This is a genomic window from Marinobacter sp. MBR-99 (assembly GCF_040547575.1).
GTDB lineage: Bacteria > Pseudomonadota > Gammaproteobacteria > Pseudomonadales > Oleiphilaceae > Marinobacter.
In genome coordinates, this window is record NZ_JBEPPY010000024.1 from 1 (window position 1) to 57497 (window position 57497).

Below are 57497 nucleotides of genomic sequence, written 5' to 3' on the forward strand. Positions count from 1 at the left end.
AGCCGGCATTGAATCGCTTTATTATCGAATTCGGTGACCGTCTGGACGGCCACCTGTAATGGGGTGGGCAGTTACACAGATTTATTTACAGGCTCTAGCCTTGGAATTCGTCCACTTGTCAGAACTGACATTCCTATTTGGATGATGAGGATCTTACGGAGCGCTATCCCGGCTGCTTGTTTTTGAATTTACGTCTGGTCCAAACCTCCAGCTCGTCAGCCTTCCAATAACCAGCGGCGCCAATAGCCAACATTGACAATACAAAGCCTCCGTAACCGAAGAGGGCGGCGGTCATGTTCATAGTGACTCCGAATCTGTTCATGTTTCTGAATAATCATACCTTGCCCTAGAGGTCCGAGGCGAGCATCAAGACCTCCTCAGGATCTCGCCCTGAGGCAAGCCAATCTCTTGGGGAGAGGCAGGCTTTGCCAAGCGGCAGGTCGGTGTTTTTGCTGATCATAAATCGATTAATTGTAAACGGTGCTACCTCTTTCCCTATCTGTTTCAGAAGTTCGGTCAAGTGAGGTAGGGTACCTTGATCTGTGAATTGCCATCTTGGAAACAAAAGGATCTGATGGGGGGCTTCAAATGCAAAGAGCTCTGGGGCCTCTTTAGCTATTAGCGCTTGAACCGTCTCTATCGAAACTGATAGCCGTTTTGAAACTTCCTCAAGAATCAAAGATTCTTGAATCATGTCGCTAATTTCCCTCATGAGGCGTTGGCGTTGGTTACTGGCGATAGCGACCGCATGACCGCTATGAATATCTCCGAACCGGGCGCCTCCTGCGGCGAGGATATCTTTTTCTTTGGATTTTAACGGCTCACTGCCATGCTGCGGAGCACGCTCGGAACCTGGCTTTTGGTTGATGTCGTGAGCTGACGGCATAGACCTCAGGTATGCCAAATAATCCCGATTCAAATCAGCCGTGAGCTGTTTGCGAATTTCAGAGCCGTTCATCAACTCGGATCCTCCTTGGTGTGATCCAGATGCTATTCTCGACACCGGTAACCAAAATATCATAACTCGAGATTAAGAGTCGTCTGGGCTAACCGCTGGATGTTGCCCTATATAGAAAGGGGCGACATCGCCAGCTCATTGCGGATAGATGGAACATCATGAAATTGGTCTGCATTTCCGATACCCACAGCCTTCACCGACGTCTGCCAAGTATTCCGGACGGTGATGTGCTGATCCATGCAGGAGACTGCTTGGGGCAGGGGACGTTAGAGAACATCGAAGACTTTAACGATTGGCTTGGGAGTTTGCCCCACAGACACAAGATAGTTATTGCCGGAAACCACGATTGGGCTTTCCAGGAAACGCCAGAACTGGCCCGGCAGGCATTAACTTCCGCCATCTATTTGGAAGACAGTGGTGTAGAGATCGAGGGAGTACGATTCTGGGGGTCCCCCTGGACGCCTATCTTTATGAATTGGGCGTTTATGTTAGGCAGAGGGGAGCCTTTGTACAACAAGTGGCAGCTCATCCCCGAAAATACCGATGTGCTGATCACTCATGGGCCGCCTCAAGGGATTGGCGATGAGGTGATGCTTGGATTGCAGAGTCAGAATGTTGGCTGTGAGCATTTGCTTGAACGTCTTCACCGGCTTTCCGTCAAGGCCCACGTGTTTGGTCATATACATGAGGGCTATGGTGAATACCGCCGGGGACAAACCCAGCTGTTCAACGCCAGCACCTGTAATGAACTCTATGCGCCTGCCAATGCTCCGGTAGTGCTGGAGGTGTTTCCTTGCGAAGCTTAAGACGATGGCGAATGAAAAATTTGGTCAACATTCGAGCATTGGTTTCTGCATGAGCCGGCACCTTCTCACCTTGTGTAGATACACAATGCGATACCTCAGGCCTATCGGGTTTCTGGTTCTCGGTACCAACGCGGTGTCCTGGGATAGATTGATTCGTTTATTGACACCGGTTTTGTTGTGCTGGTTGGCTCTGCAGATTATTCATTTTATTTCATATTCGACAAACATTCAGAACGAAATATTGTTCGCGGTTAAGGTCTATGCTTTGTTTGTTGTGTTTCGAGTGGTTTTTAAATTGGTAAAGTTCGGCAAGTCCGTATCCTGAACTTAATCTTAAATCCTTATCAAGATAAAATCTTTTATTTTTAATTATTTAAACTGTCCCGGCGATACATTTGTCAGTGTTTTTGCTAATTTACTATTATAGTTTTTAATATGTCTGAATTTACGGTTTAACTTTAGATTTCACTGATTTCTTCAGCGCTTGGGTGTTTTTCAGATTATGCGATGATATCTGGAATATCACCGAGGAGACTGAAGCAATGTTTAACAACGTCCTTTTAAAAATAAAGAAAAAGTACAAAACCCCGGTCTTATTTAGGGCAGCATTATGGGGAACCATCATCGCCATTCTTTTTACATTTATACCTGGGTCGCAGAATATTGAGGCCGGCGCATGGACTTCTTTTGAACCTGTATTTGCCATTGTGGCAACGATAATGAGAGGGAAACTTGGAGTCGCTCTGGTTGTATCAGCGTCAGGTTGCTGGATTGCTGATCATATCAAAACCTTCCTTTCGGTCCTCTGACCGGAGGGCCTCGAAATCCTGCAGGGCTTGCTAAAAATTTTGTCAGGAAAGTGTCCAAAAAGTGCTTTTTTCGCCGCGACAATGCATTGCTAAGTAATTGATTCTATTAGCTGCTTAAGGCCGACATTAAGCTAATATACAGCATTAATTAAAGCGCATAACATGTTGTTTACTATGTCTTTATGGCTCTTAAAAAAATAGAACTGCAACTCCGTGTACGCCGGTTCGATTCCGACCCGCGCCTCCATTTTTATTCTTTTTATCAGTTCATTACGATTACGGAAAATCACTGGCGTCGTTGCTGCGAAGGTTCAGCGAACATGCTTTGAGTGTTTGTTCGTGTCTGTCAGCGAATTTAGCGTCGAGTTGAGCTCGCCCTTAATGGTTTCTCCTCAGCAACGGATGAAATGCCGCCATCGAATGCGTGAGGCCTCTACCAAAGCTTCCGCTCCCACCAACAATCCTCAGCTTTAAGTGCCCCTTTAACCACCGCTATGCCTAGGCGTCTGAATGGCTCTACTGGCCAGCGCACCGGTTTTCGATTAACAAACCACGCCTGGGTGCGTTTGCTCTCCCGGCCCAGGGCCAGTTCGGCCAGGGTCTTCCCGCTGTATTGTGTCAGGGAGACACCATGGCCAGTGCATCCGCACAGGTACAGGGTGCGATCGTCTTTGTAGAAGCCAAGATTGGGGGCCATGTCCAAGGTGACCGACACCGGGCCGCCCCACTGGTAATCAATGCCAATCCCTGCCAGTGGCGGGAACAGGGTTTTCAAGTGCTTTTCCAGTATCCGCCACGTCGGTTTATGGTGGTCGAGGCTCATGTTTTGGCCCGTTGTGGTTACAACGTTGGCGCCGCCAAAGGTAATGCGCCCGTCTGCCGTTGGTCTGAGGTAGTGCACCAGGTGCCGGTTGGTTTCTATTCCGTAGCGCCCGGCCCAGCCGACCGCCCGCGACTGTTCCGCCGTGAGCGGCTGGGTGACGATCTGGTGAGTCCAGATTGGGGTCTGGTTGCGGCGAAATGCCCCCATTTCCGGCAACAGGTGGCTATATGCGTTGGTTGCCAGTATAACTTTGCCGGCGGTCACGGTGCCATTTGAGGTCTCGACGGAAACCTTACCTGGCGGGTAGTTGATAGACTGGCATACGGTGTTCTCATAGATATGAACGCCGAGTTGCTCACAGATGGTTTTCCAGTGCCGGACGTGTTTCGCGGGATTCAATATGCCGCACCGCTGCTCAAACAGGCCGGCTTTAGCCAGCGGGGTCTGAAGCTGGTGCAACAGTTGTTCCTCTCCCCACCATTCAAAGGAGTTTGAGAACCCGAGCTCATGATAGAGAGCCTGCTGTTTTTGCAGGCGCTCACGATGTTTGTTGGTCAGCGCAATGCGCAGAAAGCCATTGTGTTCGTAATCGCTGTCGAAGTCGTACCGGCTCACACAGTCGCGCACATAGTCGACGGCATCTTCCATATACTGCTGTGCGACGCGGGCTTTTTCCTTGCCATGAAGCAGGCAGGTTATTTCGGGCTCAAAGCCGAACAGGGTCATGGAAAACCCGCCATTGCGCCCCGAGGCTCCAAAGCCCACAGCGCTGCCCTCCAATACGGTGACGTCCACCGATGGGTCCAGTTCTTTCAAATGAGCCGCGCAGGACAATCCGGTGAACCCGCCACCAATGATCACAATATCGGTCTGATGGTTTTCGTGCAGCGGCGGGTTAGGGGAGTACGGGCCAAAACGATTGAGCCAGAACGACCGGGTCTCCGGTGAGCCGAGTTTACTGTAGTCTATGCTCATGGCGTTTATCACGTTGTTATACTTGAGGCCTTTCGGCGTCGGATTGTCGCCAAGGTGTATCAAGGTGGCGTTATAAAAACAAGATAAGAAAACGAGGTGTATTCATGAGTGTCAGTGGCAAGACCATTGTTCTGACTGGCTCGTCCAGTGGTATCGGGGAACAGGCAGCCTATCAATTGGCCCGTAAAGGGGCCCGTCTTTGCCTCGTCGCCCGTCGAGAAGACGAGTTGAAGAGGGTGCAGCAGGCTATTACCGCCGAGGGCGGCAAAGCCTGGGTATACCCGGCAGACCTGACCGATGAGGCCGGCTTGCAGTCGGTTGCTGACCGGATATTGGCAGAACACGAACGGGTAGATGTGCTGGTCAATAATGCTGCCCGCTCCATCCGGCGCCCCATCACCGACGCTCTGGACCGGTTGCACGACTATCAGCGAACCATGAATATCAACTACATCGCTGCAGTGGGGTTAACGCTGAAGTTGCTTCCAAGGATGTTGGCGCAGGGCCAGGGGCAGGTGGTGAATATTTCCACTTTGTCTTCCCAGGTGCCGATACCCCTGTTTTCCGCTTACCTGGCCAGCAAGACGGCCCTGGAGTCTTTTTCGCGTTCGCTGTTGGCGGAAATGGGTGATCAGGGGATAGACGTTACCGTGGTTTACTACCCGATGGTGCGTACGCCCATGTCTTCGCAAACCAGTATTTACAAGCACATGCCGATGATGACCCCGGATAAGGCCGCAGGCTGGATTGTCAAAGCCGTGGATGAGGGGCCGGCAAGGGTTGGTAGCCTGATGGGAACTGCGGGCAGCATTGCTCTTGCGGCGTTACCAGGGCCGGTTACTCGTTACACTCAACCATTGTTCAAGCTGATGGATAAAAAACTTGGGCAAAAGGCTCGCCAATAACCAGAAACGAAAAAAGGCAGCCGAAGCTGCCTTTTTCTATCGTATCAGGGCTGTATGAATTACAGACCTACTACGTTATCCGCCTGAGGACCTTTCTGGCCCTGAGAAACGGTAAATTCAACCTGCTGGCCTTCTGCCAGAGTCTTGAAGCCGCCGCCCTGAATGGAGCTGTAGTGAACGAATACGTCCGGGCCGCCTTCACGAGTGATAAAGCCAAAACCTTTTGATTCGTTGAAAAACTTAACAGTACCGGTAACAGTAGACATATTTTTAAATCCTGAATTCAATCATTTTATGTGCCGCCAAACTTCATCGTGAGGCTTGGTCAGCGGTGTGCGGAAACAAAAAACTGGCGTGATCAAAAACAGGACGAAAGCTACTTGTTACAACTTACAACAGAGATGCGTCTTATTGATGAATGCTTTGCTAAATCTTTCCAACGACGGTCACTGTACTCCTGCCCGGCCAGAATAGAAAGCTATTTTTTATAGGCATTAACCCACAGGGGGCATTTATTCTGGTGAAACACAGCGAACTTATGCTTCACACCCTGGTGTCTGATTACTAAAATCCGGTAACTCTAGTCATCCTCTTGATCTACACTGATGTCATAGAGAAAGAAGGGTTGGTTGATATACCTTCTCAGAAAGCTGATTAGCCCAAAAGGCCTGGTTGGTGTTTCCTGACGCGGAGCAAAACCTGTATGTCCCTGGACCCTATGGAGAAAAGGCGCCTCGTTGCGCTTGAGAAGTTGGGGATTCTGGATACGCCACCAGAAGAGCGGTTTGACAGGCTGGTTCGAATCGCTCGCCAGTTTTATCATGTTAAAACGGCCTTGTTCACGGTTCTGGACGATAAGCGCCAGTGGTTTAAATCCAAAGACGGCATAGATGCTAGTGAAACGCCACGTTCGGTAGCATTCTGCGATCATGCTATCCGCCAGGACCGGGCGTTTATTGTTGAAGATGCCGCCCAGGACCCACGCTTTAAATCCAACCCTCTGGTCACCGGTGACCCCCACATCCGTTTTTATGCCGGCATACCGGTCCGTGAACCCAGTGGTTTCAAACTCGGTTCGCTGTGCATTATTGACGACAAGCCACGTCAGATTCAGGAAGTGGATCTGGATGTGCTTCGTACATTGGCGAGTCTCATTGAGGACGAATTGGAATGTGCTTATCTCACCGGAGGAGACGAGGGTGACGTCGCGGTGTCGCATCTCAGCCGGGCCATCCAGAGGGCCCAGAATGTCTTTCTAACCAATGACAACGAGCGGGCGGCATTTGAGTTGATGCTGGCGGACTTGCTATCTCTTACCGGCAGCCAGTTCGGATTTATTGGCGAGGTGTTGTATCACCACGACGGTAAGCCATACCTCAAGGTAGGCGCCATCACCAATATCGCCTGGAGTCCGGAAACCCAGGCCCTGTTCCAGCAGGTCGAGCGCAGGGGAATGCTGTTTGAGAGACTGGATAACCTATTGGGAGCAGGGTTGTTATCAGGCGGAGTGGTGCTTACCAACAACTATGCAAGTGACGCCCGCCGAGGGGGGCTGCCACCTGGCCACCCCCCAATCGCCAGCTACATAGGGTTGCCGGTATACAGTGGCGGGGATCTGATCGGGTTGGTGGGCCTGGCTAATCGGGTGGGAGGTTATAAAGAAAGCATTGCCGATGACCTTGCCCCGCTGCTGCAGACCGTTGGCACCCTGATTGAACGGAAACGTCTTTATCAGGAAAAACGAGAGCACCAACTGAGCCTGGAACAGGCCGCTAATTTTGATGCCCTGACCGGGCTGCCCAACCGCAGACGGTTAACGGAACTGTTTGAACAGGAGCTGTTTGAAGCCAAGCAGCGCAAAGGCACCGTGGCGGTTTGTTTTATTGACCTCGATGGTTTCAAGGAGATCAATGATGAGCATGGTCACTCCGTTGGCGACGCAGTTCTCAAGTCGATTGCAGAGCGGCTGAAGAATACCGTGCGGGGCCACGATTTGATTGCCCGTCTTGGCGGTGATGAATTTGTGGCGATACTGAGGGATGTAGACGATGAGCGAGTGTATTCTCGCATTCTGGAAGCCATCCGCCAGCCCATAAGTTACCGGCACTTTGTTTTACACCTGTCTGGCAGCATGGGCGTGACAGTGTATCCGGATGACGACGCAGATACCGATTTACTGCTTCGCCACGCAGACCAGGCGATGTATGCAGCCAAAGAATCCGGCAAGAACGCCTACAAAATCTTTGATTTGCAGTCCCATTTTACCCGGAAAGAGCGAGTAAGGGTTCTGGAGCAGATCGGCCAGGCTATCAGCCGTGCGGAATTGAAGCTGTATTACCAGCCCAAGATTGATTATAAGCGCCAGACCATCGAAGGCTTTGAGGCCCTTATTCGCTGGAATCATCCCGATGATGGCTTGCTGGCCCCGGGGCACTTTCTGGAACATATTGAATACACCGAATACGCTCGCACCGTTGGCAACCTGGTGATCAATGAAGCCATCGACAAACTGTTGCTGTTCAATAGTCAGGGTTTGGCCTATTCCCTGAGCGTGAACCTCAGCCCGTCGCACTTTCTGGGCAAAACCTTCCCGGAAGACCTGGCCCAGGCAGTCGAGCGTTTGCCCCGCGGGCTCCGCCACCGTCTGATTCTGGAGCTACTTGAAACCACCGTCATGGATGATGCCAGCCTGGTAATTGACACGCTTCGGCAGTGTCGGGACTTGGGGGTGGAGTTGTCGCTGGACGATTTTGGTACCGGCTATTCCTCTCTCGACTACTTCCGTAAGCTTCCTGCCCACGAGATCAAGATTGATCGTTCGTTTGTTAATGACATGCTGGACGATCCGGAGAGCGATATGGTGGTCACCGCGATACTGGGCCTGGCCCGCAGCTTCGGCCGACGGGTGGTGGCTGAGGGCATTGAAAACGCTGAGCATCACGCTCGTCTGATCGAACTCGGGTGCGATCTAGGGCAGGGGTTCTACTATGCGAGGCCGATGCCTTACCAGCAGGCTTATGACTGGGCCGCGAATTTCCGCTGGCAAACGGTTGCGGTTACCGCAGTTGGTAGCTGAACCGGGGCTATGTAAAGGTTTGGCAAAACCCTGAGCATACTCTTTTTTTTCTCCCCGACGTTCTCTATGGTTGCCGCTGATCAGAGCGTATGGAGAACTTCTGAATGGCACTTGCTCCCCGCAACCGCCGGCGTTGGCCAACCTGGGTTGGTGTTTTCACAGGTATGGTGATTCTTGCCGCCGGAGGCTGGTGGTATTTCCAGAACGGCGGGAACAAACAGCCGCCACTGAATACCATCGAAGTCACCCGCGGCGATATCCAGCAACTGGTCAGCGCTACCGGCGTGTTGGAGCCCAGTAATTATGTGGATGTAGGTGCTCAGGTGTCTGGCCAGCTCGAAACCATCCATGTGCGAGTGGGACAAAAGGTGTCTCAGGGGCAATTGCTGGCGGAGATTGATCCGACCGTTTATGTCGCCAAGGTCGACGCTACCCGGGCCCAACTCAAGAATCAGCGAGCACAACTGGATGATCGAAGAGCGCAGTTGCGGCTGGCAGAAATCCAGTTCCAACGCCAGACTAACCTCTATAAAGAAGAAGCCACGACAAGGGAATCGATGCAAACCGCTGAGGCTTCTCTAGCATCCGCGAAAGCTCAGTTGGCCATGCTGGAAGCTCAGATTGAACAAACCTCATCCAGCTTGCGAGCAGAAGAAGCCAACCTCGGATTTGCGCGAATATACGCTCCCATGGACGGCACCGTTGTGTCGATTGAAGCTCGCCAGGGCCAGACGTTGAATGCCACTCAGCAAGCACCAGTTCTAATGCGTATTGCCGACCTGGCTACCATGCGAGTGCGGGCCCAGGTATCAGAAGCCGATGTGGGCAAACTCGAGCCTGGGATGCGTGTCTATTTCACCACGCTGGGCGACGCGGATAGGAAGCTTTACGGCGAGTTGCTCTACATAGAGCCAACTCCGGAAGTGACCAACAACGTTGTATTGTACAACGCCCTGTTCGATGCCAATAACGACGATGGCAAACTGCTACCGAACATGACAGCCCAGGTGTTCTTTATTCAGAGCGAAGCCCTGGATGTTCTGCGTGTGCCGGTGTCCTCGGTTCAACGGGGCCGCGTGCAGGTCCTGACCCAGGCGGGCCAGGTTGAATGGCGGGACATCGTGTCCGGCGTCAGTAACCGGGTGCATACGGAAGTGGTTTCCGGCGTAAGGGAAGGCGAAAAGGTCGTGCTGGTTTCCCGGGATCCGCGTTCTGGTTCCAATAACACCAGCAATTTCCGGGGTACGCTGCGATGACCGCAAGCCGGCCTCTGATCGAGTTGCGCGGCATTACCCGTTCTTTCGGGGAGGGGGAGTTGGCGGTACCGGTACTCAAAGGCATTGACCTTAAAATTTATCCGGGGGAGTTCGTTGCCATTATGGGCCCCTCCGGGTCCGGAAAATCCACCTTGATGAATATCCTCGGTTGCCTTGACCAGCCAAGCTCCGGGGAATACTGGTATGACAGCTGTGACGTTTCCGCGCTCAGTCGGGATGACCTGGCGTTATTGCGCCGGGAGGCTTTCGGCTTTGTTTTCCAGAGCTACAATCTATTGCCGGGCATGACTGCCAGGGAAAACGTGGAAATACCGGCTATCTACGCCGGAATGGCACCCGCCCAGCGCCGGGAGCGGGCGGAGAAGCTGTTAACCGAACTGGGGCTGGGAGAGCGGCTTACCCATCGCCCGGGCCAGCTGTCTGGTGGGCAGCAGCAGCGCGTCTCAATTGCCCGGGCATTAATGAATGGCGGCCAGGTGATCTTCGCCGATGAGCCGACCGGCGCCCTTGACAGCAAAAGCAGTAAAGAGGTTATCCGGCTACTGACGGAGCTGTCTGGTAAGGGGCATACCGTTATTCTGATCACCCACGACCAGGATGTGGCGGATGTTGCCCGCCGTCAGATTCACATTGCCGATGGCGAAGTGGTTCGAGATACCGGTCAGGATGACAGCGCTGCAGCCTCTTCACCGGCCATCGAAGCCGGTCACCATGGCGTGGTGCTGAGTGACTGGCAGGAGGCCCTGAAAAGTGCCGTGCGCTCCTTGCATAGCAATCTGTTCAGAACCGTACTGACGTTGCTCGGCATCGTGATTGGTGTGGCGTCTGTGATCACCATGCTGGCCATCGGGGAAGGGGCCAGGAAAGACGTGGTTGATCGTATCAGTACCATGGGCAGTGACTTGTTGCTGATCCGCCCGGGTGGCCCGGACCAGCGGGGAGGCCGCTGGTCAGTGACCACGTTAACTCCTGAAGACTATCGTGCAATCAATGAAGTAGATGGGGTTCTTGCAGCAATACCTGAACTTACCGGCTCGCAAACATTGCGGTACTTCAACCTGGATCACCGGGCGGAGATTAACGCTACCTCGTACCAGTTTCCGGTGGCCAGACAGTGGCCGGTGATTGAAGGCACCTTCTTTTCTGAACAGGATGAGCTCAACTATGCGGCGGTAGCCGTGTTGGGCAAAACGACTGCCGACACACTGTTCCCCGGGGAAAGCCCGCTCGGCAAACACCTGATGGTGAACAATGTGCTGTTCCAGGTGATTGGCGTGATGGGGGAGAAAGGCGCATTGCCCATGGGTCAGGACCAGGACGATGTGGTCCTTGTGCCCTACACAACGGGCAGCTTGCGTATTTTTGGCCAGACTCATCTGCGCAACATCACGGTGGCCGTCGCTGACCTTGGCAGAATGAGTGACATCGAAGCGATCATCCATGAAACCCTGTTGGCACGGCACGGCGGGGTTGAGGATTTCACCATCCGTAACATGGCTTCGCTGATTGAGACCATTTCTGAAACCCAAAATACCCTGACCTGGCTGCTTGGCTCCATTGCCGCCATTTCACTGCTGGTTGGTGGAATCGGTGTGATGAACATCATGTTGGTCAGCGTGACTGAACGTACGCGCGAAATCGGTATCCGCATGGCCACCGGGGCACGAGCCTGGAATATTCTGCAACAGTTTCTGACCGAGGCCTGGCTGGTCTCTGCCATTGGCGGGCTGATTGGCGTTGCCCTGGGCATCACCGCCACACAATTGATCGGCTCTTTTGGCACGCCGGTTCATATGACGGTTTTGCCGATGGTGCTGGCGTTTTCCTGTGCCTTTGCTACCGGGCTTATCTTCGGTTTTCTCCCGGCTCGCAAAGCCGCTCACCTGGACCCGGTCCACGCCCTGGCTTCGGAATAAGGCTATGACTATAACCACTCGATTACTGGTTCTCTTGCCGGCGTTCCTGGTTGCCGGGTGCGCCACGTTCACGCCGGAGCCGGTGCCTTTGCCGGTCACCCCTCCAGAGCAATGGTCCGTCCAATCCAATGAGGGGCAGGGCATCGATGCCAGTTGGTGGCAGGCTTTCAATGATGACCACTTGAATCGGCTGATTGACAAGGCCCTGGCGGCAAACCCAGACTTGGCGGCCACTGCCCAGTCCGTCATTCAGGCCGATTTGCAGCTGCAGTCCGCCGGTGCTGGCCTGCTGCCATCGTTGGGGGCGTCGGCCAATACCGGGCGGCAGGCTTCCCGAGTCTCCGGTGGTGATACCAACACCGGTGGTTCAACCAGTGCCGGATTATCCGTGGACTATGAACTGGATCTTTGGGGTCGATTGTCTGCCGTTGAAGGCGGCGCCCTGGCGACCTTCCAGGCCACCCGATTCGATTACGACACGGCCAGAATCACTCTGGTTGCTTCGGTCGCCAGTACCTGGTTTGAATGGCTGGAGTTGCAGCAGAGGGCAGAGGTTGCCCGTAACAACCTGGCGATTGGTGAGCGCACTCTGGCCTTGGTGGAGGCCCGCTTCCGCAATGGGGCTGCCAGTCGGGCTGAACTGGCACGCCAACAAACCTCGGTTTTGAGTTTGCGCAACGCGGTGCCACCACTGGAATATCAGGCCCGGCAACGGCTGGCAGCACTACGGGTGCTGACCGGAGAATTACCATTTGAGGGCGACACGCCAGAGGCAGATATCGCGGCCGTCAGCATACCGGTGATCAGCCCCCTGGCGCCGGCCAGCCTGGTCACCCGTCGGCCTGATCTGGCAGCCCAGGAGGCTCGGCTGGTGGCTGCCAGTGCCGATATCGAACAGGCCAGGGCGGCGCTGTTGCCGTCGGTTTCCCTGAATGCAGCGGTGCGGTTATCCACTGACAGTTTTCTCAGCCTGGCTGATCCGACTCGAAGCGTGAATGGTCTGTTGGGTTTGAGTCAGTCGTTGTTTGACGGCGGCCAGCGGCGAAACGCCCTGGCGATTTCAGAATCCCGGCGGATGGCCCTGCTGGAAAGCTATCGCGGTAGCCTGTTGACGGCGTTCCTTGAAGTGGGTGATGCGCTGGACCGGGATTCGCTGTTTGAGCTTCAGGAGCAGCGCCTGCAAGAGATCCTGATGCGGGCGGAAGAAACCCTCAGGCTGACCGAAGTTCGTTATCGGGAGGGCGCGGATGATCTGCTGACCTTGCTGGAGAGCCAGCGCAGTGTGTTCGACGCCCGCCAGCAGCTGAGCCAGATGCGTCTGAACCGTCTGACTACCGCCGTTGACCTCTACAAAGCTCTTGGCGGAGGTTGGCAGCGGGATGACGAGGTGGTGGCTACAGGGCCGGTTGAGGAATAACGCCCTCTACCAGAAAGGCTTCCCGGCTGAAGTTGTGAACCTGCTTGCTGCCATCCGCCAGCGTCAGGCTCATGGATACTTGCTGTTCTGAGGTGGCAACAATGAGCTTTTGGTACGACCTTGGCGCCGTGTCCCGGAGTGCCCGGGGGCTGAACAGCGCCACGTTGAGCCCGTCCATTCCGCTCCCGGTTTGCCAGGGTAGCTGGTACAAGCCGGCCTGAAGAGCCCGGGCCGAGAGAAACTGAAACGCTTCCGTGCCGCATTGGCGCAGGTCGCTGCCCAGCGCCTGGGACTCCCGGTAGCTGACCGGGTCGGTGAGGATTTCCTGAAGGTCCTGCCACTCTGTGGCCTGAAGCCGAACACCCCGACTTGAACGGAAGCGGGCGGTAAAGACCGTGTGCAGCGTGGTCAAAGGGCGCTTGAACGGTTCTGCCACGTGGCTGGTGAACACAAAGCGATAGAAAGCGGTCTCTGCCAACGCTGTCGGAATGCTCATGGCGCCATAGAACAGGCTGGGTTCGAAGCTGCGGCCAAAACGGGAGCCGTATTTGAGTGGTGGATATCGAAATGGCGTCGCCAGCAGGTAATGCAGGTTTTTGGCCTGATTGGGGATGGTTGGTTTGCTGGCATCCAGCAGTTGCTCCAGGCGAGCCTGTTCCTGCATGTTATCAACGATTCGGGTGGTGGCGATGTCTTCCTGACTCTCTACTACCCGGAAGAGCTGCCCCTGCAGGCTGCCGAGGGTGCTTTTGATACGTTCCTTGTAGTTCAAATCCGTCCCCGCATGGCATCCAGATAGTGAATCACCCGAACCAGCCCCTCCGTTGACTGAATCATGTCTCTGGGGGTGCCTTCAAAGTAGTGGTTCGGCGTGTTGAGCCAATGGGCCATGGCCTGGTTGTCGCCACCGGTCAGGGCATAAACGCTTCGATACAGGCGCACGAACAGCAGCGCCAGTTCTCCGGACTTGCTGTCTGGATCAATGCCGTCTCTGGTCAACCCGCTGCGATTTCGGCCAACAATGGCGGCGGCTTCGGCCTGGGAAAGGCCAAAAGCCTTGGCGGAATTCAGCAAGGCCTTGGCCAGCAGGGCTTTATCGCTAATTTGGGGGGCCAGGGTAGCCGGCTCGTTCATGGCTAGGGCTCCTTTGTGCATTTTTCATCATTATATACCTGTATGGCGAAAATGCATCATTCGGTGCTCGTCAATCATTACTTGGGGTAGCCGGTGATACTCCTTATTTTCCGATACAGCGGTTGTAACCTTGGGTACATGTCCAGATACACCTCGGAATACAGGCGCTGGTAAAGCTCAGTTGCTTGCGCGGATGGTGTGAACACGTGGCCGACACGGGTCATTTCCCGCACTGCGGTGTCAAAATCCGGGTGCAGGCCCAGGCCCACGGCGGCGTCTATTGCCGCGCCCAGGCCGGAGGTTTCATAGGTGTGCGGTCGCTCGGCAGGCAGTCCAAAAATATCGGCGGTCAACTGCATGGCGGCATCGCTCTGGGAGCCGCCCCCTGCCACCCTGAGCCGGCGGATTTTCTGACCGCTGCGTTTCTCGATCCGCTCCTTGCCTTCCCGGAGTGCGTAGGCAAGGCCTTCCAGAATGGCACGATACAGGTGGGCGCGGGTATGTACATCGCCGAAGCCAATGATCGAGCCCTTGGCTTCGGGGCCCGGCTGGCGCACGCCCGGGCTCCAGTAGGGTTGCAGCATCAGGCCCATGGAACCAGGCGGTACCGAATTGACCAGTTCATCGAACAGGGCTTCTGGTTCTATACCCCTTTGCTCGGCCAGCTTCTGTTCCCGCAGACCAAATTCTTTCTTGAACCAACTGACCATCCAGAAGCCCCGGTAAATCATTACTTCCGTTGAGTAATGACCGGGCAGGGCGGACGGATAAGGCGGCATAAACCGTGTTGGCTCAACGTAACGATGATTGGTGGTATTGATCGTCGCGGTGGTGCCATAGCTCATGCAGCCGATGTCCGGGCTGAGCCCACCGGAGCCAAGTATCTCGCAGGCCTTGTCGGATGCCGCCGCAATAACCGGCAGGCCCGCGGGCAGGCCCAGGTGGTGGGCCGCTTCGGGAATCAGTTGGCCGATGGTTTCACCCGGTCGTACCAGGTTTGGCAGCATGTCACGGGTGATGGGCATGGCCTGCCATTTGAAATCCCGGTTACCGGCCCACTGCTGTTTTTTGTAGTCAAAAGGCAGGTAGCCCACCTGGCTGCCGGTGGAGTCTTTGTACTGGCCAGTCAGCCGGTAATTGAGGTAACCGGAGAGCAGCAAAAATTTGTGGGTTTGTGCCCAAAGATCCGGTTGGTTCTGGGCAATCCAGTTGGCCTGGGTTTTCTCCCGGAATCGCTCAATGGTGTCTTCAAGCCGGGCCAGCTTGAACAGAAGTCCCCATGGGCCCTTTACCGGGCCATCCACCCGGGCATGGCGTTGATCCAGCCAGATAATGGCCGGGCGCAACGGTTGCCCGTGTTTGTCCAGGTTGATCACCGTGCCCCGTTGGGTCGTGACGGTGACGCCGGCGACCTGGTCCGGTGTCGCATCGGTACTCTGCCAGAGCGCCTGGCAGGCCAGCCCGAGATTGGCCCAGAAGTAGTCCGGATGTTGCTCGGCCCAGCCCGGGTGTTCTGAGAAGTAGGGTTCGATTTCCTGCTTGCCCTTGCCGTGCAGATTGCCCTGTTGGTCAAACAGCAGCGCCCGGACGCTCTGGGTGCCATTGTCGATCGCCAGAATAAGCGGTGTGTTGGCCATACTGTTTACCTGCCCCCGGATGGCAGGGCATAAGCCTGCTGATACAGCGACAGATAACGGTCCACTTCCCGCTGCCAACGATCGTCAGTCCAGTCCAGCAGGCGTTGGCATCGCTTCTGGATGTCTGGCAGCAGGGCTCTGGCGCCGGCGGGGCAGATAAGCCCCAGGCGGGTTCTGCGCAGTAACAGGTCATCCAGGTGCTGTACCTGCTCATGCTGGCAGGCCCATTCCAGTTCAGCCCAGAGCACGCCGGAATCGGCGATTTCAGTGAAATCCGCATCGCGGCACAGTTCGCCCAGGGCCGGTCCGTAGTAGCCCTTGAGACGGTGCCAGCTCAGGTGGCGAACCTGAGTGGGCCGCGGAAGGTCGTCCGGTGGAGTGAACACTGGCTGGTCATCGGCCCGGAGCCTGTGGCTGCCATCTGGCCCGAGTGCGGCTTCCAGAGCCTCCCGGGCAATCTGGCGAAAGGTCGTGAGTTTGCCGCCGGCGACACTGATCAGGCCTTTATCCCGGCGCAGGGCGTGTTCACGGTTCTCACGGGAGGGGGCTTTGCCCTGACCATCCGTGACCACCGGCCTGACACCAGCCCAGGTGGAGATCACATCCTGGGCGGTCAGGCTGGCGCTGGGGAACAGGTGTTCAGCCACCTGCAACAGGTAGCGAACCTCCTGGTCGTTAATAACCGGTTCCTGGTCCAGGCTACCCGGATGGTCCAGGTCGGTGGTGCCGAGTACCGTTGTGCCGGCCCACGGAAAGGCAAACACCGGGCGTTTGTCCTCGGGATGGAACAAAGACACAGCACAGGTTACCGGTAGCCGTTGCCAGGGCACGACAAGGTGGCTGCCTCTGAGCGGGCGAATGCTCAGTGGTTGTTCTGACGGGCCCTGCTGTTGCAGTTTGTCTGCCCAGGCACCGGTGGCATTGATAACCATGTTGGATGATACGGAAACGCCAGCTTCCAGTGGTTCCCCCTCCGGAACCAGAACAACACCATTAACCCTGCCAGCCTCATCCCGGGTGATCCGGTTGGCGGATACATAGTTGAGGCAGAGGGCGCCGTCCCGGCTCGCCTCTGCGATCAGCCTTTGCACAAGCCGGGCGTCGTCGGTGATGGCGTCGGTAAACAGGCTGGCACCCAGAAGGCCGGCCTGGCTCAGACCGGGCGCCCACTGCCGGCTTTGTGAGGGGGTCAGGCGTTGCCGGCTGCTCACACCGGCAAGCCGATCGTATACCGATAAAAAAGCCTGGAACAGTCGGGGGCCGGGGAACTGGCCCCGGAAATGGGGCATGACAAACCGGAGTGGGTCAACCAGCCCCGGGGCCTCCTCCATCATGCGCTGGCGCTCCCTGACGGCATCCCGGGCCAGGCCAATATGGCCACTGCCCAGGTAGCGTAATCCGCCATGAACCATCTTTGACGATCGGCTGGATGTGCCCCAGGAAAAGTCTTTCTGTTCCACCAGAAGGGTTCTCAGGCCGCTCCCGGCTGCTTCTCTGGCAGCACCTGCGCCGGTGATGCCGCCACCGACAATCACCACATCAAATCGGGCATCACCGCTTTTCAGTTCTGCGAGAATCTGCTGTCGTGTCATACCGACCTCAGTCCAGAAGGGTTTTGGGATTGAGGCGGGCGTCTGGGTCAAAGCTATCGGTCAGCGCACGGATGGCGCGCATGCCCAGTTCACCTTTTTCCACCGGCAGGAAGGGGGCATGGTCCTTGCCAACCCCGTGCTGGTGGCTGATGGTTCCCCGGTTGCGGACGATCAGTTCCGAGGTGGTGTTTTTCAGGTGCTGCCATCGGGCAACGGTTTCCGGATAGGTATCGGCAACGCGGAACACATAGGTTGTGTAGATGGAACAACCCTGTCCGTAAAAATGGGACAGGTGGGTGAACACGTGGGTTCTTTCTCCGTCCTTACTGAGACCTTCCCGCAGGTTGCTCTCAATGCGATTGAGCAGGTTATCGACGTTATCCCAGTCTGTCGCCGTTTCCAGGGTGTCTACCGCATAGCCCATTTGCCAGAGTGCCTCCCGGAAGTAGGGCATGGTGAAGCGCTTTTCAGCCCACTTGGCGCCAAGTTTGGTGCCTGTATAAACGCCACCATGGGCACTGCACACTTTCCTGGCTTGAGCCAGGGTAGAACGACATTGGGCTTTGCTGCCTGTAATGCCGAAGGTCATCATGCACATACCTTCGCGTACCCCTCGGAACGACAGGAATTTCTCAAGCACGCCGATGAGTTGCGGGTGGCCGGCCAAGGCGAGTTGGGTTTCGGTTTCTATGGCGTTGCTTAACCGCAACATGGACAGGGGAATCCGGTTCTGAACCAGTTTTCGGCAAGCCGTTTTTGCCTGTTCCCAGCCTGGGAAGAACACGACATAGAAGGCTTCCTGGTCCGCCAGGTGGCTGACACGGGCTTTAACTTCAGTGATCAGCCCCAGCCGACCTTCGGAGCCCAGAATCATCTCCCGGATATCCGGCCCCGCGCTGGAAGCGGGCAGGGTGGGCAGGTCCAGCGTGCCCTGCAGGGTTTCGATTCGGCCTCCGGCAAACAACTGCTCAATTCGGCCGTAGCGAAGGGACTGTTGTCCACTGGAGCGGGAGGCCACCCAGCCGCCAATGGTGGAGAGTTCAAAGGACTGGGGAAAGTGACCCAGGGTATAGCCGTGGGCACGTAACTGCGCCTCAACCAGGGGGCCTGGAGTGCCTGCGCCAAACGTGGCCAGCTGACTTTCCCGGTCCAGGTCCAGAAGGCGGTTCATTTTGGCAAGGCTGATGGTCAGCACTGGTTTGCCCTGGTCGACGGGGTTGATATGGCCAGCCACGCTGGTACCGCCACCGTAAGGAATCAGGTGCAAGTCGTGGTCTTCGGCATAGCGCAGCAAGGCTCGAACATCCGAATTGGAGTTCGGAAATGCAACCCCGTCGGGAAACGTGCCGATCTCGCCGCTGCGAAGGGCCAGCCAGTCCACCAGGCTTTGGCCTCGGGCGTGGCGTACGCGCACTTCCGCGCTGGTATCGATCAGGTCATCAACCTTGGGGTCAGCCGGCAGGCGTGTGGCGGGTACCTTCTGGCACACCTGTTCCAGAGTGGCGTCCTGCAACGGATTGGCCGAGCCAATTCGTTGCTCAAGAAACGCTTGCCCTTGCGCAGGCAGCTCCAGGTTAAACTGATCATCACCCCATCCGTTCCAGCGTCGCATCGACCACAACTCCCGATTTCATGAAAAGTGTCGGCATTCTATAGCGTTGGCGCCAAAACCCAGTGGCAGAGTGCGACACCGGCTTTGTCATTTAACGCCAGACAGAGCATCAGCGCCGCAAAGACTCGGTTAACCGACGATTCAGATCCTGCCAGTGCTCAAGCCTTTGGGCATCGCCAATTCTTGACCGTTCCCCGGAGGAACGGTTGAGCCATAGACCCTCACCATTAAAGCTGTAAACAGGTTCCAGATCAGTGCGTTGAGAGGCAGGTTTAATGTCATTTGTCAGGTTATCGAGGATCAGTGGATCGGCATCGGGCGTCTTGTACCAGGCCAGGACCATATGGGCCTGGTTCAGCTCCAATGCTTTGACGTAGACAATCCGCAGTTCTTCATCGGGCACGCCCATGGCCCGAAGGGTCAGGTATTTGGCAATGGAGAAGTCTTCGCAATCTCCGCCATGGGTGGTAAGTAATTCGACGGGCGTGGCCCAGTAATCTTCCTCACCCCAGTGCTGGATGTCGCTGACAAACGGGACCCGGTTAAAAAACGAATTGACCAGGCGAAGCTGACGGTCGATAGGCGCATTGCGGGCCAATCGGTGCAGGCGCTGCCAGTCTTGAAGTCTTTGATGGGCTTCCTGGCCGAATTCGTCGAGCACGTAGGTCATCAGCCGGTCGCTGAGCTCTATAGCGCCAGCCAGGGAAATGGCGAATACGAGTGGCAGTAGGATCGAATGGCGACGAGCAGACCAGGTTGCCGTTGCCATAACAGGCCTCAGTTACTGTTCTGTAGCCGTTGGCGTAACTGCTCCAGTCGCTGTCTGATCTCCTCTCGCCGTTGTTGTTCGCCCGCTGGCGTGGCCGTGCCAGTGGATGATGCACGCTGTGCAGGTTGTGGTGTTCGCCTTTGCTCAATTTGCTGGTCGACCGATTCTGCATTGCTGCTTGCCAGAGAAACGCCTGAGCGGTCATCAAGCTCAGGGAAATAGAGGTTTTCCAGCTTTCCTGCGCGCTCGATAATAACCCGATTGGGAAAAACGGTACGCAGTTTGGCGTTGCCCGGGAGCTCGCTGCCCACAAGGTAGGCTTCGGTCTTGCCCTTGTCGTCTTCAATCAGCGCGCTGCCGGGAAACTCGCCGTCGGCTGCCAGCACGCCTCGAAGTGAGAGCCTGAGGTTGGTTTCCGGCAGATTTTCGGTATCCAGCTCAACCGCGCCACCGGTATCCGAGGCTGTGCCGAACAGGGTCAGGTTGGCCAACCGCACCTCAGGAACATTCTGCCTTTGTGTGTCGGCACCGTTACCCGCAGCCTGCACCAGGGGCAGGCTGCGCTGCGACTCGGTTTGCCAGAACTGGTAGGCCTGCCAGCCGGTCAGCCCCAACATGGCAACAACCGCCGTCAGGGCAAGCAGCGACGGTATCCTTTGATCAAGAGCAAGCATCGGGTTTCCTGAGTGAATGATCGTAGGCATAAAAAGCCCACAGGTTATCAGACTGCAATGAATTAGTGGCAGTATAGTGTATAGAGTTGTTCAGTGGTTCCCATTCCTGTGGTAGCCTTTTTTCAGTGCTCGTGTATGGCTAAAGAATTAAAGGATTTTTCGGGCGCCGGAAAGTCCAAGAAGAATAATGAACGATCTGACGGAAACAACGAGGAAGACCTTGACCACCGAAACTGAAATGCAGCCGCAGGATGCGCCGCTGGGCCGTCTCCCGTTCACCTTTGCCAAACGCAATGGTGTCATCCTTACCCGCAATGAAGACGGTGAAGCGGTTATCCTGGTGCGGCCGGGGGCTTCCCACTCGGCGCTTGCGGAGGCAAACCGGATCAGTGGTGGTCGTGCCCGGTTCACGACGATTGAAACCAATCGTTTCGACCAGGCCCTGAATGCGGCCTATCAGAATGACTCTGCTGAAGCCATGCAGATGGTAGAGGGTATTGGCGATGACATGGACCTGGCATCGCTGGCGGATTCCGTGCCGGAGACCGAAGATCTTCTGGAACAGGAAGACGACGCCCCTATCATTCGCCTGATCAACGCCATTCTCACTGAGGCGGTGAAGACCAACGCTTCGGACGTGCATATCGAAACCTATGAAAAGCAACTGGTGGTGCGCTTCCGCGTTGATGGTGTGCTGCGCGAGGTGGTTCAACCCAAAAGGGCGCTGGCACCGCTGCTGGTTTCCCGTATCAAGGTTATGGCAAAACTGGATATCGCTGAAAAGCGGGTACCCCAGGATGGCCGTATTGCGCTCCGGGTTGCTGGCCGGGAAGTGGATATCCGGGTGTCCACCATGCCGTCGTCCAGTGGCGAGCGGGTGGTGCTGCGTTTGCTGGATAAACAGGCGGGTACCATTCGGCTGGAATCCCTGGGCATGGCGGGAAATGACCTCAAGATCCTGCGCAAACTCATCTACCGCCCTTACGGGATTCTTCTGGTTACTGGCCCGACTGGTTCCGGTAAGTCGACAACCCTGTACGCGTCATTGCAGGAGATCAACGACCGAAGCCGCAATATTCTGACCGTCGAAGACCCCATCGAATACAACCTGCCTGGTATCGGCCAGACCCAGGTCAACACCAAGGTGGATATGACCTTCGCCCGGGGGCTTCGGGCTATCCTGCGCCAGGACCCGGATGTGGTCATGATTGGTGAAATCCGGGATCTGGAAACGGCGGAGATTGCCGTTCAGGCCAGTTTGACCGGTCACCTTGTGCTCTCAACCCTGCATACCAATACTGCAGTGGGTGCCATTACCCGCTTGATGGATATGGGCATTGAACCCTTCCTGATTTCCTCAAGCCTGGTGGGTATTGTTGCCCAGCGTCTGGTGCGGGTGCTGTGTACCCATTGTCGCGAACCCTATACGCCGACCGAAGAACACTGTGAGTTCCTGCAGCAGGACCCGGCCAATCCGCCCACCATCTATCGGGCCAAGGGCTGTGAACACTGTAACCAGCTGGGATACCGTGGGCGTATTGGTATCTATGAGGTGGTGGAAATTACCGAAGAAATCAGCACGCTGATTCACAAACGGGCAGGGGAGATGGACCTGGAGAAAGCCGCTCGCCTTCGTAGCCCGAGCATTCATGCGGACGGGGTCAAAAAAATCCTGGAAGGCACGACCACCGTGGAAGAAGTTCTGCGCGTTACCCACCGGAGCCAGTAATTCATGCCAGCCTACGTTTACAAAGCGCTGGACCAACGGGGAAAGCAAAAGCAGGGTGTTCTGGAGGCAGACGCTGCTCGTGCCGTGCGCCAGCAATTGCGGGAGAGAGGGTTAACCCCGCTGACCGTTGAACCGGCCGTTGACAAACAACAGGCTCGTTCCAACCCGTTCAGTAATCGAGGCTCCCTGAGTGCTGCGGACCTTGCCCTGGTAACCCGCCAACTGGCCACCCTGATTCAGTCAGGCATTCCCATCGAACAGGCACTCAGTGCAGCCGCGCAGCAGTCCACCAAGCCCCGCATCCGTAGCATGTTGATTGCCATTCGGGCCAAAGTGATGGAAGGCTACACGCTGGCGGACAGTTTTGGTGAGTTTCCAAGGGCGTTTCCCCGGCTTTATCGCTCCACCGTTGCTGCCGGTGAACACGCCGGGCACCTGGACCTGGTACTGAACCGGCTGGCGGACTACACCGAAAACCGCCAGGAAGCCCGGCAAAAAATCCAGTTGGCCGCGATCTACCCGATCATTCTCAGTGTGGTTGCAATCGCCATTGTCGTTTTCCTGCTGACCTACGTGGTGCCGGATATCATCGAGGTGTTTGTCCGGCAAGGGCAGGACTTGCCCGGGCTGACCATGGCCATGTTATCGGTGTCGGAATTTCTCGGCACTTATGGTGTCTATCTCTTTATCCTGTTGATGTTGGCGCTGGTTGGTTTCCGCGTTGCCCTGAACAAACCCGGGTTCCGGATGAAATTCCACAAGCAGTTGTTACATCTTCCGTTGTTCTCGGGCATGGTTCGGGGTGTGAACACCGCGCGCTATGCAAGCACCCTGAGCATCCTGACCACCAGTGGTGTGCCACTGGTGGAGGCCATGAAAATCGCCGGTGAGGTACTGTCTAACGACTACCTTCGAAAAGAACTGAAAGATGCAGCACGTAAAGTCAGCGAGGGCGGCTCGTTGCATCGGTCGCTGGATCAGACTGGCTACTTTCCGCCAATGATGTTGCACATGATTGCCAGTGGCGAGGCCAGTGGTGAGCTGGACGGCATGTTGGAGCGCACTGCCCGGATGCAGGAAAACACCCTGCAGTCGAAGATTGCAGCCATTGTCGGCCTGTTTGAGCCGTTGATGCTGCTGGTGATGGGCGTCGTGGTGCTGATCATCGTACTGGCGATCATGCTGCCCATTTTGAACATGAGCAATCTCGTGGGCTAACGCCTGCCATGAAAACGGATTAACCCAAGACACAGGTCAATGATGAGTAGAACAATGAGTATGAAACAGAACCCGAACCCGAACCCGGCCCGTAACAAAGGCTTCACGCTGATTGAAATCATGGTGGTGATGGTCATTCTTGGCTTGTTGGTAGCGATTGTGGCGCCCAACATTATGGGCCGTAGCGACCAGGCGAAGGTGACGGTAGCCGAAACCCAGCTCAGCAATATCGCTAACGCCCTGGATCTCTACCGCCTGGATAACAGTCATTACCCGTCTACACAGCAAGGTCTGGAAGCGTTGGTGCGCCGGCCCAGCGGATCGCCGGAACCCCGTAACTGGAACGCAGACGGCTACCTGAAAAGCGTCCCGGAAGACCCCTGGGGTAACGATTACCAGTACGTGAGCCCCGGAACGGAGGGTCCCTACGATCTGTACTCCTTCGGCTCTGACGGCCAGGAGGGTGGCGAGGGTGATGCTGCCGATATCAGTGTCTGGAATACCGGGAACTGATCGATTGTGAAACGCAGGGCGAACCAAATCGGTTTTACGCTGATTGAAATTCTGGTTGTCCTGATTATTGTCGGGCTTCTGGCCGCGTTGGCGGTGTTCAACATGGCCGGAAGTTCCCAGAAGCGAGAGTTGGAGAATACCGTTCAGGATCTGTTCCTGCTGATGCAAACCGCATCGGAACAGGCGATCCTGAACAATCTGGAGCTTGGGCTGTTAATTGAGGACGACAACTACCGATTCGTGTCGTATCAGGATGACACCGGTGAATGGAAGTTGTCCGGGGAGCGGCTGTTCCGTGCCAGGCCCTTGCCTGAATGGCTAACCCTCACTGATTACATTGAGAACGACGCGCCCCGCCTTACCTCGGCAGAAGATCGTCTGCGCCCGGATGTGGTGTTTTTCTCCAGTGGCGAAACCACACCCTTTATTATTGAGTTCACCATCGGCAACAACACCGACGACATGCACGTAATCGAATCTGACGGTGTATCCCCGCTTCAGTGGCGAAAGCCGGGCAGTGAGGATGAGGCATGGTAAACACAGTCAGAGGTTTCACGCTGCTTGAAGTGCTGGTTGCCTTGCTGGTGTTCGGGTTGATCGCCACCGCCGCAGCGGAGGTGGGTAGCCAGTACATCGCAAGCTACGAACGGGTTCGCGATAAAACCCTGGCCGGCTGGGTGGCCGATAACCGGATTAATGAACTCCGTTTGCAAGAGGCGTTGCCGGGCATTTCAGAAAACTCCGATGATCAGGATTTCGGTCAGTACCGGTGGCGGGTCACCACGGTTGTTCAAGGTACCGCCGAGCCGAGCATGCGTCGAGTGGAAGTAACCGTTGCCCGCTACACTGACAGTGGGGGCGACCCGGTTCCGGTGCATACCCTGTCAGCATTTCTTGGGGAGAAGTGATGCACTCCCGTTCAGGCTATTCAGGTCTTCACACCAGTTCCGGTTTTACCTTGATGGAAGTGTTGATTGCGGTGACCATCACCGCTGTTATCGGCCTCGGCGTATGGCAGGTGATCAATGGCGTGGTGACTGCGCGGGACCGGGTAAATGAGGTGTCTGGCGAGTTCGAAAACCTCCAGAAAACCATGTTACTGCTGGAGAGGGACCTGAACCAATTGGTTAACCGGCCGATTCGGGATGTCTACGGCGACTTCCGGCCCGCACTCAGCAGTCGTGAGGACGCTTTTGAACTGGTATTAACCCGCCAGGGTTGGCGCAACCCCCTTGGCCTGAGGCGCAGTGGGCTGCAACGGGTTGCCTGGGAATACACCGGGACCGAGCTCCGGCGCCGCTACTGGCCGACGGTTGACCAGGGGCAGGAAGATAACAGCCAGGATCTGCTGTTACTGGACAACGTGGTGTCGCTCGAAATTCGCTTTCTGAACAGTCAACTCAACTGGCAGGACGACTGGCCGTCAGATCAGGACCTCGCCAGCCTGTCGCCCGGTGCAAGGCCAGTCCTGCCCATGCCGAGGGGCATTGAAATTACTCTGGAGCATGAACTATTCGGAGAACTGGTCAGAACCTTTGCCCTGGCTGACTTTGACCTTGCCCAGGCACAGGCCGTGGTTAACCAGCAGCAGGAGGCAACGGGCAACTCGGATACCGATGAAGAAGAATCTCAAGAAGTTCAGGATACCCAGCAAGGTGCCGGCACATGACACGGCAACCGGTCAAGAGTAAGCCGTCGGGACAGCAGGGCGTAGCGCTGATCATGGTACTGCTGGCCATGGCTCTGGTGGTGATGCTGGCCACGGGCATGAGCAGGCAACAAAGTGTTCAGGTGTTCAAGGCCGGGCATTACCTGGCGCAGCAGCAGGGGCACAGCATTGCACTGGGCGCCGAAGAGTTCGCCCGCCGGATTCTGGTACGCGATTTTGAGCAGGACCGGGAGGACGGCGTGATGGTGGACAGCCCCGATGAATTCTGGGCTCAATATGCTGCCATCCTGCCACTGGACGACAACGGCGTGGCGGAGGTTCAGATAGATGACCTTTCAGGGCGCATCAATCTCAATGATCTGGTTACCCCAAACGGCCAGGTAGACCCTTTGACCCGCGACAGACTGGTGCGGCTGTTCCGGGCTCTCGGCATTACCGCTGTTTCAGTCGACGCACTGATTGACTGGATTGATGCAGATGACCAGACCATCAGTGCCTATGGCGCCGAAGATGGCCAGTACCTGATAGCGGAGCCGGCGTATCGGGCGGCCAATCAGCCGTTTGTGTCAATCACCGAATTACGCCTGATCGATGGGATGACCGAGGAAATCTATGTGGCGCTCCGGCCTCATGTCAGTACGCTGCCGGTCAGTGGTATCGGGATCAATGTGAATACCGCCACTGGCGCGGTGTTGATGTCGTTGCACGATGACATGACGGAAGCTCAGGCAGAGTCAGTTCTGGCCAAGAGAGAAGAAGAGCGGTTTGAGAATTTACAGGATTTCCTCGCTTTGCCCGAGTTTTCCGGCATGGGGCTGAAAACCACCGGGTTGACCTTGCAAACCCGTTTTTTTGAAGTTGTTTCACGGATTACCTACGATAATCGTGTCGTTAATATGGTCAGCACGGTATTCAGGAGTCCGGAGGGTGAAGTCCGGACGGTTCACAGGGATTCCGGGCAGAAGAATCGCATCACCAAAGAGCCTTATACATTCTCAGAAGGATAGCCATGTCTTACCGCCTTTTTGTTCGGCCGGTCCCGCCCTTCGCAGACCTGGACCAGAACCCGGAATCACAGCTGTTCAGCTGGCTTTTACAGGATGCCAGTGGCGATACCCAGGCCAGTGGTGCGGCAGATACCCGGGATGCGATTGAGCAGACACTCGGCCAGAATGCATTGGAAAAAGTGCTGCTGATCGGCCTTATTCCGGGTGACGAAGCCCTGTTTTGCCTGGCTGACATTCCCGCCAAGCAGAGCCGGTTCGTACACCAGGCGTTGCCATACGCGGTGGAAGAACAGATTGCCCAGGATATCGAGAGCGTCCACCTGGCGCTTGGCCGTCATACCTCGGATGGATACCATGTTGCGGCAATAGATCAATCCCAAATGGGGCAGTGGTTAGAGCTGTTTACAGGCTGGGAGCACGTGCGCCTGGATGCCATTTACCCGGACGCCTCCCTGTTGCCGACAACCGATAACGGCTGGACCGCCTGCCTCGACGGCGAGTGGGCCATGCTGGTAAGTCATCGAGGCGAGTGGCTGCGACTGCAGACCGCCAACCTGGGCATGTTGGGGGTTACCCTCGCAGCGCCAGCCACTGAAGAGGTGGTCGCGGAGATACCGGTCACGGTTTATGGAACCGAGCCCGAGCTGGAACTCTGGCAGCCGGCATTGTTGGAACTGAGCGGTGCCGATGGCCGGGTACATCTGGCGCAGAAGCCCCTGGAATTTACGGCGCTGGAGCTGCTGGCGTGGTCTTACCATCATCATATGTGTCACCCGATCAATCTCTTCCAGGGCGCCTTCTCCGTTAAAACGAGCGGCAGCAGCCCGTTGAAGCCCTGGAAGCCACTGATTGCGGTTGCGTCCGTCTGGTTTGTGATTCAGCTGGGGCTTGAGATTGGTATGGGTGTGTATCACAACCAGGAGGCCGAGGAGCTGCAAAGCCAGGCCATGGCCATCTACCGTGACGCTTTTCCGGCTGACCGCCGTACCCACGCGGGCAATGTGCGCCGGGTGATTGAGGGCCAGTTGAGGGTGGCAGGCGCTGGCCGGGAAGAAATGGATTTCATCACGCTGATGAAATACACCGGAGATCAGTACAGCCGGGTTGCGAATGCCCAGGCGGTTACCTTTAATTCCATTAACTACAGCCGGAACAGGGGAGAGCTGGTGGTAGACGTCCGGGCCGACAGTTATGAACGGATGAGTAATCTGAGAAATGGCCTGGCCAATCAGGGATTGCGTGCGCAGATTGGGTCTGTGGTTAATGAAAGCTCCGGCTCCCGTGGCCGGTTGACGGTTTCGGGAGGCTAACGCCATGTGGGCACGAATCAAAGACCAGCCGGCGGTCGGTAAGCTTATCGCGAGATACGATCAACTGCCGGTGCGGGATAGACAGGCGCTGGTGGTGCTGGGCATTGCCTTGCTGTTGGCCATTCTCTATTTTGGCATCTGGCGGCCTGTGGCTGATTTCAGCAACCAGGCGGAAGCCAGTCGTGAAAATGCCGAGCAACTTCTGGCCTGGATGCAGGCAAACCAGGCAACCATTCGTCGCCTTGGTGGTGCGGGTTCCGGTTCGTCGGCCGGGGCCGCCGTTGACAAGCCTGAAGACGGTCGGGCACTGATGGCCCTGGTTACCCGCTCCGCAGGTGAAGCGGGGCTTTCGCTACAGCGATTTGAGCCAAGCGGCGAGTCTGCCATTCGGGTATGGCTTGAAGCCGCACCGTTTGCCGAGGTAGCGGCCTGGCTGGAGCAACTTGATGCCCGGCATGGGGTGATTGTGGATCAGGCTGCCATGGACAGGGGAAATGAGCCGGGGCGGGTATCCGTGCGGCTGACACTGACGATTTGAAAGGGGCACGCCCCAAGCTGACCGGTCATTCCGGAGGAGCGCGAGTAAATGCGTGATAAGCAGGAAAACAATAATAATTCTGATGCTGTCGTGGTTCGTCTTGATGAGACTGCCCGCAACGAGGCCCAGTCGATTCTTTGCCATGCGTACCGGGAAGATCCAACGTTCCAATACCTGTTTGATCATCGCCGGGCGGGTTACGACCAGCGAGTAAGAGCGACAGTCAGGGAACTGATTGACCTGTACCTTGAGCTCAATCAGGATGCCGTTGGTGTGATGAAAGGGGATACCCTGATTGCCGTGGCCTTCATCGGCGACCCGGAACTCCGGATGAACCTCGCCGAGCAGCTTACATGGCGAATTCGCATGGTGTTGACCGCGGGGTTTGCCTCGACTCGCCGATACCTGGATTACCATCAGAAAATCCGCGACCTGTTGCCGCACCCACAGGCTCATCAGTTGCCTTTGATGGGGGTCAACCCAAAATACCAGAATCAGGGGTATGGTCGGGTTTTGCTCAAAGCGGTCGAGAAGCTTTGTGAGGAAAATCCCCGGGGCAAGGGGCTGGTACTGGATACCGGTAACAGCCGATACCTGCCGTTTTACGAATCCGAGGGCTTCCGCAGCCTGGGCAAGATACGCCTGGGTGATTTTGAAGATCATGTCCTGTTCCGGGAAATTGGGTCTGAAGCTAATGACGCCCGGAACGAGGCAACGCCGCATTAACACAGTATTTGTCATCAGGAGTGAATGTGTCCGACAGCCATGATTTTGATTTGATCGTAATTGGTGCCGGTTCCGGTGGTGTCCGCCTGGCGAGAATGTCAGCTCAGCGGGGCGCGAAGGTTGCGGTGGTTGAGTCCCGGTACCTGGGCGGCACCTGTGTCAACGTTGGCTGTGTTCCGAAAAAACTGTTTGTGTACGGCGCCCATGTTCATGACGAACTGGAAGATGCAGCAGGCTATGGCTGGCGAGTTCCGCTCGATCAGGTCAGCTTCGACTGGCCCACTCTGGTGGCAAACAAAAACGCTGAGATTGAGCGCCTGAATGGCATCTATGGTCGCCTGCTCGAGAATGCCGGAGTTGAGATCATCAATGGCACGGCAACCATCAGCGATGCCAATACCGTTACGGTAGGCGAGCGGAGCTATAGCGCAAAACACATCACAGTCGCGACGGGAAGCTGGCCGGTAGTGCCGGATGTTCCCGGTAAAGAATGCATCCTTACCTCCAATGAAATGTTCTACCTTCCGCAATTACCCCGTCATGCGGTGGTTTGGGGTGGCGGGTATATCGCGGTAGAGTTCGCCGGCATACTGGCCGGGCTTGGTGTGGAAACCACCTTGTTGTACCGGGGTGATTTGTTCCTGCGGGGCTTTGATAACGATGTGCGCCGGTTCACCGAGCAGGAGATGCGCAAAAAGGGCGTCGACTTGCGTTTCAACGCCACCATCGAATCCATTGAGACTCAAGGCGCCCACTATCAGGTCATGTTGTCTGACGGAGAACGCCTGGAGACCGGTCTTGTCATGGCAGCAACCGGACGGAGAGCCCTGGTTGACGGCCTTGGCCTGACGGAGCTGGGTATTGAACTCAACGCTTCGGGCCACATCGTTGTGGACGACCATTTCCAGACCTCGGTACCCTCAATCACCGCGCTGGGCGATGTTATCGGCACACCGCAGCTCACTCCAGTGGCACTGGCCCAGGCCATGGTGCTGTCGCGTCGGCTGTTTGGTGACGGTCAGGGCGATATGGATTACAGCGCTATTCCGACCGCTGTGTTTTGCCAGCCGAATATCGGTACCGTTGGTCTGACTGAGGAAGAGGCCAGGGAATCGGGTCACAGGCTGCGCATTTACCGTTCAGAGTTCCGGCCGATGAAGTACACATTGAGCGGACGGGACGAGAGATGCCTGATGAAACTGGTGGTGGACGATGAGACCGACAAGGTGCTCGGCGCTCATATGGTCGGGCCAGACGCCGGCGAGATTATTCAGGGGCTGGCCGTTGCCATCAAGGCCGGCGCCACTAAGGCGCAGTTTGACTCAACCATGGGTATTCATCCGACCTCAGCGGAAGAATTTGTCACCATGCGTGAACCGGTAGCGTAAGCTTTCCGGTTCTTTACAATCGAATCCAGCGGCTTAGTACTTCCCTGAGGGTCTCGCGGCGTACCGGTTTGGGTATGTAATCATTCATGCCGCTGGCCCGGCAGGTGGCCTCGGTTTCTGTTGAGACATCAGCCGTCAGGGCGATGATCGGCGTACCGCATTGCCCATTCCCCTGTTCCCATTCGCGAATCATTCGGGTTGCCTGATAGCCGTCCATCACTGGCATCTGGCAATCCATCAGGATGACATCGTAGCCTTCGTGTTTGTTTTTTACTTTGTCGACCGCCTCCTGGCCGTTATTCGCGGTATCGGTTTCAAAACCGAGCTTGTTCAGTAGCGTGGTGGAGACCTTCTGGTTTACCTCATTATCCTCGACCACCAGGGCCCAGGACTTTCGTCCCAACTGCTCCCGCGGGATATCCGGGAGCTCCGTTTGAACCTGGGCCGGGGCATCCGACAGCTCAAATGGCAGTTCAAAGCGGAACGATGATCCCTCGCCGAGGTCCGATTCCACCTGAATATGCCCACCCATCAGCTCCACCAACCGCTGAATCAGGGAGAGCCCAAGTCCTGCGCCGTCATGGGCGCGGGTGTTGCCTGAGTCAACTTGTTCGAATGTGTGGAAAATATTGTGAAGGCGGTCACTGGGAATACCCGCTCCGGAATCACTGACGGAACAGCCGAACAGTACGCAACCGCTTTCAAGCGACAGCCAACTTGCGCGAACACTGACAAAACCGTTCGTGGTATATTTAATCGAATTATCCAGTAGCCCTGCCAGAATCTGTCGGACTCGAGGTGCGTCGCCAACCACCACCGGTTTGTCTGGCCAGTCCCCCAGAAAATTGATGTCCAGTGCCAGGCCTTGCTGCTCTGCTGCATGGCGATAGGAAGCCGCACAGTTGGCCAGAATGGACCTTAGATCAAACTCCTGGTGTTCCAGCTCCAGAGTGCCGCTGTCCATACGGGCATAATCGAGAATATCGGAGATGACGGTAAGCAGGTCCTCTGTTGCCTGCCGGGCAGTGCCAAGGTAATCCCGCTGTCGCTTGGTTAACGGTTCCTCCTGGATCAACTCAACCATTCCCAGTACCCCATTGAGCGGAGTTCTGAGCTCGTGGCTCATGGTTGCAAGGAATTCAGATTTGGCATGGCTTGCCAGTTCGGCCTTTTCCCGGGCCTCTTCCGACACCGCCAGGGTCTGGTCGCGGGTGGTTCTGAGCTTCTCCAGATGGTGCCCCAGCTCGTTCAGTTGTTTCTGTATGGCGACGATCTCTTTGGAGTTTCCCTTGGTGGTCACGGGCTGGGCGTCATAATCACCGGTAATCAGTTGATCAACCCGGCTTGCCACCCTGCGAATGGGCTGCAGGATATTATTGAGGAAATGGTTAACCAGAACGATGGTGAACAGCAGCATGGCGACACCAACTGCGCTAGATGACCACAGAATACTCTGCTGGCGATCAGCCAGCACGCGCGGTTCAACACCGACTTCAACTGCACCAACCCGCAAGGAACCAGAACTGAACCCATAGCCGGGGTTAAACCAGTCAGTGCCTGCTCCAAGTTCCAGGGGTTCCTGAAGGATTTCCGCAGAGTAAATATCGAAGTTGTGGTGTCGCTGTGAGGAGCTGTCAAGACTATTGCTGACAAAGCCGAGCTCTTTTCCGATCACATCGGTTACGCGTATCCACTCGGCTTTGCTACGCCGTAGCGACTGATTCAGTGTCTGCTCCAGGGCTGCAATATTGCCGGAAACCACCGCGTACTCGAGTGCCGGGGCCAGGCTGTCCGCCAGCATCTGGCTGCTTTCAGCCAGGTCGGTACGCGCGTCCTCCAGCCGGGCCGAGGTAAAAAATGCCATTAACGCAACAAACATGACAACGGCTGGCAAGGCCCCAAGCAACAGAAGTTTTCTGGACAGGGATGCATTCTGCCTGTTCATTCCAAATCCTCCTGGCTGGATAGCATCAGGTCGTCCAGATACTGCGATATCCATTCACGGCTCGGGAGCGGAATGTTGAGTGATCGGGCCACTTGCTCGTTGACCTCAACACGAAACTCGTTCGGATACGCGGGTTCAGGAAGAATCCCGGTTTCAAAGTATGCCTGGAGCAATTCGCCAGCCTTGGCAGCCATCGCAGGAAATGGGGCATAGCCGGAGGCCAGTACGCCCGCCTTGACATAAGCCTGGCTGGGACCAATGACAATCCGGTTACGCCGATAGGCTGTCAGCAGGATGTGCTTGATATTTCTGGGGTTGTAGATGGCGTCGTCAGAGCCGGCGAGCAGAAAATCACCGTAGTTCAGGGCCCTGATAAGGGTAGGAATCAACTGGTCGTCGCTATCCGTGACGAATACGCGTGCTTCGAGACTGTACTCCGCCAGCTGGTCAATCAAATCTTCATAGATCTCGACAGACTCCGTGGAAGCCAGCAATGCAATGCGATTGGACTGAGGCAGTATCGCCTTACCGGCCAGTGCCTGCCGCAATAACGGAACGTCATAGAAGACGGCAGACACCTGTCCCGGAGTGCGGTTAACGTACCCTTGGATAAACTTGCGCTCTACCAGCAACGCCAGTATCGGTGTGTTCCTGTTGATCTGACGAATACGGGTAAATGCGGCTGGGCCAATGGTGATGACGGGGCTGCCTGATGTACGCAGGCTTTGATCATCATGGATGAACACCAGTTCTGCCGTATCTCCGATCTGTTCACGTAGTAGGCGGGTAACATGTTGGTCCAAAGATGTGTTGCCTGAGCCTGCAATGTAGATAGTCGGCAGTGTTGGCTCACCGTTCTGACCGGAGACAAAAGGGGACCATGGCAGCAGAAGCATCAGCGCCACCACCATCGCGGCTCGGCTGATCCCTTGCAGGACTCGTGGCAGTTTAGTGTCAGAAAATCTGGATGAGATCATACCGTCCCGATTGGTGTGCTATCCCGTTGGTCAATCCTTTCAGCATAGTGTCAGAACCGGACTCCTGCCTCCACAAAGAACTGGTTGTGGTCTTCGATGTTGTTATCGGAGCTCAGTTCTGCTTCCCGGTTCAGATAGTGTTGCATGGTAAAGGCCACTTCAGCGGTATACCGCGGCTGATAGAAGCGCTTGGCAACTCTCGCATCAATGCGCTCGAATTGACTACGCCCAAATTCGTCTGCCCAGTAGAAGGCGGATGAGGCCTTGAGCCCCCACGGCAGGTCCTGAATCAGTGCCAGACTGCCGGAATGTCGCACAGAAAGCCGGGTCAGCAGACTGACCGCCTGGTCCTGTTTTCCAGTATCCAGATCACCGTCCTGGTTGATGATTGGCTGACCGGTGTACCAGGTATCCTGATCCAGGTAGCCGTAGCTGGCACGGAAGGTTGTGCCGGGGTATTCAATCATTGCTTCCACTTCAAAGCCTTGCTGATCCACGGCAACGTTGTTGTCGATGCTCCAGTCCTTGAGCTGAATAACACCGCTGATCATGTCCCGCATTTCATCCTTGAAGCCCCGCACTTCCAGAGACAGCATGGCCCGCTCTAGCGGGAACTGGCCGAAGTAGCTGACTTCCCGGGAAATGATTCGTTCTTCCCTCAGGTCTTTGCCGAGCGTAAGCCACCCCAGGTCTTCGTACGCATCCGCAGTTGTTACCCTGCGGCCCTCAAGATCGGAATAAATCGCAGGGCGGACATTGCGAAGGGTGTATCCCCAGTCCGGATTCTGCTCGAAACCGTCCGGGGTTCTGACCGCCTGGGAATAGACAAAGCGGAGGGCGTGCCGGCTATTGAGCGTGAAATTCGCAGCCAACCGGGGCGAGAAGTAGTGATCGTCTGTTGTGCTTGTGCGCTCCCAGTTACCGCCTGCGTTAAGTGTCAGCCAGTTTATCGGCGTATATTCCACGTTGCCGAAGAAGCGGGACTGGTAATTGTTACCCCGGCCGTTGAAATAGGTTTCAGAGCGGAAGGTATCTTTCCGGAATCCCGCGCCAGAGACGATTCTCAGGTCGTCGCTGAGCAGAATGGTATCCTGAAACTCCAGTTCCAGGCGGGTATCCTCTGAATCCGTGTCTACCTGGGCAATGGCGGGTGCGCCACCTCCGTCCACAAAACAGAGCCGTTCTCGACTGCCATCCGGGAAATAGGTGTACTGATACAGCGGTGTGTTGTCTCTGAGGCACTGAACGGTACTATCCGGGAAACCAACAACGTACTGTTGGCGTCGGTCAAAGTTCTGGACACTGGCCATTACGTGGAAAAAATGGCGCTCGGAAGCAATCACGTTCAGTTTGGATTGCAGGTAGTAGTCCCGCACATCAATATCCGGATTCTCGAACGGGTTCAGCTCGCCGCTTTTGTCCTTGTCCTGGTAATTCATGCCATCTACAACACCGCCCCGCAGCTCAACATCGGTGCGGTCGTTGATCTTGACGCGGGAATCATAGGTAAAGGAGTTGATGTCGTGGCCGTCATGGAATGGAAAGCGCTCGCCGCCGTCTACCTGGTAGTCGAAGCCATCGAACTTGCGCTTTTCATAGGTTAATCGCCAATCCATATCCGGGTCGGCGTTGCCCACGGAACCAAAGGTACGTAGGTGCCCCCGAGAGCCCCGAACCACTCGTGCTTCCACTCCGGCGGTATCGGCCGGGTCCCGGGTGATGATGTTGATGGTGCCCAGGAAGGCATTGATACCATAGGCGGCTGAGTTGGGCCCCCGAGCGACTTCAATGCGTTCAATCATGTCCAGTGGTACTGGCATGGTTTCCCAATCCATATCGGAAAGGGTGGCCTTGTGGGCAGTACGACCATCTACCAGCACCTGCATTCGGCGTTGTTCATAATGCACGGTGCCATGGTAAGTGGTAACCGGTTGGTGGCTACCAACGAAATTGACCACCATGCCCGGAACCAGGCGGAAAACCTCGTACAGGTTCTGGATGCCAAGGTCCCGAATCATATCGCCGGTGATCACGGTTGTACTTCCGGGAACCCGGGTTTTGGGCTGGCGCAGCCGGGTGGTGGTTAGCACCTCCGGAATGTCATCGCCGAAAGCCACCAAGCCATTGCTGAACGCCGGAAAACCGGTATCCGCGCCGGCATTGCCGGTCGAGAGGGCTAAAATGGCTGAGGCAAGCAGGGAATGGCCGAGGGTTCTGCGCATGCGGAGTCGGTTAGCGCGATTTTCTGACAGGTAATTCGTAATGCGCATGGGTGTCGTTCTATAATTTGCCGAGCGGACTGATTTATTGTGATTCTCCGTGAATCCTAGGGGAGAACGATTGATTTGTCTCTATAAAGATTACAGATTTTACAGATCCGGAGTGACTGTTTTATGAATTGCTGGGACATCCTTGGCATTGAGCCAACCGGAGATCACGAACGCATTCGGCAGGCCTACGAGCGTCAGATGAAATTTGCCTCGGACAACGAGGCCCAGGCGCTGGAGCAGGCGTTCAGGGAGGCAACCGGTGGCATGCCGGCCGCCAGCGTCGCCGCCCGACCTGAGCCAGTCGCCCGAGAAGTCCGTCGAGAGCAGACTGAGGAATCCGGGGTTGAGAGCAACGCAGAGCGGGCGCTGGACGCCCACGAAGCCCAGGTTGTCCGTGAAGTGGTGATTCAGATTAAAGCCCTGATGAACGACAACCAACGCCAGCAGGATGCTGGTATCTGGAAGGCCATCTTGTGCGAACCGCCTGCAGATCAGTTACCGCTGCGCAGGGAAATCGCCAAAAGCCTTGAGCCCCAGATCCGCCCGATGGCAGAGAACGGCAGTTTTCCCCGCCCGGTGGCGCAGTTTCTGGGCGACTGGTTTGACTGGTTCAGCGTGCGGGAAGCAAGCCATGAGCCAGACCCACGAAATTACCCGGATGAAGAGGTGTCCAGGGAGCAGGCCAGTGCCGATCAGGCAGATCAGCCACCGCAGATGGTGAATTTCTGGCCTGCCGTTATTGGGTGGATCGTCGGTCTGGTTATCCTGGCAACCCTATTCGGAGGCATGGGCGGCTGACGCCCGATCGATTTTCGCTCGATACTTCTGGGCCAGGATGGCCCCGACGATGACCTGAATCTGGTTGTAGCACATGATCGGCAACACAATCATGCCGAAGCCCGGATGGCCAGAGAACAGCACTTTGGCCATTGGCAAACCGGATGCCAGGCTTTTCTTCGAACCACAGAACACCACCGCGGCTTCGTCTTCCAGGCTGAAGCCGAGCTTTCTGACCATCATCATCGCCACCAGCATGAACAAGCCAAGCAGACCAAAGCATAGCAGGATCGTCAGTACCACGGCCTGAAGTGGAAGGCTCTGCCAAAGCCCACTCACTACCGAGTGTGAGAATGCCGAATAAACGATAATCCAGATGACACACTGGTCGTAACGGGCCATCAATGATTCATTGCGTGAAAGGAAACCACCCAGCATTGGCCTGAAGGCATGCCCCACCGCAAAGGGCAGCAACAGTTGCAGAACGATGTCTTTCAACGCCTCAGCCACGGCAAACTCCCCGGTTCCGGAAGTAGAAACCAGCAAAAGCAACAGGAACGGAGTGAGCATCATTCCGAACACATTAGACGCTGCAGCGCTGCATATGGCGGCAGGCACATTGCCTCTGGCCATGGCGGTGTAGGCAATGGACGACGACACCGCTGACGGAAGTACGCCCAGATAGAGAAACCCCAACCCCAGATCCCTCGGCATCCATTCCGGCACCAGGTTGCTGAGACCATTAATGGGCAATACTGCCAGGGGAAAGAACACGAAGGTCAGGGCGGTAATCAGGATGTGCAGACGCCAATGGGTGGCACCGTCGATAATTTGCTGCCGGGATAATGCTGCCCCGTGAAAAAAGAACAACAGGGCCACGGCAATGGTGCCGGTGGTGGCAAGCAGGTCCGCCGCCTGCCCGGTAACCGGCAGGAACGACGCCAGGACGATGGCGCCGAGCAATAGAAGGGTGAACGTATCGAGACGAAATTTCATGGCTGATTCTGCCGGTTAATCACGTCAAGACTGGGGGAGAGCAGGGCGCGCGAAAGCATTTCTGCCTTGGCTGGATCCTTTCGGCGGATGGCGGCCAGCAGAAGTTCGTGGTCTTCCTGGCTGGGTTCTGGCAGGTCGTCATCGCGCTCCGTACGTTCGATTGTCTGGCTGACGGCGTGTGAAAAATAATCATAGAGCTCGATCAGAGCGGAATTGTGGGAAGCGCGCACAAGCGCATGGTGGAACCACTCATCATGGTGGATTCTTTCGTTGAGGTTGTCCCCGGCGCTGGCTCGCGCATCCAGCGCGTCGCTCATCGCTTTCAGATCGCTGTCTGTGCGCCGAGTGGCCGCCAGCCTCGCGGCCTCCGTTTCCAGCATCAGCCGCACCTCGAGTTGTTCCGCCAACTGGCTGCGGGCAATACGCCGCAGCGTTTCTCCAGCGTCGCGATTGGCACGTACGTAGGTACCATCGCCCTGGCGGGTTTCCAGCATGCCCACATGTACGAGCACCCGAACGGCTTCACGGATGGTGTTGCGGCTGATCCCCAGAGCCTCAGACAGCTCGGCTTCAACCGGAAGCCGGCTTCCGACAGGCCACTGGTCGCTTTCGATGGCTTCCCTAAGGCTTTCGATGGCTGTCTCCACCAGGGAGCCTTTTTTGATTGGCTTTAACATTTCCGATCACCCAGACAAATGATGAACCAATCATCCTATGTTAAACGTTGAACTGCAACCGATTGGTTACAGCAGAGGACTAACGGCCTGCTTCAGGCTCCAGAAACTGGTAATCAGCGGTGTCTGCAGCGCTGGTAGAGAAGCGATAACTGAACGTGAACCCGGGCCAGTTGATGGTGTTACGGCCATGTTCATCCAGATACCAGGAGGTACATCCGGAATCCCAGACGCTGTTCTCAAGGCTGTGCTGGACCACCTGGCAATAGCGGGATTGCCGATCTTCCCGCACTTCCATGGCAGCCCCGGGGTATCTGGCCAGGGAATCAAGTGAGCTGATGACATAGCGGAACTGGGATTCCAGCATAAACAGAATCGAATTGTGGGCCAGATTGGTGTTGGGCCCATACAGCATGAACAGATTCGGAAAGCCATTCACGGTAATGCCTTTGAACGCTTTGCTGCCGTCTGCCCAGGCGTCGTTCAGGGCAACGCCCTGACGACCAGTGATCTTGATGGGTGACAAAAACTCCGTCGCCTTGAAGCCGGTTCCGAAAATAATGGCGTCGACGGGGCGGTGTTCTCCAGTGGAGGTTACAACGCCGGTTTCATCGATTTCAGAAATCCCCTCAGTGATCAGATTCAGATGCGGCTGGTTAATGGCCGGGTACCAGTCGTTGGAGATCAAAATCCGTTTACAGCCGATACGATAGTCCGGAATGATGTGCTTCAGTTTGTGGGGGTCGGTCACCCATGTCTGTGCTTCCTTCCTGGCCTGTCGGGCAAAGATATCCAGTAGCCGGTTGAACCGGGTAAAGGCAAGCCCGCGTGACTCGTTCTTCCAGTAGATCATGGCCCGGTAGAGCCTGTCCCAGGCCGGCAGTTTCCGGAACAGTGATTGCTCAAGCGCGGTAAATGGGCGGTCGGCTTTCGGCAATACCCAGGCAGCGGAGCGTTGATACAGGTCCAGCGCTGCAACTTTTGGCGTAATTTCCGGAACAAACTGGATGGCGCTGGCGCCGGTGCCGATCACCGCAACCCGCTTGCCGGTCACATCATAATCGTGGTTCCAGCGCGCAGAATGGAAGCAGGTGCCCTTAAAACGGTCAATGCCGGGAATGGCGGGTATGGCAGGGCGGTTCAACTGCCCGGTGGCCGTGATCAGCACATCAGCGCGATATTCATGGCCCGATTCTGTACCCACTACCCACTCATTCGACTGGCTGTCAAAGCTGGCCGTGGCTACGGCACGGTCGAACTCGATATGGCGCGCCAGGTCGTACTTCTTAACACAATGCTCCATGTACCCGAGTATTTCGGCCTGGAGGCCAAACTTCCGGCTCCAGTCGTGTTTGGGCTCAAAGGAGTAGGAGTAAAGGTGCGATTGCACGTCGCAGGCCGCGCCGGGGTAGGTGTTGTCTCGCCAGGTTCCGCCAACGGCGCCTTCTTTTTCCAGCAATGTGATTTGCCCATAGCCGGCTTTTTTTAGCTGAATGGCCATGCCGAGCCCGCCAAATCCGGTGCCGATTATGATGACAGAAGGTTTTTGAGGGGCGCGCGATGTCATGGCTACTTCCTGATCTTGTTGTATTTTTACTCCCTATGACTATAACGGCCCCGGCGCCGCATCAAAAGACCAGTTCAACCAGAATCATTGTCCGGAAAGGTCAATAGTCGTTCCGGAGGTTGAGCCATTAACTCCTGCAGGGCCGGAGACTCAAATTGCCGGCGAATACGAATGGCATAGAATTCTTCGAACACGCCCGGCAATGCACCGTAATCCCTGAGTTCGCCTTTGCGCAATTCGTCACGCACAACCACCGGGGGCAGGATGGCGAAATGCCCGCTGTCTCGAGTCAGCAGGCGCATCATCGCCATGTCGTCCACCTCAGCCAGAATAATCGGGTGAATCTGGTGGTACTCACACAGCTGGTCAAAAGCCTGCCGGATATTGCTGTCCTGGCCCGGCACTATCAGTGGTTGGTCACGCAGCATGTCAGGAAAGCCGACCCGGGATTCGGCGGCCGCCGGCCCGATAATGCTGACAGGTTGCCTTGCAATACGCCGTGATAGCCAAGGGGTTTCATCGTCACCGTGAACGGGTTGATTGGACAGAATAAGATCCAAACGGTGGGCCGATAGTCTTCGTAGCAGATCTTCCAGGCTTCCGCTCTGGAGCTTGAGGCCCAGATCCTGGCGGCCGAGCAGTGGCCGAAGGAAGCCTTCCTGGAAGTTCCTTGACAGAGTCGCTACCGCGCCAACCTTGAGCACCTCCCGATTGGTCTGGCGCCCGGTTCGGAAAAGGGCTTCCAGCTCCGCGCCCTGGCGAAAAATATCTTCCGCATAGGTGAAGGCGACGCGGCCGGCTTCGGATAGTTTTAGCCGTCGCCCCTCCCGGATGAACAGTTCATGGCCAAGACTGTCCTCGAGTTTCCGGATCTGACCGGACAGCGCAGACTGGGAGATATGCAACGCATCCGCTGCGCGGGTCAAATGGCCTGTGCTGGCTACTTTCCAGAAATAGTATAAATGATGATAGTTCAGGCGCATGGATATTCCCCGGTTTTACCTTTGTTCTCTTTTGGTGAACAATTTAATCGTTATAAACCATTTTATCTATGAATTCATAATCGGCAAAGTAGCTCTGTTCGCAAAAGGAGTTCGTTATGCCGACAATCACCAGCGTATTTTCCACCTCCGCCCTGGCTACCTGGCTGGCCTTGCCGATCCTGCTCCTGGCACTGGCCGGCTTCGCCAACTGGACTCGATCGAAAACCAAGATTGACCATTGCTGGCGCTTGGCGGAGTTTTTGCTGCAAACGCTGATTGTGGTCACCGGTGTGGTGGGCTTTCTTTTGTTGCTGAAGTCGGCCGGGCTGGATACGCGGTTGCCGGAACTGGGGGCACCGCTCGGGCTGTATCCCGATGGCCTGTCGGTATGGATGGCGCTGATGGTCAGTTTTGTCTCCTGGGTGATTCTGCGATACTCCCGGGATTATCTGCGTGGCGATGCCGCCTTCCCGGTGTTCTTGCCCTGGTTCCTCACCACAGTGGCCAGTGTGCTGGTGTTGGTATTCACCAATCATCTGCTGGTTCTGGCATTCGCCTGGATTGGTGTCAGCCTGGCCTTGCACCAATTGCTGACGCTCTACCCGGAACGGTCGCAAGCCCGGTTGGCGGCAGCACAGAAGTTCATTACCAGTCGCCTGGGTGATCTGGCGATTATTGGTGCTGTGGTGTTTATCTGGCGCCACTACGGCAGTTTTCATATTCCCGAAATCTACGCATTGGCCGGGGAAATAGGTGGCTCGTCCCCCAAGCTGACGACCGCGTCAGTACTGCTTGCCGTTGCCGCCGTGCTCAAATGCGCACAGATTCCATTTCACGGGTGGTTGATCCGGGTGATGGAAGCGCCTACGCCGGTATCGGCACTGCTTCATGCTGGAGTAATCAACCTCGGCGGGTTCCTCTGGCTGCGGCTGTTCCCGGTGTTTGAAGGGTTTACAGCGGGCCACTTCCTGTTGCTTGTCGCTGGCGGCGTGACCGCCATCGTGGCAGTGTTTGCCATGATGACTCAGAGCTCGGTAAAACACGCTCTGGTCTGGTCCACCAACGCTCAGATGGGTTTTATGCTTTTTGAGATTGCGCTGGGCGCTTACACCCTGGCATTACTGCATTTGCTTGCCCACTCACTGTACAAAGCGCACTCATTGCTGGCGTCTGGCCGGGCGGTAAAGGCCACGGCGGTCTACTTCTCCGGTCGCCCGGGGGCATCGCAGCTGTTGCTCGCCGGCGTGGCATCAGGTTTGGCGGCAGCCATTCTGTGGATGCTTCCCGATCTTGTGGAGGGCAAAGCGATACTGGCGGCCTTACTGGTGCTGGCAGTTGCCGCGTCTGTTCTCGGACTTCCATCGGGTAGCACGGCCCGTGCCCGGGTATTGGTTGTCGCCATGGCGATCAGTCTGGTACCGCTATATGGTCTTCTCCACCTGGTACTGGGGCCTTCGGTTGCGGGCGCAGATACTTTTGTGCTTTGGCCGGCGGCCACTGCGGTGGCCTGGGTAATGCTGGGTCTTCTGGCCGGGATGTCACTACTTGTGCTTTTCCGGCCGGATTGGGACTGGTTGCAGCGGTTGAACCTGCCGCTCAGCCAGGGCCTGTATCTTGATCAACCGTTCGAACGGGTTACCCGACGGTGGGCCAGGCAATGGCTCCAGGGGGGCACGGAAAAGACGAAAAAAGCCCGTTACCTTCTGTCATCGGGAGAATCTTCATGAATTCCACCTTACGCGTGCCGGATGTTGATCAGAACCAGGCTGTTGATCAGGTCGCTATGGCCTGTGAACGGATTGCCCCTAGCTGGCCTCTGGATCGGTGGATAGCGGTGAATCCCTGGTGGGGCCACAGGCATCAGGGTATCGAGGAAGCCGCCATCGAACTGGTTTCCCGCAGGGGGCAGGGCATGTTAATGGCGCCGGAATTCTATCTGGAGGCCTGGCACGGGGGCCGTATCCGAGAGGGCGACCTGATAGCTGCAGCCAGGGCGCAGGGGGTAGACAGGCCGACGCAATTATTGCTTGAACAGTTGTCCCGGTTACGACCGCGTGATGTGAAACCGGGGCTGGCGCTGTCACACGTTAAGCCATCGGGTGATGGTGATGTGCTATCACAGACTATGCAGTTTCTCGGGCTGCTCTGTGGTCGGTATTTTGATCATCGGCAGGGACAATGGCTGACGAATACCAAGGGAACCGACCTTTATCGCTACTGGTTATCCATGGCCGGACCCCGGGGCCTGGCTTCAAAAGCGCTGGCAGCGCAACTTCCGGATGATTGGCAGAGTGCTGCAGATTTTCTTGCTCAAGCTTTGCCCTATACTCCAGATCAGTTCACGGCGGCGGGACATTCATTGCTGCTGCATCTGCCGGGCTGGGCGTCATGGTGCCGCGGCGAAGATTGGCGAGCGTCCCTCGACGGCCAGCCATCCCACCTCTGCCACCAGTTAGCTACGGTGTTACTGGCTTGCGAGTGGATGGCTGCGTCTGCGCTACCGGCCGATGAGCGGGCTAAATGGCAGCAGGCGGTCTCTGGTGGGCAGCTGGCGAGGCACACTCACGGTGATGATGCACTGATGTGGGTTTGGCATCGCGCCTATGAAATGGCATGGCAGCGCCAGTTCAGGGACTGGTTACGGCGCCCGGCGGAACAACCTGAAGAAACGGCAAGCAGAATCCCTGAAGTCCAGGCGGCGTTCTGCATTGATGTCCGTTCAGAGGTGCTGAGGCGGCACCTGGAAAGCGCTTCGGCAAAGATAGACACCCTTGGTGTTGCCGGGTTCTTTGGGCTGCCCGTGATGCATCAAAAACTTGGCCCGTCAGACGATGAAGCCCGGTTGCCGGGTTTGCTGGCACCCGCTTATCGTTATGTTGATACCCTTGGCAGTCTTTCGGCAGACCTGGAACGCAACAGGCGGCTGGACGGGCGGGAACAGGTACGGGAAACGGTTCGACATGCGAAATACGGTAGCCTCTCAACCTTTACGTTGGTGGAAACCACCGGACTGGCATGGGCATGGAAGTTGGTTCGGGACGGCTTGCATAAGAACCGAAAAACCAGGGAGACGGCGCCGGAAGGCCGCCTGTTCCACCGCTATGGCGGAGATCCCTTATCGGATCCAGAGCGGGTTAACCTGGCTGAGGGGCTGCTGAGATCCATGTCGTTGACCGGCAATTTTGCACCATTGCTGGTGCTGGTTGGCCATGGAGCTCATACCGATAACAATCCGAACCAGGCCGGGCTTGCCTGCGGAGCCTGCGGCGGTAAAAACGGCGACGTTAATGCCAGCATTGCCGCACAGTTGCTTAATGACCGCAGTGTGCGCGCCGGGCTGGCGGAGCGGGGCATTGTCTTGCCGGAAAGCACTCTGGTTGTGGCTGCGGAGCACTGCACGGTGACGGATCAGGTACGCCTTCTGGGGGGAACGGCCATACCCGCCAGCCATCAAAGGATTGCCAGTGAACTATTGCAGTGCTTTGAAAGCGCTTCGGTGGCCACACGCCGTGAGCGGGCAGGAACGCTCGGTTTGAATGGTCACTCCGATGAGGGCCTCCTGAAAGAACTCAACAAGCGCACCCATAACTGGGCGGAGGTCAGGCCTGAATGGGGGCTGGCAAACAACGCAGCCATGATTATTGCGCCCCGGCACCGCAGCCGTTCAATCAATCTTGCCGGCCGGTGTTTCCTTCACGAGTACAGGCCAGAGCTGGACGACACAGGTTCGGTGTTGTCTGCGCTGATGTCGGCTCCGATGGTGGTGGCAAACTGGATCAACCTGCAGTATTTCGGATCGGTTACCCAGCCGTCACTCTACGGCGCGGGCAACAAACTGCTGCATTCGGTCGTGGGAGGCAACATTGGTGTTGTTGAGGGCAACGGCACCGATCTTCGCATCGGATTACCCTGGCAATCCGTTCACGATGGTGAACGTTTGCGCCATGAACCCATACGGTTGACCGTGGTGATCGACGCGCCAGCAGAGCGAATTGAGCAAGTACTGCAGGCTCAGGACGACGTCAGAGCCCTGGTTGAAAACCGGTGGCTCTGGCTATGGCGGATGGATGACAGCGGCCTGCAGCAGTATTCCGAAGGCCGCTGGGTGGCGGCCTGAGGATTACATATTACTGGCGTTAGCCGCTGTGGTATAAGCCCAGTCGACGGATCGTGGCTGGGCACTATCGGCAACGAACAGGTGGCCGATGTCTGGCACCGCGTACCACAGTTCACCCCTGCTTGGGTTGTGGCGGGCGAATTCGTTGTGGCTCATGCCAACTTCCCAGATCTCGTCACTGTTCCAGCCCACCGGCACGAGCTCTATCCGCACTTCCGAGCCAATCAGACTGATGGCCTCGATACGCAGCGGTAAACGGGCGTGAATTGCTGGCGCCCGGGCAAGGTGGACCTCGTGGGGGCGCAAGTACAGCTGCGCCTCCTGATCAGACTTCTGCCCGGGCAGAGACACCCAGGCATCCCCCTGAACCAGCTTATGATGTTTCACGACGCCGGAGATCACGTTGACATGGCCCAGGAAGTCGAACACAAACCGGCTTTCGGGCCGTGCGTACAGATCGGTAGGTTCGTTGACCTGTTCCACCTGTCCCTGGCTCATGACCACCACCTGATCGGACAGCTCCAGGGCTTCTTCCTGGTCGTGGGTGACAAAGATGCTGGTGAAATGAAACTCGTCATGCAGCGCCCGTAACCAGCGACGCAGGTCTTTGCGCACTTTCGCATCCAGGGCGCCAAATGGCTCGTCCAGCAGCAGTATACGGGGCTGAGTTGCCAGGGCCCTGGCCAGGGCCACCCGTTGCTTCTGGCCACCGGACAATTGCGCCGGATATCGGTCGGCCAGTTGCGGCAACTGGATCATCTCCAGCAGTTTGGCCACCCGCTGGCGTATCTCGGATTTTGTCGGCCGCTGTTTGCGGGGCAGGGACTCCAGGCCGAATGCAATATTCTCTGCCACAGTAAGATGACGGAACAGGGCGTAGTGCTGAAACACGAAGCCAATATTACGATCCCGAACGTGCAGGTTGCTGACGTCATCGCCGCCAAACAGGATTCGGCCAGAGTCCGAAGATTCAAGCCCGGCGATAATCCGCAGCAGCGTGGTTTTGCCCGAGCCGGACGGCCCCAGAAGCGCGGTCAGTTTGCCTTCAGGAATCTCCAGAGAAACGTCTTTCAGCGCCTGGAAACGGCCGAAGGTTTTGGAAATCTGGTCGATAGTGATGCTCATATCAGACACCTCCTTTCTCGGGCGTCAGGATCGTTGGGCGGGATTGGCGCCACTCTACAAAAGCCTTAACAATTAGGGTCAGGATGGCTATGGTTGCCAGCAGGGCGGCACTGGCGAAGGCACCTACCACATTATAATCTTGATAAAGCAGTTCAACATGCAGCGGTAAGGTATTGGTTTCACCGCGAATGTTACCTGAAACAACAGACACGGCACCGAATTCACCCACGGCGCGGGCATTGGTCAGTACTACGCCGTAGATCAGCGCCCACTTGATGTTAGGCAGGGTAATCTTCCGGAAAATACGCCAGCCAGACGCACCCAGAACCACGCCGGCTTCTTCTTCCTCACTGCCTTGCTGTTGCATCAGCGGGATCAACTCGCGGGCAACGAACGGGCAGGTCACAAAGACGGTGACCATGACGATGCCCGGCCAGGCAAACATCAACTGGACATCGTGGGTGGCCAGCCAGCTGCCGAGCCAACCGTTCCGGCCGTAAAGCAACAGATACAGCAAGCCGGCGATTACCGGTGATACGGCAAAGGGAATGTCGATCAGGGTCACCAGCAGTTTCCGGCCCGGAAACCGGAACCGGGTAACGGCCCAGGCGAGGGCAGTACCAAAGATGAGATTGAGTGGTACCGTCAGTGCTGCAACCAGCAGGGTCAGGCCGATGGCGTGCAGGGTGAACTGGTCCAGCACGTTACCGGTAAAGGTGCTCCAGCCGGCACTCAGGGCCTGGAAGAAAATGACTACCACCGGAATCACCAGTAGAACAAGCGACACCAGAACCGCAGTACCAATGAGCAGGCGGCGCACCCAGGGTTGATCGCCAACGCGATGATGTTCAGCCGCCATCTATCGGCCCTCCAGACGACGCAGGTATCGGCCCTGCCAGAGGTTAATGGCAAATAGCAGTACCAGTGAGGCCAACAGAACAACCGAGGCAATGGCGCTGGCCGCAGCGTAGTCGTATTCCTGCAACCGGATAAATACCATCAGGCTGGTGACTTCGCTGACGTAGGGGGTATTGCCGGCAATGAATATGATGGCGCCAAATTCACCCAGGCTGCGGGTGAAGGAGAGCGCAATGCCAGTGACCAGCGCAGGCCACAACGACGGAAAGATGACCTTGCGGAACACCCGGCCGTCGGAAGCACCGAGGCTGACCGCGGCTTCCTCATCCGCCGGTGACAATTCCTCCAGCACAGGCTGGACAGTGCGCACCACAAAGGGAATGCTGGTGAAAGCCATGGCAACCACAATGCCCAAAGGGGTGAACGCCACTTCAATGCCCAGCTTGGCCAGCCACTGGCCGTACCAGCCGTTTTGGGCAAACAGGGTAGCGAGGGTAATACCTGCAACCGCGGTAGGCAGCGCAAATGGTAGGTCGACAAAGGCATCCAGTACGCGCTTGCCCGGGAAGTCATAACGCACCAGAACCCAGGCCAATAACAAGCCAAAGACACCGTTAAACAGCGATGCGGCCAGGGCCGTCCATAACGTCACCTTGTAGGATTCAACCACCCGGGGATCGGTGATCGTGAACCAGAACTGATCCCAGGTCATGCCGGATGTTTCCACCACCAGGCCAGATAACGGGAGCAATAAAACCAGGCTGACGAAAAACAGCGAAATGCCGAGGCTCAAACCGAACCCCGGCAATACCCGTTTGCTACGACCTGAAAAGCGCCGCGCTGGGGCGGCGCTCACTTGAGCGGGAGCAGACATCTCAGCCTCTTACCGACGCCGTTGTAACTGGTCGAGTTTGCCACCGCTGCTGAAATGCTTGCTCATGGCGTTTTCCCAGCCGCCAGCAATCTCATCGATGGATTTCAACTTCAGCTCACGGAAACGGTCTGCGTTTTCCTCGATAACCTTTTGGTTATGGACCCGGTAGTTGAACCCGGCCAGCAAGCGCTGGGAATCTTCAGAATACAGATGGCTCAGGTACTCTTTTGCCAGTTTTTCAGTCCCGTTCTGGCGGGTGTAATCATCAATCCAGGTCACAGGAAACTCGGCAAGGAAACTGACCTTGGGGGTGACTACTTCATATTCCCCGTCCTCGAAACGATCGGCGATGTTCAGGACCTCGGATTCAAAGGTCAGCAGCACATCGCCAATGCCGCGTTCAACAAAGGTGGTGGTGGCGCCACGGCCGCCGCTGTCGAAGACTCTAACCTGGCCAAGCATACTGGCCATGAACTGGTCGATTTTTGCCTCATCGTCACCATAGGCATCCTGGGCATAACCAAGAGCAGCCAGATAGGTATAACGACCATTACCGGATGTTTTCGGATTAGGCATGACCAGGGCAACATCTTCGCGAACCAGGTCATCCCAGTTCTGGATATTCTTCGGGTTGTCCTTGCGCACCAGGAACGCCATGGTGGAGTAGTAGGGGGAGCTGTTGTTTGGCAAACGCTCTGCCCAGTTTTCCGGGATCAGTTGACCGCGTTCGTGCAGGATGTCGATATCGGTAACCTGGTTAAAGGTGGCTACGTCTGCCTTGAGGCCCTGAATGATGGCTTGCGCCTGGCGGGAGGAGCCAGCGTGGGACTGACGAATGTTGACCGTTTCACCGGTTTTTTCCTGCCAGTGCTTCTGGAACTCCACGTTGTAGGCCGCGAACAGTTCCCGGGCGATATCGTAGGAGGTGTTGAGAAGCTCACTATCAGCGGCCAGAGCAGGCTGGGCGGAAAGCAGGGCGGCGCCCAGTGCAAATCCTTTAAGCAGTTGTTTCATCAGATGCTCCTCAGAACCGGAAATAGTGAATCTGAGAAGCAATCTAACAAAGTTTTTTAAGAGCCAAAAATACTAAAAGAAAATAATAATAGCGCTTTTGGGTATGAGGACGCCGTGCCTGATCAGTATTTCAGCAATGCGGAGCCCCAGGTAAACCCTCCGCCGAAGGCCTCCAGCAGAACGGTTTCACCCCGTTTGATACGTCCATCCCGAACGGCCTCATCCAACGCCAGGGGAATGGACGCTGCGGAGGTGTTGCCATGGCGATTAACAGTCACCACAACCTGGTCCATGGACATATCCAGTTTTCGGGCCGTGGCGGCAATGATACGCAGGTTTGCCTGATGTGGTACCAGCCAGTCGATGTCGGATTTTCGCATCTGATTGGCCTGCAGGGTTTCATCCACAATCTGCCCAAGGGTGTTTACGGCAACCTTGAACACCTCGTTGCCTTTCATTTCCACAAACGCACCACAAGGAACGTGTAACAGGTCTTCGTAGCGCCCGTCGGCATGTAGATGCGTAGACAAAATTCCGGTTTCTTCGTTGGCTTCCAGAACAACCGCGCCGGCCCCGTCACCAAACAGAATGCAGGTGCCACGGTCTTCCCAATTAAGAATGCGGGAGAATACTTCAGCGCCAATAACCAGGGCTTTTTTACTGGCTCCGGTCTTGATGAACTTTTCGGCCGTTGCCAGGGCATAGACAAAGCCGCTGCATACCGCCTGGATATCAAAGGCCGGGCAACCCTGAATACCAAGCCTGGCCTGGAGAATACAGGCACAGCTCGGAAAAACCTTATCCGGGGTGGTGGTAGCAAAAACAATAAGGTCAATATCCGTTACCTCAATGCCGGCGGCTTCGATGGCCCGCAGTGCGGCTTGCTCTGCCAGATCCACAGTGGACTGGCCGGGCAGGGCAATGTGACGTTGTTCAATGCCGGTGCGCTCGCGAATCCATTGGTCAGAGGTGTCCACCTTCTGCTCCAGGTCGCGATTGGTAACGATGTTGTCCGGCAGGTAGGAGCCGGTTCCGGCAATGCGTGCAAAGGTCATGCGCTGTATCCAAGGTCAATTACGATAACAATAGACCCATGCTAACCCTTTGCAACCGGATTGGTTATTAGCGGATTGTCAAAGACCACCCGGGCGACACAAGGCCAGCCCGGGGTCTTGAACGGGCAACAATCAAGCATGCTTGAGCGTGTTCATATCGATCACGAAGCGATACTTCACGTCGCTCTTTTTCAGTCGCTCGTAGGCGTCATTGATGTTGCGGATGTCCAGCATTTCCACGTCACAGGTAATGTTGTGCTCCGCGCAGAAATCAAGCATCTCCTGGGTTTCCGGCATACCGCCGATCAGCGAACCGGCAACCACCCGCCGCTTGGTTACCAATAGCCCCGCCTGGAGTGCGGGCTCCACAGGCGTCAGCAGCCCTACCAGAATATGGGTGCCATCGTATTTCAGGCACTTCAGGTAAGGGTTGAGATCGTGGGCCACGGGAATGGTGTCGAGCAGGAAGTCGAAGGAATCCGCAGCGGCCTTCATCTGCGCCTTGTCTGTGGAAATGATGACGTGGTCAGCACCCTGCTTCTTCGCCTCCGCCACTTTGCTTTCTGAACGGGTGAAGATAGTGACTTCCGCCCCCATGGCCTTGGCCAGCTTCACACCCATGTGGCCCAGGCCTCCCATACCAAGAACGCCCACTTTGTGGCCCTTGCCGACTTTGAAGTGCTTAAGCGGGGAGTAAGTGGTGATACCGGCACACAGGAGCGGTGCAGCGCTGGCGGGGTCCAGGTTTTCCGGCACGCGTACCACGAAACGATCGCTTACCACGATGTTCTCGGAATAACCGCCATGGGTGACGGTGCCATCGTGGCGATCCAGGCTTCCATACGTCATGGTGGAGCCTTCTATACAGTATTGTTCCAGCCCGGAATCGCAGGCGGAACATGTACGACAGCTATCAACCATACAGCCTACGCCCACCAGATCGCCGGGCTGGTAACGGGTAACATCCCGGCCTACGGCAGTGACACGGCCAATGATCTCGTGACCAGGAACAACGGGATACTGGGATCCGCCCCAGTCGTTCTCGACGGTATGCAGGTCACTGTGGCAAACGCCGCAGTAATCAATTTCAATGGCGACGTCGTCTGGTCTCAGCTCGCGCCGGTCAAAGGAGTAGGGCGCCAGGCCGGAAGTAGGGCTTGTGGCAGCGTATGCGCGGGTGTTGGCCATTAGAGACTCCTTGCTAAATGGTATTCCGGGTTACGGGTGTTGTTACGTTACCATTGATTTTCAGACCAGTGTACGAACAAATACCCCCAGTAGAATTAGGGATTTCCCGACTGAGGGCGGCCTTAACGTTCGTTTCTAGTCAGCCGGAGTCTCGGCTTCGGCCAGGATCTCCGGCTTCTTCAGTGCCTTCTGGAACAGATCCTTGTTCTCGGCAATCAGCAGCGCACATTGTTCAGCAAGTTCTTCCGGCATATCCGGGATCTTCTTTTCAAACCAGAGCTGGATATTCTCCGAGAGCTCCAGCATCTTATCGCGGGCATCAGCATCAGCCTTGGTGGTGAAAAGCATCGAGTCGGGATTCTTGAGTGCCATTTCGAGTCCGTCGCGGTCTGAGTAGAACAAAGATTGAACAGCCATTAAGAAGATTCCTCGCTGTTTATGGATGACTGTATAAATATACAGGTCAATAGTAGCGTATTTTGACGCCGTTATCGAGGCCGCTGGAATTGTGTTAGGTTCAGAACAGGAAATTTCAGTCAAACACACCCGAACGGACACTGGCGGCAAACTGTATGAAAGTAACCATCATCGGCGCAGGCATTATGGGGGCGACATTTGCCATCCTGGCAAAGGAACTGGCCCCGGAACTGGATGTAACCATTTTGGAGCGCCTGGACCGTGCGGGTGCGGGTAACTCCTGGGCATTCAATAATGCCGGTACCGGTCACGAAGCCAATTGCGAGCTTAACTACACACCGGTGGATGAAGAGGTTATTTCCGTTGAGAAGGCCCTCAAAATTCACGCCCAGTTCAACGTTGCCAAACAGTTCTGGGCGTACCTGGTCAACAAGGGAGCCATCAAAGAGCCGACCAGCTTCATCAACCAGACCAAGCATTGCACCATCGTTTCCGAACCCTCCATTGAGGAGTTGAAACTGCGATTCAAAGAAATGTCGGCCCATCATTTCTTCGAGCACATGCGGTACTCCGAAGACTTCGATGAAATCAAAAGCTGGATTCCCTTCACCATGGAGGGCCGCGCACGCCATGAGAAAATGGCCGCTACCGTTATCGAAACCGGCACAGACGTCAACTTTGGCGCCTTGACCGAGCTCATGGCTGACTACGCCAATCAGTTAGGTGTAAAGATTGAATATGGTGTGCATGTTAAGCGAGTGCATCGCAGCCCGGCAGGGAGCTGGCTGGTTGAAACCCAAACCCGGGGCGCGCCAGTGCAACACCGGGCGGACGTTCTGTTTGTGGGTGCCGGCGGGGGAGCCTTTCCGATTCTGAAGAAGAGCCATCTACCGTTCGCTCGCCGGTTTACCGGGTTTCCCGTCGGCGGACGATTTCTGCAAGCCAGGATCACTCCGGAACAGGCGGATCAATACCGGGCCAAAACCTATGGCAAAGCCGAGGTTGGGGCCCCGCCGATGTCGGTACCGCATCTGGATTTACGGGTGGCCGACGGCCAGCACTACCTTTTGTTCGGCCCGTTTGCCTCGTTTAAACCAGTACTGGAAAAAGGCAGGGGCTTTGTCGATTACGTCCGGGCCATGCGACTGCATGACATTCCAGGGCTACTGAATGTCGCCCTTGAGCATTTCCCGCTGGTTAAGTATCTGATATCCGAAACCTTCAAAGGCGATAGAAGCATGTTGGCGGCCCTGGATAAGTTTGCACCCGGTCTGAGCAAAAAGTTTGACTGGAAGCCGGTAGAAGCGGGGCAGCGGGTTCAGATTATCAAGGATGGCGATTTGCAGATGGGCACGGAGATTATTGTGTCTTCCGACAAAACCTATGGCACCATTCTTGGGGCATCCCCGGGCGCTTCCGTGTCACCGGAAGTGATGCTGCGGGCGCTTCAGCAGTTAATGCCCGCCATCGCTGATGGCGATGACGCCAAAACGAAACTGAAAGCCATGTTTCCAGAGGATAATCTGGACACGCTGATCAACAACCCGGAACGGTATCGGGAAGTACGGGATGCTGCCAACAATTCACTTGGCATTATCTCAAAACTGTCCGGTTAAAAGCGTGGAAGGGAACGACAAGTGAAAGCGCTCGAGCTAAAGGTTCCACCGGTTATCCTGACGCTACTCTTTGGGGCTGCCATGTGGGCAGTTTCCCGGGTACTGCCTTCCGGGTACTTCGCGTTTCCAGGGAGGTTTCTGCTGTTTGCCGTTGTTTTGGTTGCCGGTGCGGTCATCGCACTAATGGGCGTTCTCGCTTTCAGGCGTGCAGGCACGACGGTAGACCCACGCACGCCACACCAGACCAACAGCCTGGTGGTCGGTGGCGTGTATCGCCATACCAGAAACCCCATGTATGTGGGGTTCCTGATGATTCTGGCAGCCTGGTGGTTATATCTCGGCAGCGTATTCGCTGCGTTATTGCTTCCGCTCTACGTGCTGTATATGAACCGGTTCCAGATCAAGCCTGAAGAGCGTCATATGCGGGACCTGTTCGGAGACCAGTTCAATCAGTACGCGGAGAGGGTTCGGCGCTGGTTGTAAGAGCCTCCTGTTAGCCCGGAAGAGGGATATACTCATCCTCATCGCCAGGAACGGAGGGAAATCGGCCGTTTTCCCAATCACGCTTGGCCTCTTCAATTCTCTCCTTGCGACTGGAAACGAAGTTCCACTCGATAAACCGTTTACCAAGGGGCTCGCCACCAATCAGTGCGAGCCGCGTTTCTTCCAAGGCTTCAACGATGACGCCTTGCTGCTCTGACAGAACGGCCATGGAGAACTCGGGAATCTCTGTTTCGCCTGCCAGAAGTCGTCCCTTCGCCACATAGAGACCGCGTTCCTGGGCGTCCGGCAAGGTAAGCTTTTGGCCAGGCTTCAGCCAGGCCTCTATATAAAGGGTGTCGGCAAACACCTTCACCGGTGAGGTTTCACCATAGGCAGTCCCCATCATCACGCGAACTGGCACATCACCTACCGACACGGAGGGCACGGTGCTCTCCGGGTAGTGGTAAAAGGCGGGATCTGTTTCTTCTTCCGCCTCAGGCAACGCAAGCCATAGCTGCAAGCCATGGAGTGTGTGATCAGTTGCCGTGATCTCCGGGCGTTCCCGTTCTGAATGCACAATACCGTGCCCGGCCACCATCAGATTGATATCGCCCGGGCGGATGGGTTGCAGGCTCCCGAGGGAATCGCGATGCAGTATTTCGCCTTCAAACAGGTAAGTGACGGTAGCAATGCCAATATGCGGGTGAGGGCGCACATTGATGCCGTCGCCGGCAGGAAAGTGCGCAGGGCCCATGTGATCAAAGAAAATCCAGGGCCCAATCATCTTTTGCCCCACCACCGGAAGTACCCGCCGCACTGAAAAGCCACCGAGGTCTCGTTCACGAGGTTGCAGGAGTTGAACCACAGCGCCGCATTCTTTGGTGATCGGGCAGTCGAATTCGGTTTGTGATGAGAGATTGCTCATTTGGGCTCCAGATCTGACGGAGAGGCAGGTTTATGTAAGAAGATTGGTTCCAGGTGTAGGCTCTGTCAACTGAAGAACCCCGCACCCAAGCGCTTTGGCTGCGAGGTTTGACCGCATTATCCCTGCTGGGCGCCGTAGCTTTGCATCAGGTTGGCATAATGGGGCAGGTGCTTGGCCAGGATGCCGCCAAAGCCTTCGATGTCATTGCGCCAGTCGCGGTGCAGTTCGCAGCCAACGCTGAACCAGTTCATCAGTTGTGCGCCGGCCTGTTCCATTCGGCTCCATGAAGCATCACGGGTGGTCTGGTTAAAGGTGCCGGAGGCGTCGGTTACCACAAACACCTCGTAGCCTTCTTCCAGGGCTGAGAGTGTGGGGAAAGCAACACACACATCGGTCACCACGCCGGCAATCAACAACTGTTTCTTGCCCGTGGCCTTCACCGCCTTCACGAAGTCTTCATTATCCCAGGCATTGATCTGACCGGGCCGCGCTAAATACGGCGCATCCGGGAACATTTCCTTCAATTCCGGCACCAGCGGGCCATTGGGTCCATTCTCGAAACTGGTGGTCAGGATGGTCGGGATATCAAAGAACTTGGCAATGTCCGCCAGCGCCAACACATTGTTCTTGAAGTCGTCTGGCGAGAAATCCCGAACCAGCGATAACAGGCCTGACTGGTGGTCTACCATCAGCAGAGCCACATCATCCTTGTTCAAACGATTGTATTTAAACGCCATATCCATTCTCCTGTTTTAGTTTTCGGCACATAAACATCGGTTGCCCCGGATACCTTGGGGTCTATGCCAATGTTGTCGTGAGGTGCCAGAATAGTCCGGGCCCTTTGGTCTGAGTAGGTTGTAAATCTATACTCACCGTTCCAAATTCAGGACGATGACCGATATGCAGGATCTCAACGACCTCTTTTACTTCGTCAAGGTGGTGGACCACGGCGGTTTCGCACCGGCGGGAAGGACGCTTGGCGTGCCCAAATCCAAACTGAGCCGTCGTATCGCGATGCTGGAGGACCGCCTGGGCACCCGGTTGATCAATCGCTCTACACGACGCTTTACCATCACAGAGCTTGGGCAGGAGTATTACCGTCACTGTGTTGCCATGTTGGTGGAGGCCGAGGCGGCTCAGGAGGTGATAGATCGATCGCGGGCGGAGCCCAGGGGGGTAATCCGGATGAGCTGCCCGCCTGGCTTGATCTATTTTCATGTTGGCCAGCTGTTAGTGCGCTTTATGGCCAAATACCCGGAGGTGAAAGTCGAGATTGACGCCACCAGCCGCCGGGTGGATGTCCTGAAAGAGGGATTGGACCTGGCGCTACGGGTCCGATTTCCTCCGTTGGAAGACAGCGGGCTTACCATGAAGGTGCTGTCAAAAAGCCCGCAATGTTTGATGGCGTCTAAGAACTTCTTCAACCATTACACCAAACCTGAGAATCCGGATGAGCTGGCAAATCTGCCGAGCCTGGATTTTGAACAATCCGACGGCAAACACATCTGGTGCCTGGATGGACCGGGTGGCGCCACGGCGCAGGTACGGCATTCGCCCAGGCTTGTCACTGACGATGTGTTTACACTCAGACAGGCGGCCCTGGAGGGCTTGGGAGTAGTGCGTATGCCGTTGATTGTAGGTGGTCGGGACTTGGTTGAGGGACGATTAATCAATGTGCTACCGGGTTGGCAGCCAAGGGGTGGAATACTTCACGCGGTATTTCCATCCCGCAGGGGACTATTGCCTGCGGTCAGAGCACTGTTGGACTTTCTTGGTGAATCGATGAACGAAGTCGACTTTTCAGTTCTGCCCGACCAGTAGCAAAGGATCTTCCAGGCACTGGATTGCGTAAGATCTAGTGGAATACCTCAAATAATGCCAACGTCTCTGGGGCATGAGAAGTAATCATCAACCGGGTCCAGACAGGAGACCTTCAGTGGCTTTTTATAATCGAAGAAAACTCGAGCTGGAAGCAACTCTCGAACAACTTGAAGATGCGAAAAGCCGGGTTCGGGAACTGGAGTCGGACTTTCAGGCTGTCGAGCAGGCTGCGGCTATTATCATTATGTCCCAGGATGGCATTATCGAGCGAGTGAGCGATCTTTTTCTGGATATGCTGGGCTACGAGCGCAACCAGCTGATCGGCCAGCACCATCGTTGTTTTTGCGGCAGTGACTACGCCAAAAGCGAAGATTACATCAAGTTCTGGCGGCAACTGGTTGCCGGCCGCGTAAAAGCAGGAAGCTATCCAGCAGTACATCTCAATGGTAACCCTGTGCACTTGAGCGCACGTTACTCACCGGTTATTAACGATAACGGTGTGGTCGGGAAGGTGATCGGTTTTATCAGCAATGTAGATCAGTGACTGGTTTGCCGGTGAACCATGATTTTGTTAAAGACCACTCACGAGGAATCACTATGCAAAAGCGAATGCCCTGCAGCACTGCTCTCAGGATAGAGACGCTAAACGATCTCGCAGCATTGGCGGACTATTCGCTCATGGACACCCTCAACTGTGATCCCGAGGGAAAAGCGAACGGTGCTGACCATTCGCCAAGACAGGTATTTTCGGGCCACTACGTTCCGGTCAGCCCCACGCCCATTGAAAACCCGGCATACGTGGCGCATGGCAAGAATCTGTTTCGCGAATTGAGCTTGGCCGACACTCTGGCGCAGTCGGATGACTTTGTGCGAATGTTCTCCGGCGATTTAACCCATGTTCCGGAGCCTATGCGCAACGTTGGTTGGGCCTGTGGCTACGCACTGTCTATCTACGGCACTGAGTTTTATCAGCAATGCCCGTTCCAGACCGGTAACGGCTACGGAGACGGTCGCGCCATATCCGTGCTTGAGGCCGTGGTAAACGGCCAGCACTGGGAAATGCAGCTCAAAGGGGGAGGGCGCACACCCTACTGCCGTGGTGGAGACGGCCGGGCTGTTCTGCGCTCCAGCACCCGTGAGTTCCTGGCTCAGGAGCACATGCACGCGCTGGGTGTGCCCACATCACGCTCTCTGAGCCTGTACGTATCGAAAACCGAGAAAGTCAGGCGTCCGTGGTATTCAGAAGATTCACGCTCGATCGACCCGGACGTGCTTGTGTCCGAGCCCGTTGCCATCTCTACCCGTGTTGCACCGTCGTTTATCCGGGTAGGGCAGCT

At 56.1% G+C, this 57497-nt stretch carries 53 protein-coding genes (1 of these 53 running past the window's edge); 26 read left to right on the forward strand and 27 right to left on the reverse strand.

The window, feature by feature from the left end; all coding sequences use genetic code 11:
* Positions 1-163 precede the first annotated feature (163 nt).
* Both ABIE59_RS17310 and ABIE59_RS17315 read right to left on the reverse strand, forming a co-directional pair.
* Positions 164-301, reverse strand: a complete 138-nt coding sequence (locus tag ABIE59_RS17310; RefSeq protein WP_354448827.1) for a hypothetical protein — start codon at positions 299-301, stop codon at positions 164-166.
* 45 nt (positions 302-346) lie between these two features.
* A complete protein-coding gene (locus tag ABIE59_RS17315; RefSeq protein WP_354448829.1) occupies positions 347-958 on the reverse strand; it encodes a hypothetical protein in 612 nt (203 codons plus the stop codon).
* A gap of 158 nt (positions 959-1116) precedes the next feature.
* Here ABIE59_RS17315 and ABIE59_RS17320 point away from each other — a divergent pair, with 158 nt between their 5' ends.
* Both ABIE59_RS17320 and ABIE59_RS17325 read left to right on the forward strand, forming a co-directional pair.
* Positions 1117-1764: a metallophosphatase domain-containing protein gene (locus tag ABIE59_RS17320; protein ID WP_354448831.1), complete on the forward strand. Its 648-nt coding sequence runs from the start codon at positions 1117-1119 to the stop codon at positions 1762-1764.
* 542 nt (positions 1765-2306) lie between these two features.
* Complete coding sequence (locus ABIE59_RS17325) at positions 2307-2573, forward strand: hypothetical protein (RefSeq protein WP_354448833.1); 267 nt, start codon at positions 2307-2309, stop codon at positions 2571-2573.
* Between the two features lie 433 nt (positions 2574-3006).
* Here ABIE59_RS17325 and ABIE59_RS17330 read toward each other — a convergent pair whose 3' ends face one another.
* A complete protein-coding gene (locus tag ABIE59_RS17330; protein WP_354448835.1) occupies positions 3007-4371 on the reverse strand; it encodes an NAD(P)/FAD-dependent oxidoreductase in 1365 nt (454 codons plus the stop codon).
* Positions 4372-4475: 104 nt separating this feature from the next.
* Here ABIE59_RS17330 and ABIE59_RS17335 point away from each other — a divergent pair, with 104 nt between their 5' ends.
* Positions 4476-5276, forward strand: a complete 801-nt coding sequence (locus ABIE59_RS17335) for an SDR family NAD(P)-dependent oxidoreductase (protein ID WP_354448837.1) — start codon at positions 4476-4478, stop codon at positions 5274-5276.
* Between the two features lie 59 nt (positions 5277-5335).
* Here the strand turns inward: ABIE59_RS17335 and ABIE59_RS17340 are convergent, their stop codons facing one another.
* The gene (locus ABIE59_RS17340; RefSeq protein WP_058091071.1) at positions 5336-5542 is read right to left on the reverse strand and encodes a cold-shock protein; all 207 of its coding nucleotides are present in this window, start codon (positions 5540-5542) and stop codon (positions 5336-5338) included.
* A 437-nt stretch (positions 5543-5979) separates the two neighbouring features.
* On the opposite strand from ABIE59_RS17340, the gene ABIE59_RS17345 reads away from it, so the two are divergent.
* From ABIE59_RS17345 to ABIE59_RS17360, 4 genes are all read left to right on the forward strand, one after another.
* The gene (locus ABIE59_RS17345; protein ID WP_354448840.1) at positions 5980-8352 is read left to right on the forward strand and encodes a sensor domain-containing phosphodiesterase; all 2373 of its coding nucleotides are present in this window, start codon (positions 5980-5982) and stop codon (positions 8350-8352) included.
* A gap of 104 nt (positions 8353-8456) precedes the next feature.
* Positions 8457-9608, forward strand: coding sequence for an efflux RND transporter periplasmic adaptor subunit (locus tag ABIE59_RS17350; RefSeq protein ID WP_354448842.1), 1152 nt, complete (start codon positions 8457-8459; stop codon positions 9606-9608).
* Entirely contained in the window at positions 9605-11545 is a 1941-nt protein-coding gene (locus ABIE59_RS17355; RefSeq protein WP_354448844.1) for a MacB family efflux pump subunit, read from the forward strand. The genes ABIE59_RS17350 and ABIE59_RS17355 overlap by 4 nt, the downstream gene beginning before the upstream one ends.
* Before the next feature lie 4 nt (positions 11546-11549).
* Entirely contained in the window at positions 11550-12962 is a 1413-nt protein-coding gene (locus ABIE59_RS17360) for an efflux transporter outer membrane subunit (RefSeq protein ID WP_354448846.1), read from the forward strand.
* Here the strand turns inward: ABIE59_RS17360 and ABIE59_RS17365 are convergent.
* From ABIE59_RS17365 to ABIE59_RS17395, 7 genes are all read right to left on the reverse strand, one after another.
* Positions 12940-13734: an RES family NAD+ phosphorylase gene (locus ABIE59_RS17365; RefSeq protein ID WP_354448848.1), complete on the reverse strand. Its 795-nt coding sequence runs from the start codon at positions 13732-13734 to the stop codon at positions 12940-12942. The two genes, ABIE59_RS17360 and ABIE59_RS17365, sit on opposite strands and share 23 nt — an antisense overlap.
* Positions 13731-14096, reverse strand: a complete 366-nt coding sequence (locus ABIE59_RS17370; protein WP_354448850.1) for an antitoxin Xre/MbcA/ParS toxin-binding domain-containing protein — start codon at positions 14094-14096, stop codon at positions 13731-13733. The genes ABIE59_RS17365 and ABIE59_RS17370 overlap by 4 nt, the downstream gene beginning before the upstream one ends.
* Before the next feature lie 77 nt (positions 14097-14173).
* Entirely contained in the window at positions 14174-15733 is a 1560-nt protein-coding gene (locus tag ABIE59_RS17375; protein WP_354448852.1) for an FGGY-family carbohydrate kinase, read from the reverse strand.
* A gap of 5 nt (positions 15734-15738) precedes the next feature.
* Positions 15739-17325 (reverse strand): glycerol-3-phosphate dehydrogenase/oxidase, encoded by a 1587-nt coding sequence (locus tag ABIE59_RS17380; RefSeq protein WP_354448854.1) that lies wholly within the window; start codon positions 17323-17325, stop codon positions 15739-15741.
* Between the two features lie 7 nt (positions 17326-17332).
* On the reverse strand, positions 17333-18937 hold the full coding sequence (locus ABIE59_RS17385; protein ID WP_354448856.1) for an FAD-binding oxidoreductase: 1605 nt from the start codon (positions 18935-18937) through the stop codon (positions 17333-17335).
* Between the two features lie 109 nt (positions 18938-19046).
* Positions 19047-19706, reverse strand: coding sequence for a transglutaminase-like cysteine peptidase (locus ABIE59_RS17390; RefSeq protein ID WP_354448858.1), 660 nt, complete (start codon positions 19704-19706; stop codon positions 19047-19049).
* 8 nt (positions 19707-19714) lie between these two features.
* Complete coding sequence (locus tag ABIE59_RS17395; RefSeq protein ID WP_354448860.1) at positions 19715-20380, reverse strand: type II secretion system protein N; 666 nt, start codon at positions 20378-20380, stop codon at positions 19715-19717.
* Between the two features lie 238 nt (positions 20381-20618).
* Here ABIE59_RS17395 and gspE point away from each other — a divergent pair, with 238 nt between their 5' ends.
* From gspE to gorA, 11 genes are read left to right on the forward strand one after another with little or no spacing between them, the layout of a single operon-like run.
* Positions 20619-22109: a type II secretion system ATPase GspE gene (gene gspE, locus ABIE59_RS17400; protein ID WP_502915390.1), complete on the forward strand. Its 1491-nt coding sequence runs from the start codon at positions 20619-20621 to the stop codon at positions 22107-22109.
* A 3-nt stretch (positions 22110-22112) separates the two neighbouring features.
* Positions 22113-23327 carry a type II secretion system inner membrane protein GspF gene (gene gspF / locus ABIE59_RS17405; RefSeq protein ID WP_354448864.1) on the forward strand — a complete coding sequence of 405 codons (1215 nt, stop codon included), beginning with the start codon at positions 22113-22115 and terminating at the stop codon, positions 23325-23327.
* 60 nt (positions 23328-23387) lie between these two features.
* Positions 23388-23840, forward strand: coding sequence for a type II secretion system major pseudopilin GspG (gene gspG / locus ABIE59_RS17410; protein ID WP_354448937.1), 453 nt, complete (start codon positions 23388-23390; stop codon positions 23838-23840).
* 6 nt (positions 23841-23846) lie between these two features.
* Complete coding sequence (gspH, locus tag ABIE59_RS17415; RefSeq protein ID WP_058091076.1) at positions 23847-24377, forward strand: type II secretion system minor pseudopilin GspH; 531 nt, start codon at positions 23847-23849, stop codon at positions 24375-24377.
* On the forward strand, positions 24371-24748 hold the full coding sequence (gspI, locus tag ABIE59_RS17420) for a type II secretion system minor pseudopilin GspI (protein WP_354448867.1): 378 nt from the start codon (positions 24371-24373) through the stop codon (positions 24746-24748). The genes gspH and gspI overlap by 7 nt, the downstream gene beginning before the upstream one ends.
* Positions 24748-25509: a type II secretion system minor pseudopilin GspJ gene (gene gspJ / locus ABIE59_RS17425; RefSeq protein WP_354448869.1), complete on the forward strand. Its 762-nt coding sequence runs from the start codon at positions 24748-24750 to the stop codon at positions 25507-25509. Before gspI ends, gspJ begins: the two co-directional genes overlap by 1 nt.
* Positions 25506-26516 carry a type II secretion system minor pseudopilin GspK gene (gene gspK / locus ABIE59_RS17430; protein ID WP_354448871.1) on the forward strand — a complete coding sequence of 337 codons (1011 nt, stop codon included), beginning with the start codon at positions 25506-25508 and terminating at the stop codon, positions 26514-26516. The genes gspJ and gspK overlap by 4 nt, the downstream gene beginning before the upstream one ends.
* A 2-nt stretch (positions 26517-26518) precedes the next feature.
* Positions 26519-27826: a type II secretion system protein GspL gene (gene gspL, locus ABIE59_RS17435; RefSeq protein ID WP_354448873.1), complete on the forward strand. Its 1308-nt coding sequence runs from the start codon at positions 26519-26521 to the stop codon at positions 27824-27826.
* A gap of 4 nt (positions 27827-27830) precedes the next feature.
* Positions 27831-28364: a type II secretion system protein M gene (locus ABIE59_RS17440; protein WP_354448875.1), complete on the forward strand. Its 534-nt coding sequence runs from the start codon at positions 27831-27833 to the stop codon at positions 28362-28364.
* 48 nt (positions 28365-28412) lie between these two features.
* Positions 28413-29090, forward strand: coding sequence for a GNAT family N-acetyltransferase (locus ABIE59_RS17445; RefSeq protein WP_354448877.1), 678 nt, complete (start codon positions 28413-28415; stop codon positions 29088-29090).
* 26 nt (positions 29091-29116) lie between these two features.
* Entirely contained in the window at positions 29117-30478 is a 1362-nt protein-coding gene (gene gorA, locus ABIE59_RS17450; RefSeq protein WP_354448879.1) for a glutathione-disulfide reductase, read from the forward strand.
* Positions 30479-30491: 13 nt separating this feature from the next.
* Here gorA and ABIE59_RS17455 read toward each other — a convergent pair whose 3' ends face one another.
* From ABIE59_RS17455 to ABIE59_RS17465, 3 genes are all read right to left on the reverse strand, one after another.
* A complete protein-coding gene (locus ABIE59_RS17455; RefSeq protein ID WP_058091052.1) occupies positions 30492-32423 on the reverse strand; it encodes a HAMP domain-containing hybrid sensor histidine kinase/response regulator in 1932 nt (643 codons plus the stop codon).
* Positions 32420-33319, reverse strand: coding sequence for an ABC transporter substrate-binding protein (locus tag ABIE59_RS17460; RefSeq protein WP_230714730.1), 900 nt, complete (start codon positions 33317-33319; stop codon positions 32420-32422). Before ABIE59_RS17460 ends, ABIE59_RS17455 begins: the two co-directional genes overlap by 4 nt.
* Positions 33320-33450: 131 nt before the next feature.
* Complete coding sequence (locus tag ABIE59_RS17465) at positions 33451-35670, reverse strand: TonB-dependent receptor plug domain-containing protein (protein ID WP_354448882.1); 2220 nt, start codon at positions 35668-35670, stop codon at positions 33451-33453.
* Positions 35671-35793: 123 nt separating this feature from the next.
* Between ABIE59_RS17465 and ABIE59_RS17470 the strand changes: the two genes are divergently transcribed.
* A complete protein-coding gene (locus tag ABIE59_RS17470; RefSeq protein WP_230714726.1) occupies positions 35794-36468 on the forward strand; it encodes a J domain-containing protein in 675 nt (224 codons plus the stop codon).
* Here the strand turns inward: ABIE59_RS17470 and ABIE59_RS17475 are convergent.
* The 4 genes from ABIE59_RS17475 to ABIE59_RS17490 all read right to left on the reverse strand — a co-directional run bounded on the left by ABIE59_RS17475 (position 36445) and on the right by ABIE59_RS17490 (position 40667).
* Entirely contained in the window at positions 36445-37443 is a 999-nt protein-coding gene (locus tag ABIE59_RS17475; RefSeq protein ID WP_354448884.1) for a bile acid:sodium symporter family protein, read from the reverse strand. The two genes, ABIE59_RS17470 and ABIE59_RS17475, sit on opposite strands and share 24 nt — an antisense overlap.
* Positions 37440-38120, reverse strand: a complete 681-nt coding sequence (locus ABIE59_RS17480) for a FadR/GntR family transcriptional regulator (protein WP_354448886.1) — start codon at positions 38118-38120, stop codon at positions 37440-37442. The genes ABIE59_RS17475 and ABIE59_RS17480 overlap by 4 nt, the downstream gene beginning before the upstream one ends.
* Before the next feature lie 79 nt (positions 38121-38199).
* Entirely contained in the window at positions 38200-39684 is a 1485-nt protein-coding gene (locus ABIE59_RS17485) for a flavin-containing monooxygenase (protein ID WP_354448888.1), read from the reverse strand.
* Positions 39685-39758: 74 nt separating this feature from the next.
* Positions 39759-40667 carry a LysR family transcriptional regulator gene (locus ABIE59_RS17490; RefSeq protein WP_061333390.1) on the reverse strand — a complete coding sequence of 303 codons (909 nt, stop codon included), beginning with the start codon at positions 40665-40667 and terminating at the stop codon, positions 39759-39761.
* Positions 40668-40783: 116 nt separating this feature from the next.
* On the opposite strand from ABIE59_RS17490, the gene ABIE59_RS17495 reads away from it, so the two are divergent.
* Both ABIE59_RS17495 and ABIE59_RS17500 read left to right on the forward strand, forming a co-directional pair.
* Entirely contained in the window at positions 40784-42394 is a 1611-nt protein-coding gene (locus ABIE59_RS17495) for an NADH-quinone oxidoreductase subunit L (RefSeq protein ID WP_354448890.1), read from the forward strand.
* Entirely contained in the window at positions 42391-44784 is a 2394-nt protein-coding gene (locus tag ABIE59_RS17500) for a YbcC family protein (RefSeq protein ID WP_354448892.1), read from the forward strand. The genes ABIE59_RS17495 and ABIE59_RS17500 overlap by 4 nt, the downstream gene beginning before the upstream one ends.
* A 3-nt stretch (positions 44785-44787) precedes the next feature.
* On the opposite strand, the gene ABIE59_RS17505 is transcribed toward ABIE59_RS17500, so the two are convergent.
* The 7 genes from ABIE59_RS17505 to ABIE59_RS17535 all read right to left on the reverse strand — a co-directional run bounded on the left by ABIE59_RS17505 (position 44788) and on the right by ABIE59_RS17535 (position 51315).
* Positions 44788-45909: a sulfate/molybdate ABC transporter ATP-binding protein gene (locus ABIE59_RS17505; RefSeq protein WP_072677282.1), complete on the reverse strand. Its 1122-nt coding sequence runs from the start codon at positions 45907-45909 to the stop codon at positions 44788-44790.
* A gap of 1 nt (position 45910) precedes the next feature.
* Complete coding sequence (gene cysW / locus ABIE59_RS17510; RefSeq protein ID WP_354448894.1) at positions 45911-46768, reverse strand: sulfate ABC transporter permease subunit CysW; 858 nt, start codon at positions 46766-46768, stop codon at positions 45911-45913.
* Positions 46769-47641 carry a sulfate/thiosulfate ABC transporter permease CysT gene (gene cysT, locus ABIE59_RS17515; RefSeq protein ID WP_152438211.1) on the reverse strand — a complete coding sequence of 291 codons (873 nt, stop codon included), beginning with the start codon at positions 47639-47641 and terminating at the stop codon, positions 46769-46771. It lies immediately after the preceding gene.
* Between the two features lie 9 nt (positions 47642-47650).
* Positions 47651-48655: a thiosulfate ABC transporter substrate-binding protein CysP gene (gene cysP / locus ABIE59_RS17520; RefSeq protein ID WP_354448897.1), complete on the reverse strand. Its 1005-nt coding sequence runs from the start codon at positions 48653-48655 to the stop codon at positions 47651-47653.
* A gap of 122 nt (positions 48656-48777) precedes the next feature.
* A complete protein-coding gene (locus ABIE59_RS17525; protein WP_106695813.1) occupies positions 48778-49710 on the reverse strand; it encodes a beta-ketoacyl-ACP synthase III in 933 nt (310 codons plus the stop codon).
* Between the two features lie 132 nt (positions 49711-49842).
* The gene (locus tag ABIE59_RS17530; protein WP_354448899.1) at positions 49843-50898 is read right to left on the reverse strand and encodes an NAD(P)-dependent alcohol dehydrogenase; all 1056 of its coding nucleotides are present in this window, start codon (positions 50896-50898) and stop codon (positions 49843-49845) included.
* A gap of 135 nt (positions 50899-51033) precedes the next feature.
* Positions 51034-51315, reverse strand: a complete 282-nt coding sequence (locus tag ABIE59_RS17535; protein ID WP_106695811.1) for a YebG family protein — start codon at positions 51313-51315, stop codon at positions 51034-51036.
* A 155-nt stretch (positions 51316-51470) separates the two neighbouring features.
* Between ABIE59_RS17535 and ABIE59_RS17540 the strand changes: the two genes are divergently transcribed.
* A complete protein-coding gene (locus ABIE59_RS17540; RefSeq protein ID WP_106695810.1) occupies positions 51471-52931 on the forward strand; it encodes a malate:quinone oxidoreductase in 1461 nt (486 codons plus the stop codon).
* A gap of 21 nt (positions 52932-52952) precedes the next feature.
* Entirely contained in the window at positions 52953-53414 is a 462-nt protein-coding gene (locus ABIE59_RS17545; RefSeq protein WP_106695809.1) for a methyltransferase family protein, read from the forward strand.
* A gap of 10 nt (positions 53415-53424) precedes the next feature.
* Here ABIE59_RS17545 and ABIE59_RS17550 read toward each other — a convergent pair whose 3' ends face one another.
* Together ABIE59_RS17550 and ycaC are read right to left on the reverse strand one after the other, a co-directional pair.
* Positions 53425-54339, reverse strand: a complete 915-nt coding sequence (locus tag ABIE59_RS17550; RefSeq protein WP_354448902.1) for a pirin family protein — start codon at positions 54337-54339, stop codon at positions 53425-53427.
* A 116-nt stretch (positions 54340-54455) separates the two neighbouring features.
* Entirely contained in the window at positions 54456-55076 is a 621-nt protein-coding gene (gene ycaC, locus ABIE59_RS17555) for an isochorismate family cysteine hydrolase YcaC (RefSeq protein ID WP_106695807.1), read from the reverse strand.
* A 163-nt stretch (positions 55077-55239) separates the two neighbouring features.
* Between ycaC and ABIE59_RS17560 the strand changes: the two genes are divergently transcribed.
* The 3 genes from ABIE59_RS17560 to ABIE59_RS17570 all read left to right on the forward strand — a co-directional run.
* The gene (locus ABIE59_RS17560) at positions 55240-56160 is read left to right on the forward strand and encodes a LysR substrate-binding domain-containing protein (protein ID WP_354448904.1); all 921 of its coding nucleotides are present in this window, start codon (positions 55240-55242) and stop codon (positions 56158-56160) included.
* Between the two features lie 115 nt (positions 56161-56275).
* The gene (locus tag ABIE59_RS17565; RefSeq protein ID WP_354448906.1) at positions 56276-56704 is read left to right on the forward strand and encodes a PAS domain-containing protein; all 429 of its coding nucleotides are present in this window, start codon (positions 56276-56278) and stop codon (positions 56702-56704) included.
* 53 nt (positions 56705-56757) lie between these two features.
* Positions 56758-57497, forward strand: partial view of a protein adenylyltransferase SelO gene (locus tag ABIE59_RS17570; RefSeq protein WP_354448908.1) — the start only. The gene runs 973 nt beyond the window's last position; 740 of the gene's 1713 nt are visible here — the first part of the coding sequence; its start codon is at positions 56758-56760; the stop codon falls past the right edge of the window.

Bases quoted from the DNA above. Each gene is read 5' to 3' on its own strand.
- ABIE59_RS17345 (WP_354448840.1), top strand. From the start codon at position 5,980: ATGTCCCTGGACCCTATGGAGAAAAGGCGCCTCGTTGCGCTTGAGAAG.
- ABIE59_RS17535 (WP_106695811.1), bottom strand. From the start codon at position 51,315: ATGGCTGTTCAATCTTTGTTCTACTCAGACCGCGACGGACTCGAAATG.
- ABIE59_RS17550 (WP_354448902.1), bottom strand. From the start codon at position 54,339: ATGAGCAATCTCTCATCACAAACCGAATTCGACTGCCCGATCACCAAA.
- ABIE59_RS17525 (WP_106695813.1), bottom strand. From the start codon at position 49,710: ATGACCTTTGCACGCATTGCCGGAACCGGCTCCTACCTGCCGGACAAC.
- ABIE59_RS17480 (WP_354448886.1), bottom strand. From the start codon at position 38,120: ATGTTAAAGCCAATCAAAAAAGGCTCCCTGGTGGAGACAGCCATCGAA.
- ABIE59_RS17315 (WP_354448829.1), bottom strand. From the start codon at position 958: ATGAACGGCTCTGAAATTCGCAAACAGCTCACGGCTGATTTGAATCGG.
- ABIE59_RS17495 (WP_354448890.1), top strand. From the start codon at position 40,784: ATGCCGACAATCACCAGCGTATTTTCCACCTCCGCCCTGGCTACCTGG.
- ycaC (WP_106695807.1), bottom strand. From the start codon at position 55,076: ATGGCGTTTAAATACAATCGTTTGAACAAGGATGATGTGGCTCTGCTG.
- ABIE59_RS17560 (WP_354448904.1), top strand. From the start codon at position 55,240: ATGCAGGATCTCAACGACCTCTTTTACTTCGTCAAGGTGGTGGACCAC.
- ABIE59_RS17385 (WP_354448856.1), bottom strand. From the start codon at position 18,937: ATGCGACGCTGGAACGGATGGGGTGATGATCAGTTTAACCTGGAGCTG.
- gspE (WP_502915390.1), top strand. From the start codon at position 20,619: ATGCAGCCGCAGGATGCGCCGCTGGGCCGTCTCCCGTTCACCTTTGCC.
- ABIE59_RS17505 (WP_072677282.1), bottom strand. From the start codon at position 45,909: ATGAGCATCACTATCGACCAGATTTCCAAAACCTTCGGCCGTTTCCAG.
- ABIE59_RS17360 (WP_354448846.1), top strand. From the start codon at position 11,550: ATGACTATAACCACTCGATTACTGGTTCTCTTGCCGGCGTTCCTGGTT.
- ABIE59_RS17330 (WP_354448835.1), bottom strand. From the start codon at position 4,371: ATGAGCATAGACTACAGTAAACTCGGCTCACCGGAGACCCGGTCGTTC.
- gspK (WP_354448871.1), top strand. From the start codon at position 25,506: ATGACACGGCAACCGGTCAAGAGTAAGCCGTCGGGACAGCAGGGCGTA.
- ABIE59_RS17380 (WP_354448854.1), bottom strand. From the start codon at position 17,325: ATGACACGACAGCAGATTCTCGCAGAACTGAAAAGCGGTGATGCCCGA.
- gspI (WP_354448867.1), top strand. From the start codon at position 24,371: ATGGTAAACACAGTCAGAGGTTTCACGCTGCTTGAAGTGCTGGTTGCC.
- ABIE59_RS17465 (WP_354448882.1), bottom strand. From the start codon at position 35,670: ATGCGCATTACGAATTACCTGTCAGAAAATCGCGCTAACCGACTCCGC.
- ABIE59_RS17500 (WP_354448892.1), top strand. From the start codon at position 42,391: ATGAATTCCACCTTACGCGTGCCGGATGTTGATCAGAACCAGGCTGTT.
- cysP (WP_354448897.1), bottom strand. From the start codon at position 48,655: ATGAAACAACTGCTTAAAGGATTTGCACTGGGCGCCGCCCTGCTTTCC.
- gspF (WP_354448864.1), top strand. From the start codon at position 22,113: ATGCCAGCCTACGTTTACAAAGCGCTGGACCAACGGGGAAAGCAAAAG.
- ABIE59_RS17310 (WP_354448827.1), bottom strand. From the start codon at position 301: ATGAACATGACCGCCGCCCTCTTCGGTTACGGAGGCTTTGTATTGTCA.
- ABIE59_RS17340 (WP_058091071.1), bottom strand. From the start codon at position 5,542: ATGTCTACTGTTACCGGTACTGTTAAGTTTTTCAACGAATCAAAAGGT.
- ABIE59_RS17475 (WP_354448884.1), bottom strand. From the start codon at position 37,443: ATGAAATTTCGTCTCGATACGTTCACCCTTCTATTGCTCGGCGCCATC.
- cysT (WP_152438211.1), bottom strand. From the start codon at position 47,641: ATGTCTGCTCCCGCTCAAGTGAGCGCCGCCCCAGCGCGGCGCTTTTCA.
- ABIE59_RS17460 (WP_230714730.1), bottom strand. From the start codon at position 33,319: ATGCTTCTGCTGCCATGGTCCCCTTTTGTCTCCGGTCAGAACGGTGAG.
- ABIE59_RS17455 (WP_058091052.1), bottom strand. From the start codon at position 32,423: ATGAACAGGCAGAATGCATCCCTGTCCAGAAAACTTCTGTTGCTTGGG.
- ABIE59_RS17370 (WP_354448850.1), bottom strand. From the start codon at position 14,096: ATGAACGAGCCGGCTACCCTGGCCCCCCAAATTAGCGATAAAGCCCTG.
- ABIE59_RS17440 (WP_354448875.1), top strand. From the start codon at position 27,831: ATGTGGGCACGAATCAAAGACCAGCCGGCGGTCGGTAAGCTTATCGCG.
- ABIE59_RS17530 (WP_354448899.1), bottom strand. From the start codon at position 50,898: ATGGCCAACACCCGCGCATACGCTGCCACAAGCCCTACTTCCGGCCTG.
- ABIE59_RS17350 (WP_354448842.1), top strand. From the start codon at position 8,457: ATGGCACTTGCTCCCCGCAACCGCCGGCGTTGGCCAACCTGGGTTGGT.
- ABIE59_RS17355 (WP_354448844.1), top strand. From the start codon at position 9,605: ATGACCGCAAGCCGGCCTCTGATCGAGTTGCGCGGCATTACCCGTTCT.
- ABIE59_RS17320 (WP_354448831.1), top strand. From the start codon at position 1,117: ATGAAATTGGTCTGCATTTCCGATACCCACAGCCTTCACCGACGTCTG.
- ABIE59_RS17390 (WP_354448858.1), bottom strand. From the start codon at position 19,706: ATGGCAACGGCAACCTGGTCTGCTCGTCGCCATTCGATCCTACTGCCA.
- ABIE59_RS17375 (WP_354448852.1), bottom strand. From the start codon at position 15,733: ATGGCCAACACACCGCTTATTCTGGCGATCGACAATGGCACCCAGAGC.
- ABIE59_RS17395 (WP_354448860.1), bottom strand. From the start codon at position 20,380: ATGCTTGCTCTTGATCAAAGGATACCGTCGCTGCTTGCCCTGACGGCG.
- gspL (WP_354448873.1), top strand. From the start codon at position 26,519: ATGTCTTACCGCCTTTTTGTTCGGCCGGTCCCGCCCTTCGCAGACCTG.
- ABIE59_RS17335 (WP_354448837.1), top strand. From the start codon at position 4,476: ATGAGTGTCAGTGGCAAGACCATTGTTCTGACTGGCTCGTCCAGTGGT.
- ABIE59_RS17325 (WP_354448833.1), top strand. From the start codon at position 2,307: ATGTTTAACAACGTCCTTTTAAAAATAAAGAAAAAGTACAAAACCCCG.
- ABIE59_RS17445 (WP_354448877.1), top strand. From the start codon at position 28,413: ATGCGTGATAAGCAGGAAAACAATAATAATTCTGATGCTGTCGTGGTT.
- ABIE59_RS17490 (WP_061333390.1), bottom strand. From the start codon at position 40,667: ATGCGCCTGAACTATCATCATTTATACTATTTCTGGAAAGTAGCCAGC.
- gspG (WP_354448937.1), top strand. From the start codon at position 23,388: ATGAAACAGAACCCGAACCCGAACCCGGCCCGTAACAAAGGCTTCACG.
- ABIE59_RS17540 (WP_106695810.1), top strand. From the start codon at position 51,471: ATGAAAGTAACCATCATCGGCGCAGGCATTATGGGGGCGACATTTGCC.
- ABIE59_RS17485 (WP_354448888.1), bottom strand. From the start codon at position 39,684: ATGACATCGCGCGCCCCTCAAAAACCTTCTGTCATCATAATCGGCACC.
- cysW (WP_354448894.1), bottom strand. From the start codon at position 46,768: ATGGCGGCTGAACATCATCGCGTTGGCGATCAACCCTGGGTGCGCCGC.
- ABIE59_RS17470 (WP_230714726.1), top strand. From the start codon at position 35,794: ATGAATTGCTGGGACATCCTTGGCATTGAGCCAACCGGAGATCACGAA.
- gspJ (WP_354448869.1), top strand. From the start codon at position 24,748: ATGCACTCCCGTTCAGGCTATTCAGGTCTTCACACCAGTTCCGGTTTT.